This is a genomic window from Thalassococcus sp. (assembly GCF_982780845.1).
Map to the genome: position 1 here is coordinate 109,958 of NZ_CEYADA010000005.1, position 55,032 is coordinate 164,989.

43 protein-coding genes and 1 tRNA gene (1 of these 44 running past the window's edge) are annotated in these 55,032 nt (G+C 55.7%); 21 read left to right on the forward strand and 23 right to left on the reverse strand.

Annotation, left to right across the window (positions count from 1 at the left end; translation table 11 throughout):
* The 6 genes from AC4FIA_RS07420 to AC4FIA_RS07445 form a co-directional block, all read left to right on the forward strand.
* A protein-coding gene (locus AC4FIA_RS07420; RefSeq protein ID WP_490365322.1) for an HAD-IA family hydrolase crosses the window boundary here: on the forward strand, positions 1–342 show its 3' portion. It extends 198 nt beyond the left edge of the window; the window shows 342 of its 540 coding nt (coding positions 199–540); its start codon lies beyond the left edge, outside the window; the stop codon is at positions 340–342.
* On the forward strand, positions 339–1,247 hold the full coding sequence (locus AC4FIA_RS07425) for an alpha-D-ribose 1-methylphosphonate 5-phosphate C-P-lyase PhnJ (protein WP_490365323.1): 909 nt from the start codon (positions 339–341) through the stop codon (positions 1,245–1,247). Before AC4FIA_RS07420 ends, AC4FIA_RS07425 begins: the two co-directional genes overlap by 4 nt.
* Positions 1,247–2,029: a phosphonate C-P lyase system protein PhnK gene (phnK, locus tag AC4FIA_RS07430; RefSeq protein WP_490365324.1), complete on the forward strand. Its 783-nt coding sequence runs from the start codon at positions 1,247–1,249 to the stop codon at positions 2,027–2,029. Before AC4FIA_RS07425 ends, phnK begins: the two co-directional genes overlap by 1 nt.
* Before the next feature lie 3 nt (positions 2,030–2,032).
* Positions 2,033–2,716, forward strand: a complete 684-nt coding sequence (gene phnL, locus AC4FIA_RS07435) for a phosphonate C-P lyase system protein PhnL (protein WP_490365325.1) — start codon at positions 2,033–2,035, stop codon at positions 2,714–2,716.
* Entirely contained in the window at positions 2,713–3,264 is a 552-nt protein-coding gene (phnN, locus tag AC4FIA_RS07440) for a phosphonate metabolism protein/1,5-bisphosphokinase (PRPP-forming) PhnN (protein ID WP_490365326.1), read from the forward strand. Before phnL ends, phnN begins: the two co-directional genes overlap by 4 nt.
* A gap of 147 nt (positions 3,265–3,411) precedes the next feature.
* Positions 3,412–4,608 (forward strand): alpha-D-ribose 1-methylphosphonate 5-triphosphate diphosphatase, encoded by a 1,197-nt coding sequence (locus AC4FIA_RS07445; protein WP_490365427.1) that lies wholly within the window; start codon positions 3,412–3,414, stop codon positions 4,606–4,608.
* 100 nt (positions 4,609–4,708) lie between these two features.
* On the opposite strand, the gene AC4FIA_RS07450 is transcribed toward AC4FIA_RS07445, so the two are convergent.
* The 5 genes from AC4FIA_RS07450 to AC4FIA_RS07470 form a co-directional block, all read right to left on the reverse strand.
* A complete protein-coding gene (locus AC4FIA_RS07450) occupies positions 4,709–5,536 on the reverse strand; it encodes a metallophosphoesterase (protein WP_490365327.1) in 828 nt (275 codons plus the stop codon).
* 60 nt (positions 5,537–5,596) lie between these two features.
* Positions 5,597–6,844 carry an extracellular solute-binding protein gene (locus tag AC4FIA_RS07455; RefSeq protein ID WP_490365328.1) on the reverse strand — a complete coding sequence of 416 codons (1,248 nt, stop codon included), beginning with the start codon at positions 6,842–6,844 and terminating at the stop codon, positions 5,597–5,599.
* Between the two features lie 102 nt (positions 6,845–6,946).
* Positions 6,947–7,909, reverse strand: a complete 963-nt coding sequence (locus tag AC4FIA_RS07460) for a carbohydrate ABC transporter permease (RefSeq protein WP_490365329.1) — start codon at positions 7,907–7,909, stop codon at positions 6,947–6,949.
* Positions 7,909–8,871, reverse strand: coding sequence for a carbohydrate ABC transporter permease (locus AC4FIA_RS07465; RefSeq protein ID WP_103911532.1), 963 nt, complete (start codon positions 8,869–8,871; stop codon positions 7,909–7,911). The genes AC4FIA_RS07460 and AC4FIA_RS07465 overlap by 1 nt, the downstream gene beginning before the upstream one ends.
* Before the next feature lies 1 nt (position 8,872).
* A complete protein-coding gene (locus AC4FIA_RS07470; RefSeq protein WP_103911533.1) occupies positions 8,873–10,024 on the reverse strand; it encodes an ABC transporter ATP-binding protein in 1,152 nt (383 codons plus the stop codon).
* A gap of 109 nt (positions 10,025–10,133) precedes the next feature.
* On the opposite strand from AC4FIA_RS07470, the gene AC4FIA_RS07475 reads away from it, so the two are divergent.
* The 9 genes from AC4FIA_RS07475 (at position 10,134) to AC4FIA_RS07515 (ending at position 20,951) form a co-directional block, all read left to right on the forward strand.
* Positions 10,134–11,009: a LysR family transcriptional regulator gene (locus AC4FIA_RS07475; RefSeq protein WP_490365330.1), complete on the forward strand. Its 876-nt coding sequence runs from the start codon at positions 10,134–10,136 to the stop codon at positions 11,007–11,009.
* A 1,182-nt stretch (positions 11,010–12,191) separates the two neighbouring features.
* Positions 12,192–12,494, forward strand: a complete 303-nt coding sequence (locus tag AC4FIA_RS07480; RefSeq protein WP_490365331.1) for a helix-turn-helix transcriptional regulator — start codon at positions 12,192–12,194, stop codon at positions 12,492–12,494.
* A 2-nt stretch (positions 12,495–12,496) separates the two neighbouring features.
* Positions 12,497–13,375: a reverse transcriptase family protein gene (locus AC4FIA_RS07485; RefSeq protein ID WP_490365332.1), complete on the forward strand. Its 879-nt coding sequence runs from the start codon at positions 12,497–12,499 to the stop codon at positions 13,373–13,375.
* A gap of 231 nt (positions 13,376–13,606) precedes the next feature.
* Complete coding sequence (locus AC4FIA_RS07490) at positions 13,607–13,933, forward strand: hypothetical protein (protein ID WP_490365333.1); 327 nt, start codon at positions 13,607–13,609, stop codon at positions 13,931–13,933.
* Between the two features lie 64 nt (positions 13,934–13,997).
* The gene (locus AC4FIA_RS07495) at positions 13,998–15,449 is read left to right on the forward strand and encodes a hypothetical protein (RefSeq protein ID WP_490365334.1); all 1,452 of its coding nucleotides are present in this window, start codon (positions 13,998–14,000) and stop codon (positions 15,447–15,449) included.
* 608 nt (positions 15,450–16,057) lie between these two features.
* A protein-coding gene (locus AC4FIA_RS07500) for an IS3 family transposase (protein WP_490365335.1) occupies positions 16,058–17,154 on the forward strand; the annotation gives its coding sequence in 2 pieces (ribosomal slippage) (positions 16,058–16,304 and positions 16,304–17,154; 1,098 coding nt in all).
* An 840-nt stretch (positions 17,155–17,994) separates the two neighbouring features.
* Complete coding sequence (locus tag AC4FIA_RS07505) at positions 17,995–18,885, forward strand: hypothetical protein (protein ID WP_490365336.1); 891 nt, start codon at positions 17,995–17,997, stop codon at positions 18,883–18,885.
* A 51-nt stretch (positions 18,886–18,936) separates the two neighbouring features.
* Positions 18,937–19,680 carry an alpha/beta fold hydrolase gene (locus tag AC4FIA_RS07510; protein ID WP_490365337.1) on the forward strand — a complete coding sequence of 248 codons (744 nt, stop codon included), beginning with the start codon at positions 18,937–18,939 and terminating at the stop codon, positions 19,678–19,680.
* Positions 19,681–19,694: 14 nt separating this feature from the next.
* Positions 19,695–20,951 carry a cytochrome P450 gene (locus AC4FIA_RS07515; protein ID WP_490365338.1) on the forward strand — a complete coding sequence of 419 codons (1,257 nt, stop codon included), beginning with the start codon at positions 19,695–19,697 and terminating at the stop codon, positions 20,949–20,951.
* Here the strand turns inward: AC4FIA_RS07515 and AC4FIA_RS07520 are convergent.
* Both AC4FIA_RS07520 and AC4FIA_RS07525 read right to left on the reverse strand, forming a co-directional pair.
* Positions 20,920–21,801 carry an alpha/beta hydrolase gene (locus AC4FIA_RS07520; RefSeq protein WP_490365339.1) on the reverse strand — a complete coding sequence of 294 codons (882 nt, stop codon included), beginning with the start codon at positions 21,799–21,801 and terminating at the stop codon, positions 20,920–20,922. The genes AC4FIA_RS07515 and AC4FIA_RS07520 overlap by 32 nt on opposite strands.
* On the reverse strand, positions 21,798–22,220 hold the full coding sequence (locus tag AC4FIA_RS07525; protein WP_287475657.1) for a hypothetical protein: 423 nt from the start codon (positions 22,218–22,220) through the stop codon (positions 21,798–21,800). Before AC4FIA_RS07525 ends, AC4FIA_RS07520 begins: the two co-directional genes overlap by 4 nt.
* Before the next feature lie 308 nt (positions 22,221–22,528).
* On the opposite strand from AC4FIA_RS07525, the gene AC4FIA_RS07530 reads away from it, so the two are divergent.
* Complete coding sequence (locus AC4FIA_RS07530; protein WP_490365340.1) at positions 22,529–25,810, forward strand: AAA family ATPase; 3,282 nt, start codon at positions 22,529–22,531, stop codon at positions 25,808–25,810.
* On the opposite strand, the gene qhpG is transcribed toward AC4FIA_RS07530, so the two are convergent.
* From qhpG to AC4FIA_RS07560, 6 genes are all read right to left on the reverse strand, one after another.
* Positions 25,783–27,150, reverse strand: coding sequence for a flavin-dependent monooxygenase QhpG (gene qhpG / locus AC4FIA_RS07535; protein WP_490365341.1), 1,368 nt, complete (start codon positions 27,148–27,150; stop codon positions 25,783–25,785). The two genes, AC4FIA_RS07530 and qhpG, sit on opposite strands and share 28 nt — an antisense overlap.
* The gene (locus tag AC4FIA_RS07540; protein WP_490365342.1) at positions 27,143–28,465 is read right to left on the reverse strand and encodes a radical SAM protein; all 1,323 of its coding nucleotides are present in this window, start codon (positions 28,463–28,465) and stop codon (positions 27,143–27,145) included. Before AC4FIA_RS07540 ends, qhpG begins: the two co-directional genes overlap by 8 nt.
* Positions 28,458–30,356 (reverse strand): ferritin-like domain-containing protein, encoded by a 1,899-nt coding sequence (locus AC4FIA_RS07545; protein WP_490365343.1) that lies wholly within the window; start codon positions 30,354–30,356, stop codon positions 28,458–28,460. The genes AC4FIA_RS07540 and AC4FIA_RS07545 overlap by 8 nt, the downstream gene beginning before the upstream one ends.
* Complete coding sequence (locus tag AC4FIA_RS07550; RefSeq protein ID WP_490365344.1) at positions 30,353–32,188, reverse strand: hypothetical protein; 1,836 nt, start codon at positions 32,186–32,188, stop codon at positions 30,353–30,355. Before AC4FIA_RS07550 ends, AC4FIA_RS07545 begins: the two co-directional genes overlap by 4 nt.
* The gene (locus tag AC4FIA_RS07555) at positions 32,185–33,714 is read right to left on the reverse strand and encodes an FAD-binding oxidoreductase (RefSeq protein WP_490365345.1); all 1,530 of its coding nucleotides are present in this window, start codon (positions 33,712–33,714) and stop codon (positions 32,185–32,187) included. The genes AC4FIA_RS07550 and AC4FIA_RS07555 overlap by 4 nt, the downstream gene beginning before the upstream one ends.
* A 257-nt stretch (positions 33,715–33,971) precedes the next feature.
* On the reverse strand, positions 33,972–34,481 hold the full coding sequence (locus tag AC4FIA_RS07560) for a phage tail protein (protein WP_490365346.1): 510 nt from the start codon (positions 34,479–34,481) through the stop codon (positions 33,972–33,974).
* A 180-nt stretch (positions 34,482–34,661) separates the two neighbouring features.
* Here AC4FIA_RS07560 and AC4FIA_RS07565 point away from each other — a divergent pair, with 180 nt between their 5' ends.
* The 4 genes from AC4FIA_RS07565 to AC4FIA_RS07580 all read left to right on the forward strand — a co-directional run bounded on the left by AC4FIA_RS07565 (position 34,662) and on the right by AC4FIA_RS07580 (position 41,797).
* A complete protein-coding gene (locus AC4FIA_RS07565; protein ID WP_490365347.1) occupies positions 34,662–37,880 on the forward strand; it encodes a PKD domain-containing protein in 3,219 nt (1,072 codons plus the stop codon).
* 283 nt (positions 37,881–38,163) lie between these two features.
* Positions 38,164–39,579, forward strand: a complete 1,416-nt coding sequence (locus AC4FIA_RS07570; RefSeq protein ID WP_490365348.1) for a hypothetical protein — start codon at positions 38,164–38,166, stop codon at positions 39,577–39,579.
* A 66-nt stretch (positions 39,580–39,645) separates the two neighbouring features.
* Positions 39,646–41,028, forward strand: coding sequence for a hypothetical protein (locus tag AC4FIA_RS07575; RefSeq protein WP_490365349.1), 1,383 nt, complete (start codon positions 39,646–39,648; stop codon positions 41,026–41,028).
* A gap of 91 nt (positions 41,029–41,119) precedes the next feature.
* Complete coding sequence (locus AC4FIA_RS07580) at positions 41,120–41,797, forward strand: Crp/Fnr family transcriptional regulator (RefSeq protein WP_490365350.1); 678 nt, start codon at positions 41,120–41,122, stop codon at positions 41,795–41,797.
* Positions 41,798–41,810: 13 nt separating this feature from the next.
* Here AC4FIA_RS07580 and AC4FIA_RS07585 read toward each other — a convergent pair whose 3' ends face one another.
* Genes AC4FIA_RS07585 through AC4FIA_RS07595 form a run of 3 tightly spaced genes read right to left on the reverse strand, consistent with a single transcriptional unit; the run spans position 41,811 to position 44,087 of the window.
* Positions 41,811–42,773: a glutathione S-transferase family protein gene (locus AC4FIA_RS07585; protein ID WP_490365351.1), complete on the reverse strand. Its 963-nt coding sequence runs from the start codon at positions 42,771–42,773 to the stop codon at positions 41,811–41,813.
* A gap of 9 nt (positions 42,774–42,782) precedes the next feature.
* Positions 42,783–43,613: a 4,5-DOPA-extradiol-dioxygenase gene (gene ygiD / locus AC4FIA_RS07590; RefSeq protein WP_490365352.1), complete on the reverse strand. Its 831-nt coding sequence runs from the start codon at positions 43,611–43,613 to the stop codon at positions 42,783–42,785.
* A 51-nt stretch (positions 43,614–43,664) separates the two neighbouring features.
* Positions 43,665–44,087 carry a DoxX family protein gene (locus AC4FIA_RS07595; RefSeq protein ID WP_490365353.1) on the reverse strand — a complete coding sequence of 141 codons (423 nt, stop codon included), beginning with the start codon at positions 44,085–44,087 and terminating at the stop codon, positions 43,665–43,667.
* A gap of 144 nt (positions 44,088–44,231) precedes the next feature.
* Here AC4FIA_RS07595 and AC4FIA_RS07600 point away from each other — a divergent pair, with 144 nt between their 5' ends.
* The gene (locus AC4FIA_RS07600) at positions 44,232–45,128 is read left to right on the forward strand and encodes a LysR family transcriptional regulator (RefSeq protein ID WP_490365354.1); all 897 of its coding nucleotides are present in this window, start codon (positions 44,232–44,234) and stop codon (positions 45,126–45,128) included.
* 20 nt (positions 45,129–45,148) lie between these two features.
* Here AC4FIA_RS07600 and AC4FIA_RS07605 read toward each other — a convergent pair whose 3' ends face one another.
* From AC4FIA_RS07605 to AC4FIA_RS07635, 7 genes are all read right to left on the reverse strand, one after another.
* Positions 45,149–45,556, reverse strand: a complete 408-nt coding sequence (locus AC4FIA_RS07605; RefSeq protein WP_287476484.1) for a response regulator — start codon at positions 45,554–45,556, stop codon at positions 45,149–45,151.
* On the reverse strand, positions 45,553–47,205 hold the full coding sequence (locus tag AC4FIA_RS07610) for an ATP-binding protein (RefSeq protein ID WP_490365355.1): 1,653 nt from the start codon (positions 47,203–47,205) through the stop codon (positions 45,553–45,555). Before AC4FIA_RS07610 ends, AC4FIA_RS07605 begins: the two co-directional genes overlap by 4 nt.
* A gap of 123 nt (positions 47,206–47,328) precedes the next feature.
* Positions 47,329–49,809 carry a CHASE domain-containing protein gene (locus tag AC4FIA_RS07615; protein ID WP_490365356.1) on the reverse strand — a complete coding sequence of 827 codons (2,481 nt, stop codon included), beginning with the start codon at positions 49,807–49,809 and terminating at the stop codon, positions 47,329–47,331.
* Positions 49,810–49,949: 140 nt separating this feature from the next.
* Positions 49,950–50,279, reverse strand: coding sequence for an Hpt domain-containing protein (locus tag AC4FIA_RS07620; protein WP_490365357.1), 330 nt, complete (start codon positions 50,277–50,279; stop codon positions 49,950–49,952).
* On the reverse strand, positions 50,276–51,238 hold the full coding sequence (locus tag AC4FIA_RS07625) for a response regulator (protein WP_490365358.1): 963 nt from the start codon (positions 51,236–51,238) through the stop codon (positions 50,276–50,278). Before AC4FIA_RS07625 ends, AC4FIA_RS07620 begins: the two co-directional genes overlap by 4 nt.
* Before the next feature lie 255 nt (positions 51,239–51,493).
* Positions 51,494–51,569: transfer RNA gene (locus tag AC4FIA_RS07630), tRNA-Thr, on the reverse strand.
* 150 nt (positions 51,570–51,719) lie between these two features.
* A complete protein-coding gene (locus AC4FIA_RS07635; protein ID WP_490365359.1) occupies positions 51,720–54,644 on the reverse strand; it encodes a valine--tRNA ligase in 2,925 nt (974 codons plus the stop codon).
* Positions 54,645–55,032 lie beyond the last annotated feature (388 nt).

Below are 55,032 nucleotides of genomic sequence, written 5' to 3' on the forward strand. Positions count from 1 at the left end.
GGCACTTGGGACATTCTTTACACTCTCAAAAATGAAGGCGTGCGCGTTTTTGCCATCACAAATTGGTCCGCTGAAACCTGGCCCGAGGGCTGCAAAGCGCATCCAGAGATTGCCGAGGTTTTCGAGACGACGGTCGTGTCTGGGCAAGTCGGCATGATCAAACCAAGCGTTCAAATCTTCCAGCACTTCTGCGACTTGGCGGGGGTGGAGGCCAGTGACTGCGTCTTTATCGACGACGGGCTTCACAACTGTGTCGGCGCGCGGACCGCGGGCATGGACGCAATTCATTTTACAGGGCCAGACGCGCTCGCGCAGGGTCTCAAACAGAGGGGGCTGCTATGAGCGAGAGCGCCTACAATTTTGCCTATTTGGACGAACAAACAAAACGGATGATCCGCCGTGCGATCCTCAAGGGGCTGGCCATTCCGGGCTACCAAGTACCCTTCGCCAGCCGTGAGATGCCGATGCCCTATGGCTGGGGCACGGGGGGCGTTCAGGTGTCTGCGGCGGTGCTGCACCCCGAAGATACCTTCAAGGTCATAGATCAAGGCGCTGATGATACGACCAATGCTGTGTCTATCCGCACGTTCTTTGAAAAAACCGCGCAGGTCAAAACCACCACGCGCACGTCTGAAGCGACAGTCATTCAAACGCGCCACCGCATCCCCGAAGAGGGTTTGACCGAGGATCAAATCCTTGTTTACCAAGTTCCTATTCCCGAGCCTTTGCGCTTTTTGGAGCCGCGCGAAAGTGAAACGCGCAAGATGCATAGCCTCGAGGAATATGGCCTCATGCATGTAAAACTCTACGAGGATATTTCGCGTCACGGCCATATCGCGACGTCTTACGCCTATCCGGTCAAGGTCGAGGATCGCTACGTGATGGACCCCTCTCCGATCCCGAAGTTTGACAACCCGAAATTGGGTGACATGGCAGCGATCCAGCTGTTTGGCGCGGGCCGTGAACAGCGAATCTATGCCTTGCCGCCTTACACAAAGGCCGTGAGCCTCGACTTTGAGGACCACCCTTTTGAAGCCTCGAAAGCAGATCACCCTTGTGGTCTGTGCGGGGCCGAAGACAGCTATCTCGACGAGGTCATTGTGGATGATGAGGGCGGGCGCATGTTTGTGTGTTCAGACACGGACTACTGCGAGGGACGCCGCGCCAAAGGATATGTCGGCGCAATGGCGGCGACAGATCAGATGGCTGCAACCACCATGACCAAACCGACATTGGAGGTGTTGTGATGAGCTGCGCAGATCAACCGCTTTTGTCCGTCAAAAGCCTCTCAAAATTCTACGGCGCTCATATTGGCTGCAAGGATGTGAGCTTTGATCTCTACCCGGGCGAGGTCATGGGCATCGTTGGAGAATCCGGCTCCGGCAAATCGACTTTGCTCAACTGTATGGCGGGGCATCTCGCGCCTGATCAGGGCGAAGTGGTGTTTGATACCCGCGCCGATGGACCACGCGATACGGTTCAAATGTCCGAACCAGAGCGGCGCATGCTCAGCCGCACAGACTGGGCCTTTGTGCATCAACATGCGCGGGACGGTCTGCGCATGGGGGTCAGCGCGGGCGGCAATGTGGGCGAGAGGCTCATGGCCGTTGGCGCGCGCAACTACGGGGATATTCGCGGAAAGGCCACCGATTGGCTCGAGCGGGTCGAGATCAGCGCGGATCGCGTTGATGACCGTCCGACCACCTTTTCAGGCGGGATGCAGCAGCGTTTGCAAATCGCACGGAACCTCGTCACCGGCCCGCGCCTTGTGTTCATGGATGAGCCGACGGGGGGCCTTGATGTTTCTGTCCAGGCCCGTTTGCTGGATCTGGTGCGGGGATTGGTCCGCGACATGGGATTGTCTGCGATCATTGTCACCCACGACCTTGCCGTTGTGCGCCTTCTGGCGGATCGCTTGATGGTTATGAAGTCAGGTCACGTGGTCGAAGCAGGTCTCACGGACCAGGTGCTCGATGATCCACAGCATGCCTATAGCCAACTTCTTGTCAGCTCTGTTTTGCAGGTGTGAGCCATGATTGAACTGAACAACGTTTCCAAAACCTTCACTTTGCACAATCAGGGTAGCGCTGTGATCAATGTGCTTTCGGGTGTTTCGCTGAGCGTCTCTCGGGGTGAGTGCGTGGCGCTCACTGGCGCGTCGGGGGCGGGGAAATCCACATTGATGCGGATGATCTATGGCAACTACTTGACCCAAGCGGGTGAGATTAAGATCGGCGAAACGGATTTGGTCAAAGCTGAGCCGCGCGAGGTTATCGCTCTGCGCCGTGAGGTGCTGGGCTATGTCAGCCAATTCCTGCGGGTTGTGCCGCGCGTGCCAACGATTGATGTTGTCTCCGAGCCTTTGCGTGCGGTTGGCGCAACGACCGAAGAGGCAACCGCGCGTGCCGAAGAGCTTTTGTCGAAGCTGAACATCCCTGAGCGCCTCTGGTCCTTGTCGCCAACAACGTTTTCGGGCGGCGAGCAGCAGCGCGTAAATATCGCCCGCGGCTTCGCCCATAGCTATCCCGCCATGCTGCTAGATGAGCCGACTGCCAGTTTGGATGCCGCAAATCGCGAGGTTGTCTTGTCCCTCATCGAAGAGGCCAAAACGCGCGGCGCTGCCATCATTGGGATTTTTCACGACGAGGCGGCGCGTGAGCGGGTTTGTGATCGGGAAATTGATGTGACGGAGTTCACCAGAGGACAAGCCGCATGAGACGGGGATGTCTCATTGCCGTCGTTGGCCCATCTGGAGTTGGCAAAGATAGTGTCATGATGGGCATAAAAGCGGCCTGTCCTGAGGTGCATCTCGTCAAACGTGTGATTACCCGCGCGCCTGAACTTGGCGGTGAAGACTATACTGCGGTGACAGTGCCCGAGTTCGAACGCCGTGCTGAGCTGGGGGAGTTTGCTGTCCATTGGGGCGCCCATGATTTGTTTTATGCGATCCCTCAGAGCGTAAAGGCCAAGTTGGCCGTGGGCCAAACCTGCCTCGCGAATTTCTCGCGCTCAGCGCTTCTTAGAGGTGCCGAAGCGTTTGATACCTTTCAGGTCCTCAACATCACGGCATCGCCTGAGGTGCTCGCAAATCGCCTACGTGCCCGAGGCCGCGAAACCGACGCGCAGATTGAAAAACGTCTCAAGCAAGCGGATAAACCTCTGCCTGAAGGATTGGAAGTGGTTCATCTCGCAAATGAAGCGGAACTGGATGCAACCGTGTTGCAGGCACTTGCGCTTTTGAAGCTTGAAAAGGTTTCGCAATGAACAGGCCGGCGCGGCAGAAGACCAGTCAGACAGGGCGTCACAGCGCTGTCACATCCCCTAAGTAGATCAGATCAAATGCGGCGCGCTGACTTGGTCCCGGCCTCCGGAAAAACAACCAAACGCCAATATTTTCAAGAAGAGTTAACCATGAATTCTCCCATCGATCACACTAATCTTCCGAATTCTGGCGACGCCGCGCAGGTGAGTGATATTTGCCTCGCAAATGCAAAATTGGTTCTCAGCGACCAAGTGGTGCGCGGGTCGATTACTGTTGAAAGCGGCGTGATCACGGAGATCACCGAGGGTGGGGACATCCCGTCGGGCGCGATTGACTGTGAGGGAGACTATGTCCTGCCTGGGTTGGTAGAACTGCACACAGACAATCTCGAGCGGCACCTTGAACCGCGCCCGGATGTAGATTGGCCGCACCTTCCTGCGCTTTTGGCCCATGATGCCGAGCTTGCCTCAACAGGGATCACCACCGTATTTGACGCGCTGCGCGTTGGCTCGATCCATACCAGTGGCAAAGGCGGCTATGGTGAATATGCCCGAACGGTCGCGGATGAATTGCTGGCCGCGCGCGCTCAGGGCGTGTTCAAAATCAGTCACTTTATTCACCTTCGCGCAGAGATTTGTTCCCAAACGCTGCTCGAAGAATTGGCCCGCTTTAGCCCAGAAGATCGTGTGGGCATTGTTAGTCTTATGGATCACACGCCGTATCAACGCCAGTTCCGCGACCTGAGCGCGCTTAAGACCTATGTTGCGAAAAAGCGCGGTATGAATGACGAAGAATTCAAAGCGCACGTGGCTAATTTGCTGAACCTACAAAATCAGTTTGGGGCGAAACACGAAGCCGGCGCCTTGGCCGAGGCAAAACGGTTGGGCGCCGTGCTCGCCAGCCACGATGATACAACCGCCGAACACGTCGCGACCTCGTCGGAAAACGGTGTCAACTTTGCAGAGTTTCCGACCACAGTTGAGGCAGCCGAAGCCTGTACAGAGCACGGCATCGCGGTCATGATGGGGGCGCCGAATTTAATCAGAGGCGGCTCTCATTCAGGCAACGTCGCAGCCATTGAACTTGCATCGGCAGGTCTTTTGGACATTGTATCCTCAGACTACGTGCCCGCAGGACTTTTGCTCTCGGCATTCGAGCTTGCGAAGGTCTGGGGCAACTTGTCCCGTGCCGTTTCGACAGTGACGCGAAATCCTGCGAAAGCTGCCAAGTTGACAGATCGTGGTGCCTTGGAGACTGGCTTGCGTGGGGATCTGCTCCGTGTACGAACCTTTGACGACAAACCCATTTTGCGTGGGGTTTGGAGTCAAGGCCGACAAGTCGGCTAGCCTGAAAACATTCGATTCAGAGTGCGTGCAAAAATATAAAAGGCGAACCTCTGCTCCTTCGCCTTGCTTCAATTCGAAAGACAAGAGGTTCTTGCTGACGTCATTGTGCGGCTACTGGTTTAGACCAGTCTTCCCATTCTGCACCAGTCGCGAACAGTGGACCGTCCCAGTTAAACGGGATCTGGTGAATGATGGTGTCGCGCTCTTGGATCAGAAGTACATGATACGCGGGCTCCATAGGGCCACCGGCCAGCAACTTGGTTTCTTTCATGTCCGGGTAGGATTGGTTGCAGGTGGACGGCACGCTTGAAAATGGAATGCCGCAATAGGTTCCATGGATTGGGGCATGCACATGACCAAAATGAATATAGTCGATTTTGGCTTTATAGGTTTCAAGTAAAGCCCGTAACCTTGGGCGATCTTCGGCGACCAGGGCGATTTGATCTTCGGCAGGCAGTTTGATCTCCATCGGGTTGTGATGCAGGAAAATGCGCGCGTGTGTCGCTTTTTCAAGTTCGGCCTGTAACCAAGCGCAGCGATCAGGCCCAAAATGGCCAGCATGCGTCAACGGTTGAGTGCTATCTAGATAGATGAAACAGCTGTCCCCAACCACTTCCGAATAATTCACGTAACCATGTGCATCCGTTTCTTGCTCCGGAAAAACCGAGAGGAAGGTTTCGCGGTTGTCATGATTTCCCACCAATAGACGGACGGGGATAGCCTGCTCGGCCAGCACATCGCGCAGGGCTGCATAAGCCTCGTGCTCTGCCCAGTGGGTCAAGTCACCTGTGATCACGATACGCGCAGCGTCAGAATGATTTTCGTTCACATCATTGAGTGCTTGGGCTAGCCGTTTGTGCGGGTTTAGCCCGCCCATTCGTTCGCCGGGAACGGTAAAGTGGATGTCGGAAATATGGACGATTTTCATCTGCTCGGCCCTTCTAAATAGGAGGCGGCCGCTAGCAAAAGCCGACGGCCGCGTTTGTGGTTAACCGTTTGGCAACAGGTCAGCGATTTCTTCGGCCAGCTCTTGTTGCAGCTCTTTCATGTCGGTGGCGTCGCCGGTGACGATGCGCTCGATGCCGTCGTAAATCACTTGCGTGATCGCCAGACCATTGTCGCCCGGATAGGCCAGCCAGTCGCGCAGCAGCGGCAGCTGATCTACGGCGGTCTGCTTGTTCGGGTTCTGATCGTAGAAATCGGCGAGGATGATCTCGTTCGCGGCCTTGTTCGGCGGCATATAGCCCGTGGTTTTGGCCACTTCGGCCGCGCCTTCGCCCGAGGTGATGTACTTGAGCCATGTCCAGGCAGCCTCACGCACGGCGGGATCTTCGGAGGTCGAGGTCAGCATTGCAGCGTTGCCGCCCGCGGGCAGACCCAACGGCGCGCCGTCCAGACCGGGGAAGGGGCCCGTGACCAGTTCGAAATCACCCTGGCTGCGCTCAACCGCGCCCAGAGCAGAGGTGGACCAGAACATCATGCCGATCTCACCGGCCGAGAAGGACGCCAGCGCGGCCTTCCACTCAAGGTTCTGCATCTCGCATTCGGTGAAGATTTCCTGCATCTGCTCCAGCGCGATCAGCGCCTCGGGGCTGTCCATGGTGACGCGGCCGTCTTCGACGATAGCCTTGTCCTGCGACCACAAAAGCGCCTGCATGAACCAGTTACCGGTGATGTTCCAGCCCCAGAAGATAGGGTTGTCGATGCCGTTGGCCTTCATGGTCTTGCAGGCCGCGATCACGTCGTCCCATGTCTGCGGCAGCTCTTCGATACCGCCTGCGCGTAGAATGTCCATGTTGTAGTAGCCGACGGGCAGGGACACGGAAAACGGCAGGCCGTGTACATTGTCACCGAATGTGGACAGCGACAGCATCGCGTCGTGGTAGCCGTCTTTCTCAAAGTCCGCTTCGCCCGCGATGAAGGGCTCAAGAGATTTGGCGATGCCTTTTTCAACAAGGATTTGCTGACGGTTCAGACCCTGCATCGTCACGTCTGGAAGGTTACCGGACACCGCTTCGCGCAGGATGGTGTTTGTCCCGTCTTCGTAGGATTCGTACGTCGCGCGGAAGTTAACCTCGATGTTTGGATGCGCTTCGTAGAACCCAGGCATCATCGCTTCGTAGGTTACGTCAAACAGGTGGCTGTAAGGGTAAGCGAAATCGATCGTGACTTTGTCTTCCGCCAGGGCGGCAGTGGCAGACAAGATTAGGGCCATTGCAGAAGTCGTGAATTTCATGTTCTCTCTCCATATGTTGACCGCCTTTGGTTTGGCGACTGCGGCGGTCATCTCAAGTCATCCCTTTTGGGATTGCGTTGGTAGGCCGGGTTTTTGCCCGGCTTACTTCATTCCGGATAGGGTGATCCCCTCGATAAAGCGCCGTTGAGCGACTAAGAAAGCAACGATCAGCGGCGTGACGATAACGGTGGCGGTGGCCATCATTGGGCCAAAGAAACTTCCGTCTCCATCGCCTTTGAATTCGCGCAGGCCGAGCGGCGGCGTAAACAGATCGCGATTGCCGGTTACCACGATGCGTGGCCAGAAATAGTCATTCCAATGGGCGACAACAGAAAAGATCGCAAAGGCCAGTAGGGCTGGGATCGCGGTGGGCAGCATGACGCGCCAGACGATACCGAACTCTCCCATACCGTCCATGCGTGCCGCATCGATCAAGTCATCGGGCACCGTCATGAAAAATTGACGCATCAGGAAAATACCAAAAACAGAGATCGTCCATGGCACGACGAGCGCGGCATATGTGTTGGTAAGCCCCATTTTGGCCAGCATAATATAGAGCGGCAGCGCAATCGCATGCACAGGGATCAGCAGGCAGAAAAGTACCAAAGAAAACACCGCGTCGCGGCCCCAAAACTTGAGTTTGGCAAGCGCGTAGGCGGCGGGCAAAGCCACCACAATCTGGATCAAAAAGATCGACGCCGTTACGATCACACCGTTGAGCAAGTAGCGCAACAAAGGCGCTTCGGTGAAGGCTTTGGAATAGTTGAAAACAATCGGGCGCATCTGGCAGTCGGCCACCGCTTCTGCCACCAAAGCATCTCGAATTTGGCTGTCCGTCTTATTCGGAAATCGTGGCGCGGCGGCAGCAACATCTTCACGGTTCGGGTCGCGCAGTTTTACACAGCGTTCATCGACCATCATTTCTTGCCGTCCAAAGAAGCCGCCTTCGCCCCGGTCGATTTCGCCCGGCGATTTGAACGAGTAGCTGACCATCATGTAAAATGGGGCAATGACAATGAGTGCGCCCAGGATCAGGATCAGATGTTTCCAAAGATCGCGTGTCATCAATAGTGCACCTTGCGTTCGACCAGCCAGCGCTGGATCAATGTCAGGAACATCACAAAGACCAAAAACAGGACGGTGATGGCCGAACCGATCCCGATCAGGTTCTGTTGAACGCCTTTTTCAAAAATCGCGAACATCATCACATAGGTGGATTTGTTCGGCCCGCCGCCTTGCGGCCAAAAAGCTTCGATCGTGTCAAAGACCTGAAAGGCCCGGATGCAGGAAATGGTCACGACAAAAACAGTTGTCGGCCCAAGCGCTGGCCATGTGACCAGGCGGAACCTTTCCCACCCGGATTTCGCGCCGTCCATTTCCGCAGCGTGGTACAGCTCGCGGTGCACGCCGGTCAGGCCCGCGAGATAGAGCACCATGTTAAAGCCAAACCCTTGCCAGACGCCGATAAAACAGATCACCCAGATCGCGTAATCTCTGTCTCCAAGCCAAAGCGGAAAGCGATCCGCGCAGCCGTTCTTCAAGAAAGGAATGATCTCTAGAAATGTGCCACAGGACATTTCCAGCGTACGGTTAACCATGCCGATCGATGGATGCAGCATGAATTCCCACGCGATAGCCATGGCGAGAAGTGTGGCCATAACAGGCAGAAAATAAATGGTTTTATAAAGATCGCCAATTCTGCCCAGCGAGTTGATCAACAGCGCGGCACCAAGGCCCAAACCAACAGACAGGGGAACCACTGTGATCACATAGGTAAAGGTGGCGATGAACATCTTTTCGTAGGTCGAGCGAGAAAACAGACGATCATAGTTTTTCGTACCAACCCAATCGAAGGTATCATTGCCCAGCGAATAATCCGTGAAAGAGAGGATGCCTGCGATCACGACTGGCACCAAAAGGATCAAGATCATTAGAGCAAGCGCAGGGGCTGTGAGCCACCACGCTGTGCGGCGCTGCGCGGTCTCCGCAGAAACAATCTCGGGCGTATGGGTTTCCGCAACAGCCATGTTACGCGACTTCGCTGTGCGCAGGGATTAGGTGCGGGTTGAAGACGCGTTTGCCGCTGGAATCGAACAAGAGGGCGGCGCGCCCTTCGAAGGCTATGCCGACGTTGGCCCCGATTCTCAATGAGCGTCTCTGAACAGGAGTAGCGCGCAGAGTGACGCGGCCCTCTTGTCCCACAAGACTAATCTGCGCAAAAATCTCGGAGCCGAGGTTTTCGACATGGGCGACCTGACCTTTTAGCACTGCATCCTCGCTCGCAAGGCGCAGTGCCTCTGGGCGCAGACCCAGAAGCACAGGGCCATTCAGTTCATTAGGGGCCAAGGTCGGCAAAAGCACATCGCCGCACCTTAAGACCCCACCGGACGCTTCTGTGGGCAAAATGTTGATTTTCGGAGAGCCGATGAATTCAGCAACACGGATGTCCAACGGGTTATGGTACACTTCGTCTGGTGCGTCGCATTGCAGGATCTCGCCGTCCATCATCACGGCAATACGGCTCGACATCGTCATCGCTTCGACTTGATCGTGGGTCACATACACAAAGGTCGCGCCAATTCGGCGGTGCAATTCTGCGATCTCGGCACGGGTTTGAACGCGCAATTTGGCGTCCAAATTCGACAATGGTTCATCAAGCAAAAAGGCAGCTGGTTCACGGACCAAGGCGCGCCCCAAAGCAACGCGCTGGCGCTGACCACCGGACAACTGACCGGGCTTGCGATCGAGAAGCTTGTCAATTTCAAGCGTCTGCGCTGCGTGTTTGACAGCAGCAGCAATTTCGACGTTTTTGTCACGAGATCCCGGCAAAAACGGCCCGATCACAGGAAGCCGCTGTACAGCACTTAATTGGCGCATCTTCAGAGGCACTGAAATATTTTCTGCGACAGTCAAATGCGGGTACAATGCGTAGGATTGAAATACCATTGATAGGTTGCGATCCGCCGCGCGAATTCCCGATACGTCCTGTCCGTGAATGCGAATGGCGCCGGAGGTCTGGCCTTCGAGCCCGGCGATGATGCGGAGTAGCGTAGATTTTCCGCATCCAGACGGGCCAACCAGTGACACGAATTCCCCGTCAGCGATATCCAAGGAGATCCCTTTGAGCACCTGCGTGTCACCAAAGGTTTTGGTGACTTGATCAATCTGTAGATCGGCCATCTGATTCCCCCATCACTTGGTGGAACTCCTAAGAGGCGAAGGCGAAATTCCTATGACGTCATATTAGTGAAACCGATGGCTGATAGTAGCGTGACGCAAGGAGAGTCACATGCGCCCGAACCATCACCAGTTTATCGCGTTCTCCTATGTCGTGCGCGAAGGAAGTTTTTCCGCAGCGGCACGACGTCTGGGGGTCACTCAATCAACCGTGACGCAGCACGTATCGAAACTAGAAGAGCTTGTGGGCTCAGAGCTTCTGCTTCGTCGTCGTGATGGCGTTTCCCTCACACCGACAGGTCGGGATTTTTTCGGATTGGCGGACCGCCTTGTCGCTTTGGACTGCGAAATTGGTGAGCGCCTTCGTGGCTATTCATCCTTAAATGAAGGGCGTCTAAAAGTGATCGCGAACGCGCCACAACCGGCGTTACAAGTGATCGCAACTTTTAACGACCGCTTTCCGAATGTGCACATTGATTTCCGCTTGTGCGACTGGACAACAGCCAACCAACTCATTCGAGATCGTGTGGCGGATGTGGGCTTGATAACAGATGCGCCAGAGCGCGATGACTGGGAGCGGGTGGTTCTGCAAGAAACACGATATGTTTTGTATTGCCGTTCTGACCACGCTTTGGCAGATCGCGATATCGTTGGAATCGAAGATTTGATGGATCAGACCATTATTCTACCCGAACAAGGATCGCTGACGCAGCAAGTTGTTCACCAAAAATTGGCGGAGTGCCAAATGGAGCTACCTCAACTTATTACAATGACGACCTTTCCTGTTATGTGCGAGGCAGTTAGGCAGGGCCTCGGTGCGGCAATATTCTTAAAAAACAGCAGTCACATTTATGATGGCTTGGTTGAAATTCCAATTCGAGATTTTCACCAGATTCATCAAACTTGTCTTGTGGCACCCAAAGATCGCGCCCGCCTAAAGTTAATCAATGAATTTCGCGCTGCGGCTCTCGCGATTACTTTTCAATAACTGAATGGCCGCGCCCGCGGCCAAGAAGTTTCCAACTTGAAGCTTAGATATTCATCACGCCCCCTGCGAACAGCCCATTTTTCCTATGCGCCATCGTGAAAGGGCATCGAGAGCGGTTTCCAGCGAATAGAATAGGTTGAATCTAAACTAAGCGCGCGGCCGCTTTCCTGACAAGAAGCTAGAACCGTCACGTCAGGCTATAGGATCGACAACCATAGATATAGATTGAAATTCAGCTGATCTCGTTGGCTCGACATTGGCCGCCGTCGTGATCGAACAAGCGCAGCGAATGGCGGCAACCGCCCGTCTTAGGTTGCAAAACAGCGGCGAACACCTCAAGATTGGCCATATTAGATAAAACAAAAAGCGAGACAATCCATGTCTCAAGCTTTCCCAAAATTCGCTAAGGCTTTGATTTAAATGGTGCCAGGGGCGGCGTCGCGTTCGGATGTTACACAATTGAAAGTATCGCAGCGGCGAAGCCCCTTGGTCAGTGGCGGCTATTGGCAGATCGCGTTGGCGCATCCTCACGCAAGAACGGCGGAAAGCGGAAATTCGCTGCAGATGCGAACCGCAACTACCAAACCAGCATAGCAGACATTCAACCAGCTTTTGATTGGTGAAACACAAGAATATCGAAGTTCACATCCAAGGGCTTATGCGCTTTGTAGACAAAAAGTATCAAATATCGCTCTGGGCGATATTGAATCGCAAAAAACCGTGCTTATGTATGGATCACTTGGGACACCCAAACGCTGTTTTGGGCTCGGAACAAGGCCTTTACATTCTGAGCTGCTTGTTGGCTCGCGGAGTGGCTTTGTCACTCTACCGCCTACCCCCCAAGACGGGAGGCGGCCCCCCCGGGAAGGCCCCGGGGGGGCCACATGAAGGATTAAGGAGAGGTCTCTCCGATCTGATGCTGGAGAAGGCCCTCAGCGCAATCCCGCGTTGAGGCCAGCAGAGGAGGACAGAAATGTCTTTTGAACCCAATGAGACCAATCCGCGTGGGACATGCGCCCAACCCAAACCGAACGTCTGGGACGTTTGGGGGAAGCGTTTGCTGAAGATGGCTTTCTGGGCCGTCTGGCTGATCGACAAAGCGTTCCGCTTGATCAGTTGGGCGACTGGTGAGCCTCCAGGCTAACCACGCGTCCTGATTGTTTTGAAAGGGAGGAAACACTTATGCTTGGCGAAGCGCTGAGATTGATCCGGGTCTTCCACGATATGAAGCAAACGGAACTGGCGCGTGAACTAGGTATTTCCCAGTCACACCTGTCAGACATTGAACGTGGAGAAAAGACGCCCAGCCATGAGCTGGTGGCAAAATACGCAACGCTATTTGATCTTCCAGTGAGCTCAATATGGTTCTTCGATGAAAAGCTTTCGTCTGGCGTCACTCCCTCTATGATCAACATGGCACGAGGCGTCATCGCCGACAAAGTTCTTGATTTCTTAAAGATTGTCGAGCGGCGTAGGAGTGCTTGACAATGCGAGCCCGCGATAAACGTTACCCGATAGATCAGTGCGCTCTGTTTCAGTGCCGGTCCAAGCGGCGCTTGTTCAAAATTTTACAAACAAGTCCATCAAAATTCGCAGAAATCAAGGATGCGGATGATTTGTATCGTCCCCTCGTGAAGAAGAAGAAAAATGGCGAGCCACGCATCGTTTATGCCCCCCGTTACGATCTAAAGCGAATTCAGGCGCGGATCAGCGAGCTTTTAATGCGTCTCGAACCTCCTGGTTTTCTTATGTCTCCCGTGCGTGGACGATCAAACATCGACAATGCAGCTTGCCATCGATACTCGAAATCGCACCGATTGATCGACATCTCGGATTTCTATCCCAATTGCAGTGCCAACAAAGTTGCAGAGTTCTTTTCAAAAACGCTTCGCTGCGATCCTGACATTGTGGCGATCCTCGTAAAACTTACCACTCAAGACGGCGCTCTACCGCAGGGAAGCCCAGCAAGTCCAATTTTGGCGTACTTCGCATACAAGGATATGTGGGACCAAATATCTTCCATCGCTCACAGCTCGAATAACACCATCACTGTCTACGTAGACGACATCACAATATCGGGTGAAGAGGTCCTGGGGCAGACCGTCTGGGCCATCAAGAGAGAGCTGCGAAAGCATGGCCATGAAACGAAGGAAGCCAAAGAAGAGGCTAGAAAAGGCACACCAGTCAAAGTGACAGGTGTAGTATTGCGAGATCAGGACATGCTTCTGCCAAATGCTCAGCACCAAAAGCGCCATGAGCTTAAGATCATCTTAGAGAAAATGCCGGAAGGTGCAGAACGGGAAAAAGTCGCCGCTGCTGTCGCCGGATATGATGAAGCGGAGAGACAAATTAAGCTTCGAAGGTAGCCGGTCGGTGCAAAAAACCATGGAATGCTGGCCGCACCACGACCTATTGAAAAATCAATGGGTTAGCGCGGTGGACAAGTCCGGTTCGAGTTAGCTGCCAAAAACGGTAGTTTACATAGGGCATGTCTCCTTTCAAAGTGCACGGGTGCATGTTGGTAGTATCGGTGCGGGAAATCGAATCTGTCGAACCATTGTTGCAAGATTTGTATGTACGTTTTTTGGAGAATTAGCTTGGCTGAGATTGTTTTGCGGGTTCCAACAGATTTGGTGGGTGAATTCCAAACCTTTTGGAAGGAGCTGCGTGTCGCAGAAGCCTTGGACCCTAAGGTTGACCTTACTGAACCTACAACTTCAGATAATTTTGACGGTGCTGCCGTTGCAGCTTGGGTCCTTGAAATCACACCCTACGTGGCACCAGTACTCTCCGCCGTTTTTATTTACTTGGTTGCCAAGCGGGGTGAACTGGAAATCCAAAAGGGCGACACAACTATCCGAATGAAAAATCTGAAACCCTCGCAATTGAAGGAGTTTCTGGCCGCAATTGATGAGCACCTATAGTGGCCTTACCGTCGCTGACCGTCGGAAGTTAAAATCACTATTTCGTCGAAAGACTGCTGGCAGAGTGACACTAACTGATCGTTTGTCGATCAGAAGTACTACTAGTTTCCTAAACTCCGAGTTTGAGCTTGAACGGGCCGACATAAATTTAGTTCCTGTTTCAACGCTTGAATGGTCAAGCACATCGTTTGCCTTCGGTGACAAACGGGTTGCCTTAGTGGATGTCGAGCAAGCCAACGCTGTCAGCTTTCTTCTGGCCAAAAATCTACTCGTTGAAAGACCAATATTTCCCTACGTGGAGTTCATGATCAGGGCCGCAGAGACGTTTCACAGTTCTGGTCGATCAGGAACAGCGTTACTTGTAGCCAAGAAGGCAAACGAGCGATTGCGCTCTTATACCCGAACGCATGGTCAGTTGCCTCATGTACCCAGACCGATGTTCATGGAGCAGAACTTGTTCGACGGTATTTTAGCCAATCTTGTGTTGCCTTTCGTTGTCGGGCACGAGGTGGGACATCTTTTAGCAGGCCGAGGTGCCCACCAAGCCAAAGTAATTGAGTGGGTCGATGCCAAGTACAGTGAACACAGACTGGAACCTGGTCAATTCAACAACGCGAAACATGAACGGTTTCTTAAACCTGAGTGCGTTCAAAAGTTTGACCAACATGGTAGATTCCAGGGCGACATCATACTTGGAACAAAGTTTGCTGATCGCTTTGATCACATACAGCGGTTGCAAATTGGGGAAGTGCACTCAGACTTTTGGGGTTTGGTCGCTCTTACAAAAAATGCTGCTGCCGCCCAAGTCGAGCCTGACATAGCTGCAACGATGGTGATCGGTATTCTTGAATGCTCCGAGATGCTGATGGGGCTGAAGCGGCTGATGCCGAGGTTGCCAAAAAGAGGTTCAGCTACCAACGTTACCTTTGAGCATTCCGCTTTGGGCCTTCGTAGATTCATGTTGGTCGAGGCAATCGGTGCAATTCGCTGCAATGAACTCGCTGTCCCTGACGTGGTTCGAACTTACTGGCAAAGCCTTTCGGATCAGTCGATGGAGAGTCTACAGCAGTTGAAGAGTTCAGGTGAGTTGTTGAGTGTCTCAAACCGCGCAACGCATATTGCACGGGGTGCTTTGCTGGTCAGCAGTCTTGGTCATCTGCCTGAGGCACCGACAGAAGAAATGATTATGGAAAGATATGGGCCGATGGCTGGCAACGGATTCTTTTTGGCGAGCTGCCTAAAGGTTCCAGAACGCTGGTTCAGGATTGACCAACATCACAAGTGGAAGCCCAATGAACATGATGAAACGGTTCCGATTGGGTTTGGATCGGCAATTTGCGACATCGCAAACATAGCCAAGAAAGATGCTGCCATTCAAAGCGCCGAAAACCAACTTTCAAGAACAGGGCCTCTGGGCGACGAGTTGATGCTAAACTTGATCAGACATCCCAGGGTTCAAGTTTTCCAAAGACGTCTGCTTGGCAGATGGCCTCATAAAATCATGAGTGAACTCTAATCTCACATAATCGGTCCTTTGTGCGACGCACTCTACCAACCGTTTTAGCCTCGCCCAAACCTCACGTAATGAACCCTATGGGCGCGAAGGTCCGCAATGCGGGATGCGCCTGCAGCATCTCGATCGGAGGTCAGACGTCGGCTCTGGGCCGTTTTAGACGAAATGTAGCTACTCTTAGCGGATGTTTTCGAGTTTCTTACCTCTTCTTGAAACTCGCTTGTTCATAACGTTCTGAGCCAGAACCGGCCTTCAAGAAATGCTCCAGGGAATTTGATATTTCATAAAGAGCTCTGTGGCCCTTCACGTTGACGCCATTTCCTCTTTTTACTGGGATATAAGTGAAGTCGGAAAAATTTTCCGTCACCTTGTCCATAAAATAGAGCGGACAATCATCGGCTGAACCAACTTGTTCGGGCGAGAAGGAGTAAAACAAAGGGGAAACAGAAAAGGAAACGCCAGTGCTTTTTTAACAATAAGAGTATCCGCTCCCGAAAAATCAGATGGGCCTGAGTAGTTGAATAAGTCAATGAAGGGTGGGTTCGCACTGACCTGCGCCCCTAAAACTCCTCCAAATTTGTGTAGAGTCTGCCTAACAAAAGGACAAACAAATGAAGGCACGATTTACGGACGAACAGATCATTGCGATGATCAAGGAGCAGGAAGCTGGCGAGAAGACCGCTGATGTGCGTCGGCGGCACGGGATCAGCTCGGCGACGTTCTATAAATACAAATCAAAGTATGGCGGCATGGAGCCGTCTGACGCGAAGCGGTTACGAGCGTTGGAAGACGAGAACGGCAAGCTGAAGAAGCTGTTAGCTGAACAGCTGTTGGACAACGCAATGTTGCGAGACATCAATTCAAAAAAGTGGTGACGCCCGTGGCGAAGCGGAAAGCTGTGTTGCATTTGATGGAGGTTCATCAGGTCAGCCAGCGACGGGCGTGCGATGTGCTACAAGTTGATCGGTCTTCGGTGCGGTATCTGTCACGTCGCGGTGATGATGCCGAACTGAGAGATGCCATCAAACGGGTTTCCCGGGAACGGCGACGATTTGGTTGCCGTCGTGTCCACGTCATGATCGCGCGAGAAGGTTTTGCGGTGAACCACAAAAAGGTCAGGCGCATCTATACCGAAGAGAAGCTGCAGGTGCGCCGCAGAGGCGGTAGGAAACGGGCCTTGGGCACAAGGAAGCCAATGGTGCTGCCGGATGGCCCGAACCAACGCTGGAGCTTGGACTTCGTATCAGACGCGCTGACAGACGGGCGCAGGTTTCGCATCTTGGCAGTCGTTGATGACTTCAGTCGTGAGAACTTGGTTCTGGTTGCTGATACGTCGCTGTCCGGACGCCGCGTTGCTCGCGAACTGGACAGGGTAATCGCAGACCGAGGCGTGCCGAAGACAATCGTGTCGGACAACGGGACTGAGTTCACCAGTATGGCGATCCTCAAATGGGTTCAGGAAACGGGCATCGATTGGCATTACATCGCGCCTGGAAAGCCCCAACAAAACGGCTTCATTGAAAGTTTCAACGGCAAACTGCGGGACGATTGCCTCAACGAAACACTGTTCGCCACATTGGGCGATGCGCGGACCACGCTGGAAGAATGGCAGGAAGACTACAACTGGCGCAGACCACATTCGGCATTAGGCAACCTGACACCGATGGAATTTTTGCAACGAAAGGCAATGGACAAGATGGCGGCGTAACGCCAAAGATTTAACCCCAAGGACTCGGCGCAAAACTGGAGGAAACTTGGGGCTCAGGTCAATGGGCACCAAAGGTGCAATCCTTTTCGCGCACGGGATAACTAAATTGTGTATGTCTATAGGCTAGATTGGAACGGATACCTCAGGGTTGCAGCATTTGAAAGCTTCGAGGGCTTGATCTCGAATGTCCGGAACTTCTCCGACTATTGGGTTGCCATTTTCAGTTTTTCGTCGATCCGTAGACCAACAGAGACCAGTCGTGCAATTAACCGCATTATAGCGACGTGATGGCAGCGTTCAATTTGCCTTGTAAGTGTCTCCGCTTTCCAAAGGCAAAGGTTTAACGTGGTATTCTATGTGGTATTTTTCGGGATGGGTGAAAATTTAATATCTTAAATTCAATTAATTGTGGATTTTATTTGTAGGACTTCGTCTCCGCCATCATTCCTCTTTCTGATCTGAATGGCTGGCACAGACATGTTTATGTCGCAGCCGGGGCTCGGTCGCGATCTGACGTGTCAGTTGCGCAATAGCTATAGTATATTGCTTTGTTTGACCTGCATATGGCCTTTGAAACTGGATGAAAATCTTAGGTTTCGGCAAGAATTCCTGCGTGCGGTGACGTTCGCAAAATGTGGCCGATGAGATTTTATGCGCTTTGCCAGAAAATGAACCAGTCAGTCAAAACACGGTGTGTCCCGCGCATCACAGAGGCAGATTGATACCCCAAATAGTTAACGCCAAGTAAGGTTTTTCCTTCGATGTATCAGGGAAATCAGATATCGTTTTTGAATATCTGTAACAGGATTTCCAAAGCTCGAAAAAATTTTAGGGGACGTTATGACTTTGAGTACATCCAAGCCTTCTGCCGTGCGGCCGATCGCACTCGGGACTGCCGCTGTTTCGGCTGCACTACCCGGCGCAGCTGCTGCGCAGTCAGAAGCAATCAGCTCGGCCAACCCGAGCGCAAACTTCCAGATCACAGTGGACGCAGGCGCGGCCTATTCGCAGTTTTCAGATGACACGGCATCTGAATCGCAGGGCAAATATGGCGAGCCGGGTCGCGACACAGGCTTCTACGGGTCGATCCGTGCCAGCCGCGCGATCAACAACAACTGGGACTGGTCCGTAGGTGCAACGCATCTTGGATTTGGCCTGAACGACAGCGAAATCGATCGTTTCACCAGTGTCTACGAATTTGGCGGCGCCATGTCTGTATCGACACTGGATTTTGACGTGGGCCGTAGCTGGCAGGTCGGTTCTGGCAACGTGCGCTTGGGGCTTGGCCTTCAGGGCGGGAAAATGGACCAGAAGTTCAAGTACGTGATCTCGGACAAGTTCGGTAACAGCAGCGATTATTCTGCTGAAACCAGCTTTGAAGGTGTCGGTCCGAAGTTTGTCGCATCCTTTGACCAGCGCCTGAAGGCACAGTCGCCCTTCACCATCTTCGGATCGCTGAGCGCGTCGTCTTTGTCGGGTGATTTCACGACTGACAAAGGGTTCATCGCAAGCGAACAGACTGACAACGGTCATCTGAACACTGGCACTCTGATTTTGGGCTTGGGCTATCAGCAGAACGAGAGCACAACGTTCCGTTTCGGTGTGCGCGCAGACGAGATCACGATGGTCGGTATGGATAACCAGAGCATCTTCTTTGGCGAAGACGACCGGATCATCGACAAATCTGTGACCACGCAAACCGCGTTCGTCGGTGTGGATGTCAAATTCTGATCCTTTTGGTCATCAGAAATTGTGACTTCCGTAAATAACAAACAGGAACCCGTGCTGTTTTTGCATGGGTTCCCTAATCGCTCTGTCGATTGGGTGCCGCTTGTACAGTCGCTGACTGACAAACGGCAATTTTTATGCCCCGATATGATCTGGACCCGAGCACTTCGGTTTTCCGCGCCTGCGCAAAGCGTTGGTATGGGGTTGGCGCTTGAACATGTGGGTTCAATGATTTCAGTTCCGCGTTTGCATGTCGTCGGGCATGATCTGGGCGGCGGTATTGCGTGGTGGCTTGCGACTTTGCTGGGGCCGCGCATCGCAAGCCTGACGATTATCGCAGCGCCCGAGCCGAGGAGCTATCTTGCCGCCAGTTCCGCGCTTGAGGCTGAAGGAAGGCGTGACTACATCACGCGCCTATTGTCCGAGCCTGACGAAAGCCCACTGACGCCCGAGAAGTTCGGACATCTAAAGTCTGAGGATGAGGCGGTTTGGGCCGCTGTCCAAGCTGGTTTAGAGGCCACGGAGCCAGCGCGCGTCAGGGCTTTCTATCGAAATTCGATGTCTGGACAGGCTCTTGCTGCAGCGGCCAATTATCAATCACCTGCTTGTCCGGTTCTGATCGTAAACGGCACGGATGATCGCTATTTTCCGGACGAGATTTTTGAAGCATCTGCGGGGCAAATCGGGCAGGGTGCCAGTCGGTTGTCCGTTGCCGGTGCCGGCCATTTTCTTCATCTTACACACGCAGCTGATCTGGCGGCGCCATTGGAACAATTCTGGGCAGCATCCGAGGCCTGAACGAGACTTTGATCATGAATAAAGAACTGTATTGGTCGGCAAACGACATTGCTGCTGCGAAAAAGTATCTGAACGAAGTCGTGATCGAATTGTTCGGACGCACACAAAGGCCGGTCGAGGAGCGCGATGATTTTCTTGGTAAAATCTTTGTTGTTGAAAAGCCGGACGTCGCCAACGTCGTTTTCCAGAACCATGATTTGTACGTGAAGAATTTCGGTTTGGTCGCCTCTTTCGGAGCGAGCCGGTTTACTCTGAATGGCGCCACTTGGGCCCATTTCCGTGAGAAATCGCAAAAGCATCTGGCCAAGGCGGGGCGGCCCGCGATGATCCCCGAGATTGCCAAGGTCTACGGCGAAGAGATCGGGTTTCACGACACGCTTGAGATTGCCGAGCTGGAAAGGTCCATCGGGCGTGCGGCGCTTCGGGTTTTTCTGAAGGCCTTCGGTATCGACATCGACGTGACTCCGTTTCTGGACATCTTCCAGAAGCTGCGGGCGGCGTCGGCGATGCTGCAATACACGTCCTGGAGCGGAACCAACACGGCCAAACAGGATCCGGACATGATCGTGTTACTGGCTCGGCAGATGTGCTTTGATTTCTGGGCGATTTGCCAACAGTTTCCCGAACTGGAAGCCCTAATTCGAAGCATGTCCGACGGGCGTACAGATCAGGATCTGGAGGACTCGGTCTCGGATTTCATGACCAACATGTTCGCGGGCATCGAAACAACGACGGCGTCCTTGGGCTGGATGATCGACTGCCTGTCAAAAGGTCCGGAAGTCCAAGAGAAGTTGCGGCAGGACGTTCTCGCCGCGGAAGGCAAAACACCTGATAGCGTGAAGGTGTTCCGTGACGAGGTGATGCGCTTTTTCCCGCCAATTCCGTTTGTTGTTCGCGAACTTGCAGAAGATGCGAAGCTTGGCGGCCAAGACCTGAACAAGGGTGACGTGGTGGTCGTTTCCATCGTTGCCCTGCATCGCGATCCCGACACTTGGTCCGATCCGAATGCGTTTCATGCCGCGCGCAGTGAATTTGTCGAAGGCTCGCCTGCCGTTACACGGGCGTTCAAGCCCTTCCTGACGGGGCCACGCATGTGCGGTGGACGGCGTCTTGCGACGCTGGAGATCGACGAAGCATTGCGCATCTTGTTGACGCGGTACAAATTCACCAATTCGGCAAAAGATACAGCATTCCAGTATGCTCTGGCGTTCTGCCCGCTTCTGAACAACTCGCTGCAAATCAGGGCAATTTCGGACGCTTCTGCTGACTGAAGCAGTGCCGCGCGAAATCATAAATCACATCGATTTGCTCGGGGCGCATCAGGCTGACAGGGAACGCATCATTCAAGTTCGTAAGCAGATGAACATTGTCGCGCTTTGATGCCAGTTCCTCGATTTCGGGATGATGCGAATGCGGGCTCTGATGGCCATACGTCATCAGTATCGGGATCGAGACATCTTCCAACGTGTCGTAGAGCGAATACACGCTGCTATTGCTGAAAGGCGATGTGATGGCTGGATCGTAGGCCAAACGCCAACTGCCCTCAGTTTCCATAACGCGGTCCGCTAGGATCCTTTCCAGATCGTCTGGTGCCAGAAACTGGTATCTGCGAGCCGCAATCAGGTAGGCCTTGCATTCTACCTGCGTCGCAAATGTCAGAAACGCCTCTTTGCGGAAATAGTCACGAAGGCCCTGTAGGTAGCCATCTGATTTCAGCGGTACGTCATTCAGGATAAGACCCGCGCTTTTCCAAGCTTTTCCGGCCAGATAGGCATATTGAATCACACCGCCCCACGTCGATCCCAGATGGCAGGAAATGGGTGTTGCAAACTGCTCGACCGCCTCTAGGCAAGCAACGTAGTTGGCGGCGGAGTAGCTGCGGTCGTTCATTAGAAATGTGGATCGACCCCGCCCGAGAAAGTCGGGCGCAATCACTGTAATACCACGTTCTGCCAAAGACCGGCCCAGCAGGTCGAATTCAGCGCCGTTTCCTGCAAATCCGTGGGCACAGATCACAGAGTAGGGGCTTTGCGGCGCTTCCCAGATGCGAACCGCGATTTCAGCAAGAACAGAGCCGACCAGCGTATTGGCGATCTCGACCCGATATCCGGGTTGTGTCATTTTTCAACCGTTACGCGGCGCGGCGCCGGATCGCGGCCATCCTGAAAATAACGCTTCCAATAAACCGAGCGTCCAGGTTTCGCCCGCTTGGCCGCACGCATGATGCGCATGATGTCTTCCTGGCGGTCGGCCGCAAAAATCGTCACCGCGATCGAGGTGCCGGATGCGTCGTGGCTTAGCTTGCCGCCGTTTTCCAACCATTCCTTGGCGATTTCGTCGGTGGTGTTCAGCCAGCCGATATAGCCGACGATGGCGTCGTTGCGCGATGCAATCAAATGCGTGCCATTGTTGATTTGATGCAGTAGGGTGCTGATTGATGGCCCGAATTCGAAAGTGTCAAAGGGCGGATGTTTGGACAGGTAATGCGCCAGCAGGCCCAACGAATATGGGTTCTTGGGAAGCTGCGAAATCTCGGTCATATTCTGGTCTTTCAAATCGGTCTTTTCAAACAAACCACGTGGGGTCGCAATAGATTGAACATTCCGCTACGTATCTGTCCAGCGGAATGCAAGAAGACCGTTTTGAACGGCAACCGGCGTTGCAAATTCGTGGCGGGATGCCTGCCGTTTGGGCAAGGAAACGCAGATTTCTTGAGGTTGAAATACATATTTGGTTTTCTTGAAAAGCGAGGCTGCACAAGCCTGAATTTTTGTGTCAATGAAGCTTCGTTGCGCATGTAACTCTGCAGAAAGCTGGTTTTGGATAAAGTGTTTGGAGGGCGCTGTCTTTGAACGATCGGCCGGAAATGATTGTTTTCCTGGATCGCCTCGGCTTGGGGCATCTTGTGGATGTCTTTTTGGCTGAAGACGTCGATGACGACGTGTTCTGGACACTGGGTGAAGCTGAATTTCAGGAACTAGGGCTGAGCCTTGGTCACCGCAAGAAACTGATCGGCGCGATGGAGCAGGTGGGGCTGGTCACCGAACGCTTCGTGCAGGAAGAGCCACGCGACGGGTTCGAGCTTCGCAGGCTCAGCGTGATGTTCATCGACATGGTCGGATCGACGCAATTGGCTGAACGGCTGTCTGCCGATGATATGCATGATCTGCTGCAATCTTTCTTTGTGACCTGCAGCGACGTGGCGCGGCGGTTTGGCGGATATGTCGCATCGCTTCACGGGGATGGTGCGCTGGTTCTGTTCGGCTATCCGCGCACGCGTGTCGGCGATGCAGAGCGGGCCGTGAATGCGGCCATGACCATGCAGACCGACCTGAACGCGCGGAACTACCGTGTGCCCTCGGGTGAAAAGGTCGAGGTCGGGTTCAGGATTGGTGTGGCCACAGGCCCTGCCATCATCGGCAAATCCGATCAGATCAAGGTCGGTGACGGCCTGCGTATGGTGGGCAACGTGATGAACCGTGCGGCGCGGCTTCAGAATGCAAGCCCGCCCGGTGGCGTCATGGTCGATGTGGAAACCCAAGGCGACTTGAACAGCCTGTTCGACTTTGACTTCAAGCCAGACGTTGAAATGAAAGGCATTGAGCGCGCAGGGGCCTACCTTCTCGTCGGTCGTCGCCAGAATGCCCGTGCTGCGGGGGCCGATCCCCGTTTGGGCGGCGATGTTCTGGGCCGCGAGGATGAAACCGAAGCGGTTCAGACGTTCTGGCATGGTGCGGTTTCCGGCAAGCCTGTCCAACTTCTTGTCAGCGGCGATCCGGGCTTGGGTAAATCCACCTTCCTCGGGCCGCTAGTGACGATGTTCGCCGCGAACAGTGCGCGTATTCATTGGCTGGGTGCCAAACCCGGAGCCGAGAACGCGGCTTTTGGTCCGGTAAAGGATTATCTGAACGGTCTGATTTCGGCTGAGACAACCTTGTCGGGCAAACCCGAAGCCGCGTTACAGGCTCTTTTCCCGAATTTCGGTGAACAAGACCTTGCGCTGGTGACGGGGTTGGTTGGTGTTTCGGACGGAGCTACCGTGCCGCCGCAAACCGCTGCGCAGAACCGTGCGAAATTGATTTCGCTTCTGGCTGACTGGTTTGTTGCGGGCGACGCGCCTGTCGTGATCGTTCTGGAAGACGCCCATTGGTGCGATCCCACGACCCGCGACCTGTTGGCGCTATGCGCAGAACGTGCGCAGCAGCGGCGCGTTATGATGATTGCCACGTCGCGGAATGCACACGACGATATCTGGGCGGACTGCCATAATCCGGCATCCTTGCCGCTCAAACCCCTTGATCGCGAAGCAAGCGAAGCGCTGCTGCTTCGGTCGACGGGCGGTCGTGTATTGCCCGACACCGTCCGCGAAAAGCTGATTGAGCAATGTGGCGGCAACCCCTTGATGCTGGAAAGCCTTGCGCGTCCCTTGGCTGAATCCGATCTGGACGGGTTGCATGACGATGTGATCGTCCCGCAGACGATTTATGCCAGTGTGGCTGAGCGTTTGGATCGGCTTGAGGATGGTCGCAAATTTGCGTCGGCTTTGGCGGTTATCGGTATGAATTGCGATTGCGAAGCAATTGCTGCGATGCTCGATTGGCCGCTTGCCAAGACCGACGCGGCCTTGGACGAACTTCTGCGCGCGGGGCTGGTTTCCTGCAGTGATAGCAGGGACGATATCGGGTTCTACCACCAGATTTACCGCGAGGTCGTCTATGAAAGGGTGGTCGGGGCCGAACGCAAGAACCTGCACCAAAAGGCGCTTTCCCTGATCGAAGATTTCCACCCGGACATTGCCGAAAAGCAGCCGCACGTTTTGGCGGACCATGCCATTGCGGCAGGTGATCCTGTCGTTGCGGTTCCGCTGACCATCGAAGCCGGTGAAAAGTTTCTGGCGGGCTCATCGCTTTTGGAAGCGGATTACTATCTGGAAAAGGCAATCGCGGGGCTGGACGATCTGCCATCGACCAGCGCGAACAAGATTACACGGCTGAAGGCTTTGGCGGCGATTGCGTCTGTCAAACGCAGCCGTCTGGGAATTTCCGCGAAAGAAGTCGGTGTCTTGGGCCGCGAGATGCTGGCGCTTGCGAAAGACGTGGGCGACATGCAGGCGGTGCTCTTGGCATTGAACGGGCTTTATGCACATTCGCTTGTCGCCGCGGACTACCGTAGTGCGGCTGACTGGGGCGCAGAATTGTCCGAGGTGTCGCAGCAAACACAAGATCGCCGGTTTTCGATGGTCGGTCGGCGTGCGGTCGGGGTGGTCGCCCTGCACACTGCGCGGTTTGATGAGGCTGAGATTGAACTGCGCGCAGCTTTGGACGCTTACGATGCCAGCAAGGACATGCATCTGGCGATTGCACACGGCTATGACCATGCCGAAATCTGTGCTGTCTTTTTATCCTTCACACTATGGATGCGCGGCGATTTGCAGGGGGCGCGGGAGCTGAGCCGGTTCTCGGTGGATCATTCGCGCCAGATCGATCATGCGCATTCGCTGGCGCAGGCGCTGTCGTTCAGGGCCATGCTTGCTGCCATTGCCGCAGAGGGCGGCGAGATGGCCGAAGCCGGCACTGAGGCCATCGATCTTGGTACGCGGTTTGACCTGAAGGTCATGCGCGAAGCTGGCTGGTATTTCCGTGAATCGGCATGGTTCCTCGCGCGGGGCGAAGCGCTGACGCAGGAACAGATGGCAGGTTTACGCGAAGCCGAAGCCGCATTTCTGAAGGTCAATCCGGACAACTACGGCCCTGTGGCCAAATCGTTCATGGCGCGTATCCTGATCAGTTCTGGCAAATATGACGAGGCTGCCAATGAGTTGGACAAGGCCGTCGAGAAAGAGGCGCAGACCGGCGAAATCTGGATCACACCAGAGCTGACGCGGATCCGAGCGCTGGTGGCGCAGGCCAAAGGAGATACTTCCGGCGCACGCGAACTGCGGCAAACCGCGTTTGATCGTGCGATCGAAACAGGGGCCAAAACATTTGCCCTACGGATCGCATGCGACATGGTCGAGGCGGACCCCTCCTTCGAAACCCGCAACATCCTTATCGATGCCGCAAACAACATGGTGTCGCTGGATGAAGGCTGGGACGTGCGGCGTTACGAACGGCTTCGTCTGGCGTCTTGAACGACGGGCTGCGCAGGGGCCAATGCGCCTATCGAAATCAGATGAGTGATCACGCCTGGCGCTAAATGTGCGGGGCCGAACTGTGTCAGGCGATGCGTCAAGGTATCCACGTCAGCCGGTTCTGACAGAGCGTGACGTAGGGCATTGGCGTTGAACGGACCACAGTGGCCAAAGCGTGTTTCCGTGTTCCTGACCCTTAATCCGTTGGCCCATACGATTTTCTGTGCTGTCAGATGGGGCACCTGTTCGGCGATGCAATCAAGTTGAAGGGGCGTGCCTTTTTCGATCATCGGCGGTGTCGGTGCGTCCGGCACAACATCCGATTTCCAGAACGGGGTCTGATGCCTGCTTTGATCTGCATAGGCCTTGGCCGTTGCTTTGATCGCAGCCTCGCGGTCCATTTCATGGCGCTGCATCAGATAGCATCGTGCGGCAGCTGCGTCGTCCTCTCCTGATAGAAAGCTTGATGCAGCCGCGACCGCCTGAGCGGCGCTTCTGAATGCGTAGACCAGCCCATGGGACGATATCGGATCACGCGCCAAAGCAGCGTCACCGATACAAATCGTGCGTGGTTGCGTCTGTATCTGGTCGACGGCGCTCAGGTCCGCAGGCCGGGGCGGCGCCACACTGTCGATTTTCGCGGTGGCAAGTCGGGACGTCGCCAGCAGGTCGCGCAAAAGGGTCAGGCGGGATTGGTCGTTCAGCCCGCCCAAATCCCGAGGTGGCATAAAAACAGCGCCTTGGATCTGGCCTTGGGCCTTCGCTGCGGCCCATACCCATGCGCTTGGTAGCGCTTCGATCAACATCGTCGCGGGGGGCAAGTCCTGGGACATCGCCTTGAATGGCAAGGCGATGCGGGGTTCGGAAAGGCGGGTTCTGGGTTGGGCAGCGCGGCCTCTTGCATCAAGAATGACCGAGGCTTGGATAGACGTCTGCCCACGGTCGGAGTGGATGCCAAGGCACCCATCGCCTAGGTCGGTCACTCGTCCTGTCCGGATTGTCACGCCAGAGGCCAGCGCATGGGTTTTCAGGCTGGCATGGAGCCGCGCCCGATCCAGCAGGATCGGTGCCGTCGCGCCGAAATCCCGGCGCTCATCTTCGGTGCGCCAGATCATTTCCACCGCTTGTGCCGGGGCGATGAAGGCGGGCTTTAGCGCTGACAACAGATCCAGATCGGCCAACAGCGTCTGGCCGTTTTCCGGCAGGCTTTCGATACGGCCTGCGATGGGCAAAAACGGGTCGATCAGAACAACGCTATACCCGCGCCGTGCCAAAAGCGTAGCAGCAACACAGCCCGAAGGCCCCGCGCCAGCAATGGCTATGTCGTAGTGGTTAGGCATCGAACCAATCGGGCTTTTCCGCCATCATGCGGGCATATGCCCCCAGCGCGAAATGCAGCCAACCGCGCACGAAATCGCAGGCAGGGCGGCCTGCGTGCAGCACCTCGTGGTGGCACCCGCCGCCGCACAGCTTGCGCGCCCAGCAAGTTTGGCAGCTCTCCTGCGCTGTAACCGTCCGCTGTCGCAGGAAGGTATCGCGTGCTTTGTGATCGATACCGCTTTCCAGATCACCCATTTCGCCTAGCGGGTCGTTCACGAAACGGTGGCAGGCCGAATAAGCGCCTTGGGCGTCCACGGCCAGATAGTCGCGCACCGCCCCGCAGGAATGATCGCGCGCCTTGCCACGGTGGATTTCCTGTAATGCAGTGGCAAGGTTGGCAAAGGCATTCGGACGCCCCGCCATCGTGTCGGACAGCCAGTTCTCGCCCGCATCAATCATTGCTTGAAGTAGAACAGGGAGATCATCGGTTTCCAATGCGCCCTTGCCGGTGGGCGAGGTCAGCATAGGCGACACGCCGACCGAGGAAAATCCGAGCTTTGATAGCGCGGCGACTGTTCGTGGGATGTCCAGATTGTTCGGTGTCGCCGTGACGCGGGCGGACAGCGATAGGCGGTCTTTCAGATCGAACAGGGGGGCAAGCCGTTTGGCGATCCGGTCAAAGCTGCCTTGGCCACCGTTCATCGGGCGCAACCGGTCGTTGGTTTCGCGGTCGCCGTCCAAGCTGACAGTCACGGCAAAACGTTGTTCCGCCAGAAATTCAGCATCCTTAGCGCGCAGCAATGTGCCGTTGGTTGTCATGGAAAAACCAATCGAAATCGCTCGCGCGGCGGCCCGTTCGCGGGCGTGTCTGACCGATCCGATGATCAGGTCACGCGCCAGCATCGGCTCGCCGCCCATAAAGGCGATTTTTACCGCACCGCCGGGGGGCGTGCTGTCGATCAGTTGGTCGATCGCCCGTTGGGCGACCTCGGGCGTCATGCGCGTGTCAGGACCACCAAAGGAACCGCCCGCCGCATAGCAGTATCCGCAGGCCATATTGCACGACTGCGATACGGTCAGGGCTAGGGCGCGTACCGGTTGCAACGTGGTGTCTTGCATAGGCGCAGGCACGCTATCCAAACCCAGCCGCGCCAGTTCGGCCACTGTCGCGCCGTCACCTTCGGCCAAGGCACGTGACATGCGCAGGGCGTCTTCCGGTGACAGGCCAAAGACAGCCGCCTGATCCGCCAACAATAACAGGTCACCCGCCAAATGCGCATGGGCGCTGCGGGGGCGGGACGGGGCAATCAGGTCAGGGATCGCACCATCAGCCATGACGATCTTTCCAGAGCGGCGTTTTGTATTTGTCCGCATTGGCAAAGAACGGCACGCCCAGCCCGTGATCCCGCGCCAGTGCCTCGGCCATGTCATGCAGCGCGTGCATGTCGTCGCGGGCCTGAATGATATCGTCCCGCGCGGTTTCGGCGGCATCCAGATCGTTCAGGCTGGCGGCTTCGGCCAGATAGCCTTCGCGCAGGGCGTCGATGATCCGGTCAAGGCACTCCAACGCAGGCTTTACCAGCGGATCATCTGCTGCGGCCTCTTTCACAGGGCGCAGATAGAGGTCTGGGTTCTGTGCATAAGGCGTCAGCATGCGTTTGGTGTCGCGGAACTTCTGGAAGTGGCTCAGGCCATCGGTATCGATCCGGACCGCCAGTTCATTGAGGCCCACGGGGTAGAAATCAGGCCGTTCACGCAGATGGGCGACTAGCGCGGCGTATTCGGTATCGACCGCGCCGCCGGGGCGTTCCACCTCAACGAATTCCTGAATGACATCTTGTGTGGCAGGCCGCAGGGCAGGGGGGCGGGTGATTTCTTCGTCCGGATTGTCAGGATCGGGCGCAGGCACGTCACCGATTACCGACACGACAGGCTTGTAGGGGCCAGTGTGATCGGCAAACGCATCGCACAGGATCCAAAGCGTCTGGTTGACCCAGCGCAGGTGGGTCATTTCGCTGATCGCTACGCCAAGGATCAACTGCCGCGCGGCGCGCAGGTCGTTGGCCAGACCGGGCCAATTGCGGGCCTGTTCCTCGGTCACTTCGTCCGGCGCGCGGAGCGAGAAATAGGCGTAGAGATATTCAAACGCCAAGGTCAGTTCCAACCGCGCCAGCGTGTTCGCCAGATCGTCGATCATCTGATCCAGATCTTCGTAGGGTTCATTCACCTGACGGTGGCCAAAGCGCGGCTCGGGCGTGGATTTGGTTTCCTGCCCGTGCAGGACAAAGTCCAACTCTTCCCAGTGCAGGTTGATTTCATAGGGATCATAGCGCGACGGACGGGCCAGCTCGATCGTCGGCTGGGCCGAGATATCGCGGCTGGGTGATTTGCGGCGGCGCATCCAATCTAGAAAGTTCAACGCCTGTGCGGGATCGTCGTCAGATGTGCCGTCAGAAATGGCGTGGTTCGGATCATCGACTTCGCCCAAGGCCACATCGGGGTGGTTCGACGCCCAGTACTGGCAGGCGCAATCGCGGAAATCGTGGGTCCAAGGGCTGCACATCGATGACGTCAGTTCGCCGGGGCGGTAGACGTCGGGGATCATGCCTTCGTCATCCAGATAGGCGCGGCGTTTGCCTTTCAGCACGACAGGATTGCCCATGGGCTGACCGTCTTCGTCGCGCTGGGTCAGGGCGATGGTCAGATCGGCCACGCTTTGATCAGGGTCCAGTTCGATCAGACGGATGATCCACCACGCGGTTTCACCCTCATAAGGGACACGGAAGACGCCATTCTGCCAGACGGTGAAGTCATAAAGCTCGATCCGTTTGCCGTATTGTTCGACCCAATGCAGATACCACTGGCCACTGCCAAGGGCCGCACCTTCGGGGCCGTTCAGTTGGGTCTTCAGGTCGGCCAACCACTGGTGTTTTTCGTTAAAGATCGGATCGGCTTCAGTATCGGCGATCACCAGTTGCGCGCCTTGGGTGCCGTCGGGGCCAGCAGGCGTGATGCCGGGAAAGGCAAAGACCAGACCGGGGAAGAACCGGACATCAAGCTGGCGCAGGTCAAATTCCAATCCCGGAAAACAGTTGCCGACGCCGCTTTCCATCAGGGTCGCGGCAGAGTTTCCGAGGATCGGTTCGGGATAGCTGGGGTTGCCCTGACGCGCGGCCTTGGCGGATTGGTTCATCGGGCGGATGCGATAGTTCGGAGCGTCAGTCATGCGTGATCTCCTGTCGGTTCGGGCATGACGGGTTTGCGCCACTCCGGATCTGTTTCAAGCTTGTCTAGATAGGCCAGCAGCAGTGTGTACTGCCGCCGTGTGATGGTCAGTGGAACCCCCATGGAATGGCGCATGTAGGGCGGCATCCGCATGTCATAGGTTTGGTCCATCACCTCGCGCGGGTCGCGGTAGCGCAGGGGCGGCTTGTCTGATGGCTCATCCGGCATCACGCCGGTCACGCGCCATTTGCCGACGGGGACTTCGGCAGGTTTCTGAATGCCCACGCGCTTTGGTAGGTCGGACAGCTTGGCAAAAGGCGGGCGCACCAGTTCGCGCACGCGATCCGGCCTGCGGGTCAGGAAGGCGCGCAAGACAGGGCTGTCGGCCATGCGGGCGTGAACCTGCTGAACAACCTGCGTATAGGGCAGGCGGTCATCATCGCCGGATACAGGCACACGGGTTTCGCCCTGACCGGGGGTGTAGTCGGGCACCAGATCGGTATAGGGTTTGTCCCGTCTGCGCATACTGGCAGGCCCGAGTTTCGGTGAGATGCCATCATCCCAGTGCGGATTATCAGGGCTTTCCGAACTGATCAGGGATGCATTGCCCCCAGTCGCCCATGCACGGCGCTGGTCAAGGTTGACCAGACTTGCCGTTTCGAAAATCCGGCGGAAGAGATCGAGGATTTCGTCCGGAGTGGTGTCCAGATCGGGCTCCTGCAAGGGCAGTTCGCGATCTTCCAACTCGTCCTGAATGGAATACATCGGGCGTTTGTCAGGCGCGAAGTCTGGCGGGCCTGCAAAGCTGCGCGCCTGCGCGGTCAGCAGATGCCCGTTCACCGCCAGTCGCGCGGTGATGATCAGGTCGCAGGTGTCATCGATCAGGCCCCAGCTGTGGCCCGGCCCGACGCGGGCGCCATCGTAGCTGTCCATCGGCGTCGGCCATTTGGGCGTGTCATCATGGCCAAAGCTGTAGCCCAGCCAAGGCGTGTCACTGGACAGAATGCGGTTTTCCGGCTTCGTCATCTTGTGGATGCGGCCGTATTCGGTGATCTCCGGTTCGAAATCGCCGGGCTGGCGGGGGGATGCGATGGCCTGTGATGCCTCGGGCGGGCCGAAACTGTCACCCTTGCCGGGTGTGAACCGCAGCCGGATCTGATCGAGCCGAGTCTTGCAGCTCCAGTCATCGAAATTGGGCATAAAGGTCTGGACTTTGCCCAACGGTACCGGCGCGTCGGGGCGGGCCATGGGGACCTGACCTTCGGTATGGGGGCTGATCGCGTCCAGATGGTGGGATTTGTAGCTGTCGGCGTGAAAGACCTTATGGGCGATCACAGCGCAGGCCGCGTCTTTGACCCGTGCCTCGGCCTTGCGGTTGCCTGCGGAGACGGTGAACTCCAACGACCGCAGATCAGCGTGGTACCGTTTCAGCAGGTCCTCGGTGACAGGAACGGCATAGACCTGACCGTCCAAATCCTGAAGCCGTGCCCAAAGTTCGAAAAACGGGGCGACGGGTTTGATACGGCCTTTGTGATCCTTGAAATGGATGACCGGCTCTTGCGTGACTTTCAATTTGTAGGGGTGATGGCCGTTTCCGTGGATCGACTCGCGCGTTAGGGACGGGGCAGGGACGATCATGGTTTGCATGCCGTGATGCGGATCTTCGTCCATCTTCCAGCGATAGGCAGGCATCGGTTCTTTGGAGCTGCCGACACGGGCGATGGCCATGGGCGGATCAAAGAAAATCGATAGCACACGCGCTTTGCGTATGTCTTTTCCACACCAGGGTGCGCAGGTGGACGGATCGGGGTTATTGCACTTGTGAAACGTCATGCCGACGCCTCCTTGCAGGGCATCTTGGTGGGAATGCTTTGTTCGTATTCAAACAGGTTGTGCGGATCGTATTTGGCCTTGGCCGCGATCAGACGTTCAAGGTTGTCGCCAAAGTAGTTCTGCAAGAAATCCTTGTTTCCGCGGATCGGGTAGTTCTGATAGCGGTGGCCGTTGCTCATCGCCTCACCAATTTCGCCGAACTTTTTCAGCCAGTTCAAAGACGCCTCGCGATGCGTGTCGAAGGTCCAGAATACCCAAGTGAACATGTCCAAGCTGGCATTCCGATGGAAATAGGCCATGTCGTCAGACTTGGGTTCGTTGATGGCCCCGCCGTAAAGTTCCAGCGCGATAAAGATCGTCTTGTCCGGCGCCACAAGGAAGTGATCCACCATGTCGCGCCAGCGATCTGCCGAATGGCATTCGGCGATGATCCGGCTGTCCACCATGGGTTTGGTGTTCATTGACACCGCGGGCATTTCGACATGTGGCTCGGTCGCCGTCATCAGAAGCTGTTCGTTGACCTTCAGGTAATGCCCATCGTTCCAGATATCGACCTGTGTCTTGCGGTCTTTGACGTGATCCAGAAGCGGGCCAAGGGCCGCTTCGCATTCTGCCTCGGATCCGTCATAGAGCCCGCGCAAAGAAATGCAGGGTTCCTGACCATCCGGCTTTTCCGGCGTCGGCAGATACATCAACAGCGCCTGCATGCCCATCTTGGGCGGGCCGTCATAAGTGTATTGCGCCTGCACGGTTTCCAGCACGCGACAGGCGGTTTGGATGTCGTCTTCGTGCTTTAACGGAAAGCGCAGGCCAAAGGCCCAGACCTTTTCCAACGGCACAAGATCATATTCGATCTCGGTCAGGATACCGAACTGGTTGCCGGTGCCGCCGCGCACGGCCCAGAACAGATCGGCGTTCTCGTCTTTGTTGGCGCGCAGCAGGGTGCCATCGGCGGTGACCATACGAAAACCAACCACGTGGTCGCAGTTCATCCCGAACAGACGCGAGGTGAAACCATAGCCGCCGCCCTGCATGTAGCCCGCGACGCAAACCGTTTCACACCCACCGCCGGGGACGTGCAGTTTGTAGTGGTGCAGCATGCGGTTCAACGTACGGAAATTCGTGCCGGGACCAACCTTGGCGCGGCGTGTGTCCGGATCGATCAGAACATGACCCATGCGGCTTGTGTCGATGACGATCTGGTCGTTCACGCTATAGCCAGCGGTTGAGTGCCCGCCGGACCGCGTCGTTACTTTCAGCCGCTGTTTGCGGGCGAATTTCAGTCCTGCGATCACGTCGGTTTCGCAGGTCGCGTGGATGATCAGCTGTGGGTAGTTCTGGTAGGTGTGCATAAAGACCATACGGTCATCATTGTACCCGGGATAGCCTGGCTGCTGCACATCTCCGGCAAGCTTTTCTTGAAGTTCTCCAAGAGCTTCGTCTGAATAAGACAGCAGTCCTGTTTCACGATGCTTGTCTTCGATCCACGGACCGGACTTGTGGTGTTTCTTCCGGAATGTCGTCATCTGAGCCCCCACTCATCAACCGTTTCCATACCCACCCCAACGCTAGTTGGGATATTTTGATCTGTAACTATCTAATTTGCGTGATGTGAGTTTCTGCACGCAATGGTAATGCCGTGGCCTAAAAAAAGAATGGGTCGGGTGCCCCTGGCGTGACACCCGACCCTTGGCTTGCCTGCCTAATGACAAGCCCGCACCAAACGGTGCATTTCGTCATGAAAAAAATGGAGGAAAGGTTTTCGTCATGAAAGTCGGTGTTCTTAGCTGCGCGACGGGAAAATGCCCTGAAGCGCGATGATGTAATTTGTGACCAGAGACGGCTGCACGTTGGTGTGCGACTGGCTGCCGCCGACCGACGTGACCGACGCTGCGTTCATGTCCGCAAGCGGGCTCGCGCCGGTCTGGTAAGACTGCGAACCGGCCAGAACATTACTGTCACCCGAGCTGGCATTTGCCGGCAGCGGGTTGGCCTTCAGCGTGTGGGTGTGGTTCGGCATCTGTGCTGCCGTCAGCGTAACGTCTTCGACGCCGAATTTTTGCCCGATCGCCCGCGGCGTAAGTCCGGGACCTGATCCTGCATGCATCGGAACGCGGCCCCGTAGATCCGGCAGGCCAAATGTTGTCCGCCCGTCGCCGCCGTAGGTGGTGCCCAAGATCGAGAACAAAGCAGAGTTGCTGGAGATAGGCAGCAATTGCCCATCGCAAAATGCCCAGCCGCGCGGCGCGAAATTGCCGCCGAAAAGAATGATTTGGCCGATTAAGGGTTCCACGGGGAAGCCTCCTGTTCATGTCGTGCAGAGCTATTCTCCGCTTCTCATGTCAAGACATTGCCCCATTCCCGCCAGGGGCTCTGTGTCAAAGGTCACAGACCTTAAAATTATTTTTAATCAAATTGAATAACGGGGGCGTTTGTATTTATGCCCAGAAATTTTCTTTCGAAAGTTGGATGCATGTTTTTGAAAAATAATGGCTTTCGGGCGCTGGCCGTTGGGGCTGTGGCCTGTTTTGCGACATTGATCGCCTCGCCGTCGCACGCATTAGAGGCAATACCTGCACAACTGGTTGAGCCTGAAGGGTCTACCGGAGCTTGCCGTTTCAAAATCGGGGCCGACGGTGGAATTGTTGGGGTCGTGCTTGAAGACTTACCCTTCGGCAACAACCTTTATAAGTACACGGGTGACTCGCTTTATTTTGGCAATGATGGATTTGACGCGGGCCAAGGGGCACTTACCGAGGCCGAAATCGAGTCTTGGTGCGCCATGACAGATGTTACGATCATCACGTTGGATGGTGCGACGGTGGGCACCGGTACCTTTGCGAGCGACGCCTATATGGGGATCGTGTTCCAAGGTACATCTAACGCAGACAGCATCCGTCGTCAGTATGAATTCGCTTTGTCCGGAGCCACCGGCACAACTGTCGTAAGCAGTGCAACGGTTATTGCTGTTAACAATGCGCCAACAGCCGATGCAGGGACAGACCAGACTGTTGCATCCGGCGCGACGGTGACATTGGCGGGGTCCGGCACCGACCCTGATAGTGATCCGCTGACCTATTCATGGACGCAAACGGCAGGAACAACGGTTTCCCTCTCAAGCACATCGGCAGCTAGCCCGACCTTTACCGCGCCGACGCTTGTGCCGGGGGCTTCCAACGAAACTCTGACGTTCAGCCTGATTGTGAATGACGGCACGGACGACAGTGTTGCCGACACGGTCGACATTACCGTCACACCGCCCGCAAACGTTTTGCCAACGGCTGATGCGGGGCTGGATCAAACCGTTCAAGCACCGACAACAGTGACACTTGATGGCTCTGCATCCAGTGCGAACAACGTCGGTCAAACCTTGACCTATGATTGGGTCCAAACCAGCGGCACAGCCGTGACGTTGTCCAGTTCTTCCGCGGTGTCACCGACATTCAGTACACCGACCCTTTCGATTGGCGACCCGGATGCGATCCTTGTGTTCGAACTGACGGTATCAGAAGCCACCGGAGACGAAGATACGGACACGGTTCAGATCACTGTTCAGGCGCCTGCGAACACGCCACCTGTTGCAAACGCGGGCCTTGATCAAAGCGTTAACAGCGCGGAAAGCGTGACCCTGTCGGGTTCCGGCACGGATGCAGACGCACATCCCTTCAGTTTCCAATGGACACAGGTGTCCGGCACCACGGTTATGTTGTCCGACACTTCAGCGGCGTCGCCGACGTTCACGGCCCCGACACTAGCTGTGGGCGCCCCGTCTGAAGATCTGGTTTTCCAACTGGTGTTGAACGACGGATTTGATGACAGTGATCCGGACCAAGTGACGATTACCGTGAATCCGCCAGCCAACACGGTGCCGATTGCGAATGCAGGGCCCGATCAAGCTGTTGATGGGGGGAGCACGGTTACGCTTTCTGGCTCTGCCACCGATCCAGATGGCCAAACCATTACCTATGAATGGAGCCAAACAGGTGGCTCGGCTGTGACGCTGTCCAGTACGACAGCCGCCAGTCCGACGTTCACAGCGCCCGCCGTGGCAATTGGCGATCCTGATGTCATCCTGACGTTCAGCCTGATTGTGAACGATGGCGTGGCATCCAGCAGTGCGGATTCCGTCACGATCACGGTTTCTGCACCAACAAACTCTGCACCGGTTGCCGATGCGGGCGTTGATCAAGTCGTCGCGTCTGGCGCTTCGGTCACTTTGTCCGGTGGGGCGACAGATGGGGATGCGGATGAGCTGACCTATGTCTGGTCCCAGATCTCGGGCACAACCGTTTCGCTAAGCAGTACGACCGCAACGCAACCGACGTTCACCGCGCCTACATTGGCTTTCAACGGGGCGAATGAGGTTTTGGAGTTCCAGTTGATCGCCAATGATGGAACCGTGGACAGCGCCCCTGATACCGTTTTGGTTACCGTGGTTGCCCCGCAGGACACCACGCGACCGACCGTCACCATGACCGCGAGCGGATCAAGCTTCCAATTGGGCGAGAACATCACTGTTCAAGTCACGTTCAGCGAACCCGTGTCGGGCGTGTCGGAAGAGGATTTTCTGATCGAAAATGCCACGATCGTGGACCTCTTCGGGGGGACGACCACCAAAGTGTCCGGCAACCCGACGGCGCTGATCCCCGGCTTTGTCAGTTCTGCAACTCTGGTACTGAGCCCGACAAAGGCGGCAAGTCCCGTAACGGTTCAAATGCTGGCAGACGCCGTGTCTGATGAAGCGGGGAATACGAACTTGGCGTCCGCCTTGTTCGCAATTTCGCCAAACGCGTTCAAACTTGCAGAAGAAGGTAACGCCGAAGGTATGTCGGCACGGGCACGCGCGTTGATGCTGGCACAGCCTGATTTGCGTAGCCTGATGCATGACCGCAGTGGCAAATGCTTTGCACTGCGGGTGCGCGAAGACTCGGGCAGTGCCTGTGTTTCGACGATGGGCGACGCGCCTTTCTGGACGTCGTTGCAAGGTGTCTGGTCGCGTAGCAGCGGCAATGACCAACGCTATGTGAACCTGACATTCGGCGCACATCTGATGCAAAGCGATTCACTGATTGTGGGCGCGATGGTTCAGCTTGATGACACCAAAGCCGACGTGTCCGAGGGCACCTTCGAAGGCCAAGGCTGGCTGGCGGGCCCATATGTTGTCGGGCGCATCAACGGAACCGAGCTGATCTACAGCGCATCGTTGCTTCATGGTCGTGCCGAGAACCGGCTTGAGATCGCGGATGTATCGGAGGGTGATTTCACATCCCGCCGGACGTTGGCAACGCTTGGTCTGGAAGGGCGCTATGACGTCAAAGACGGCCTGACGCTGATCCCTGCACTGGATGTTGCCTATGTGGAAGATGTTCAAGAGGCCTATACGGACGACCAGGGAAACAAGGTCGGATCGCAGGTCGTGTCCCTGAGCGAGTCCAGCTTTGGCATCGGGTTCGAACAGACGATTGCACGGTCCTCTAGCGTTACAGTGCTGACCGGTGAGCTAAGCGGCGTCCATTCGACGTACCGTTCGGCCGTCGAGACCACGGAGACAACGCGCGGACGAATCGATGCAGGTGTTCGAATCAAATTCGAAAACATGACCGAGATCAGCCTATCGGCGTTCTATGACGGTCTTGGTGTGGATGATTACGAAGCGACCGGCGCGAATTTCCTGTTCCAGAAAAAATTCTGACCGGAAATCGGCATTGGTTTTTGCAAAAGAGGGACGTTTGAAACTTCGTTGAAAAACCAGAGCCTTGAGTGCGCATTTTTTAAAAGTAGGACCCGACCCCGCCAGTGATCTGCGCGGGGTCGGTTGCATTTTCTGGGATTAATTCGCGCAAAGGTGTGCTTCGACACATTCGTTCGAATTTTGATTTCGTAATGTGTTGGCACAGGGAGAACCGCACTTGAGCTCACCGGCTCTCTGTCTTGAAGGCAATTTCAATCCTCAGATTTTCTCAAGGAGAAAGCCAATGCTTGCTAAACAACTTTCCCCCGACCAACAGGCTTTTGTGAATTCCGTTACTGGTGAGGTCAACACCTTGCTCGGTACCCAGCTGCCCGGCAAGTTCGAGATGGTCAGCTATCCTCCGGGCTTCCACCCGACTGTGCAGTATGGCGCATCCGCTTACTACAACTCGACCATGCTGGACGCGTTCAACGGCGCACTGGAAATCGGCAGCAACGGGATGCTTACGCTGGGCAACCATCAGTTCAGCACGCTTTACAACAGCATCCTGACCAACGCCCAGTATCAGTATTCGACCGCCGATCAGCAGACCGTCAATAATCCGCTGATCAATGCCGCGCAGGTCAATGTTGTGAACGCTGGCACGTCCAGCGGTTTTGTCGCCGCCTACAGCGTGACACCGGTAACCTACGGTACGATCATCTCTGCTGTTCTGAAAAACTTCAGCGCCAAGGCGACGGACTGGTCCACAGGCAACATCGCGGCTGCTGCGCAAAGCCTACCGAATGCGGGTTACGCGTCGCTCGGGTCTGCGATCACCACCGCGTTGCAAAAGCTTTCGCCGCTGAACACCATTCTGGGTGCCCAGGCGCTTGCCAATGATCAGCTGACAGCTGCGATGGACCACACCAAGAACCCGTCTGCGGCGAACGGTGGCCTGCAAATCGATGCGAACGATTTCTATGTCGGATGGACACCGATGCCCGACAGCACAAAGCTGCTGAGCGAACTGGCCAACGAAGGCAGCTCGGTTTCGGTCAACATTAAAGCGTCGAACTTCAGCTCGTCGTCTGCGACGTTCCACATTTCGGGCAGCGCAGGCTTTACCATTCCGGTCTTTGATGTCTTCGATATCGGCCTGAGCGGCGGGTCCAGCTATGACTGGTCGAAAAACACGTCGTCTTCTTCGTCGCTGGACGTGACCATGGAATACAAAGGCGTCACAATCGTTCAGATTGATCCGCTGACGTTGAACTCAGACATGACGAAGGGCTGGTACGACGAGATGCTTTTGCAAAGCATCAAAGACGGGTCGGGCAACCCGAACGTGTCGGGCTTCAAGATCGACAGCTCGAACCAGTATGCGCCTGACAAGATGTTCGGCCAGGGCAAGCCGTTCTCACGCTTCAAAACACTTGTTGTGTCGCAGGCACCGACCATCTCGATGACGTTCTCTGCGGATCAGGCAAGCGAAGTCACCTCGCAGTTCAAAGAAAACTCCTCGGTCGATGTGAAGCTGTTCGGTCTGTTCAAGGTGGGCTCTATGAACCAGAGCTATTCCATCACCAAGGTCGACAAGTCTTCGGCGTCCGGCACTGTGACTGTCACGATGTCTCCGCCGGAAATCAAAGGCAACATCCCGCCCGAAAAGCAGGTCTGCTTTGTTCTGGGTGGTGTGGCCCAGTATCCGATCTCCTGATCGGGTTGCATCACAATCCCCGAAGGTCGCCCCACGGGGCGGCCTTTTTCGGATTATGGTGGCGCTATGACAACCAACGTCAATCAACAGGTCAGCGAAGCCATCCGCCAACAAATTTCGGCGGCACTGAGCGCAAAAATCGATCCGGGTTTCACTGTCATCCGGTATCCGTCCGGTTTTGCCTATGTGCTGCAGTACGGTGCTTCGGCCTACTACAATCCGGCGACTTTGGAATTGATTGATCAGTTGGTGGTGGCGAACGGGGATGGCACCGCGGACATCGCCGGTAGTCGCTTTAGCAGCCGGTATTGCGATATCCTGAATGCGAGCACCTTCAATGTGTCGACAGCAGATGCCAAAGCGCAAGATGCTGCGAACAGGGAATTTTCCAAAGCCTCGGACGAACTGGTCAAGCAATTCGAAAAGGATCTGGGGCGCATCCGCAAACAGCAGTTACAAGGCAAGGACGGCAGAACGATCGATAAGATCTTGTTCGTCGAGCAATATATTGAAGAGCATTATGTCGGCGCGGGCAAATCGTGGCCTATTTCGCTGACGGTGCTCGAGACCAAATTCTCGGGCTGGTCGCTGAAAGCACAGAACATGCGGCGCAGTATGAAGCTTCAGCAAGACGCGATGAACCTGCTGTCGCAAGCCAGCCAAAACGTGAAAACCCCGGATCAACAAAACGGCGGGATGCAGACAGGTCCTACGGATTGGGTGCCAGCCTACAAGGGGTTGCCCGATGTGACGGATCTGGCGACCAGCATCACCTCTGGAACACCGCAAATGAACGTGACGCTTGAGTTCGACAATACCGGAAACAACACGATGAAGATGAAGGTCGACAACCAGTTGATCGGACCGATCACGCCTTCGATGCTTCAGTTTTCGATCAGCGCGCAAGATGGCAGTCAGCAGCGATCTGCCGGAGATCTCTGGACGGCTGCCAGCCGCGTTATCATGGATATCGATTATTGCGGCGTGACCCTTGTGTCGTCACACCCGCAGGATATTGCGGATGATCTGAGCACGGGGTGGTACAGCCAAAACGTCATTTCCCAGCTTGCCCAGAAGACAGGTCAGGACGTGACGGGTTTTCAACTTCAGAGCAGTTTGTTCGATGCCGGGACGTTGTTCGGAAAGGGAAAAACGTTCGCGCGGGTGAAGACCTTTGTCATTTCGGATGATCCCACAATCACCCTGTGGTTTTACGGGATAAACAAATCTGACGTGGACCAGAAGTTTTCCGTTCAATCAAAAGCCGAGTTGACTGTCGGTGGAATTGCGGCTTTTGGTACCAAAACAACGCAGTATCAGGTCAACAGCGTGCAGGACGCTGGGGCCGCGGTGAAGGTGGTGATTATGCCGGACACGTCGCAGTCTGCCGCGCTTCCTGAAAAGCAAAGGGCGCATGTGATTGGTGGCGTTCTGGACTTTCCGTCGTGAGGAAAGGCACATACGCGGTGCGCTTTTAAGAGTAAGTGGCATGGGTGCATTTTGACTAAACGTTTTACGAAGACGAACGGGGGCAACGGACATGACCGTCGATGACCTGATCAAGGCAAATGTTCCGCTTTTTGCGGATGTGTCGGCTGATGACCTGAAGGGGATCAGTCTTGATATTCAGGAAAAATCCTTTGCGCCTTGGGAAATTCTGTTCAACCAGCAGGACACCAGCAACGATGTCTATATCCTGCTGGAAGGCAAGCTGCTGGCGCTCTACTGGACCGAGGCAGGACGCGAGATCATCTTTACACGGTTCTCTGAAGGGGACCTGTTCGGTGAAATGGCTGCGCTGGATGGCGGTGAGCGTTCACTGGCTATCGTAGCGCGCAGCGACGTCCGCGTTTTGGTGATGCCGCAGGCAACCTTTCTAGAGTTGTTCAACAAGGTGCCTGCGATCCGGACCTATGTTGTGAACAGTCTTGTCACGCGGGTGCGCCAGTTGACTGCAAAGAACCTTGAGCTGACGACATTCTCGGTCGGGCAGCGCGTGGCGTCGTTCCTGATCAGCATGGCGCTGGAACGGGATGTTCTGGAAAAGGGCGGGGTGATCAATGACGCGCCCACGCATGCTGAAATCGCCGCCAGCATCGGCGCGAACCGCGAAATGGTCAGCCGTGCGGTGACGCAACTGGTGAAGAAAAAAGCAATTCGATCCGCCCGTCAGCGGATCGAATTGGTTGATCCCGACATCCTGTCAGACGTCCTGTGATCCTAAAGGCGGTTCAGACCGCCTCTAGAAGTTTGGTGATGTGGTCAGGGCCGACAGGGCGGATACCGTTTGGGTTCAGCGCCTTGATCGAATAGTAGCCCCGCGTGATGTGATCCATGTCGACCGTATCACGCACACCCGGCAGGCGCAGAATGCGCTCCATGTAGGCGGACAGGCGCGGATAATCTGCGATCTGGCGACGGTTGGTTTTGAAGATGCCGTAGTAGGCCGCATCAAACCGGATCAGCGTCACAAAGATACGGATATCCGTTTCTGTCAGTTGGTCGCCAAAGATGTAATCGCCCGTCAATTTGTCTTCGAGCATGTCCAGCGTTTCAAACACTTCCGACACCGCTTCGTCATAGGCTTTCTGCGACGAGGCAAAGCCGGATTTGTAGACGCCGTTGTTCAGCTTGTCATAAACGCGCTTGTTCAGGGTTTCGATCTGATCGCCAATGGCTTCGGGGAACAGGCGTACATCTGACGGCACCAATTCTTCGAACGCGGTGTCCAGCATGCGCAGGATGTCGGCGCTTTCGTTGTTGACCATGACGTTCTGCTTCATGTCCCACAGGACAGGCACGGTGGCCCGTCCGGTGAATTCTGGATCGGCGCGGGTGTAAAGTTCGTGCATATAGGTCGATCCGAACAGGGGATCTTCGTCAGCACCGGCGTAGCCGCCGAACTGCCAGCCCTGATCTGTCAGCGTCGGGTTGACGATGGTCACAGGGATCACATCCTCAAGCCCCTTCAGAGCGCGGGCGATTAGAGTGCGCGAGGCCCATGGGCAGATCAGCGCCACGTACAGACGGTAACGACCAGCCTCGGCCTTGAAGCCACCCTCACCGGTCGGGCCCGCAGACCCGTCCGGAGTGATCCAGTTGCGAAAGCTGGACACCTGTCGCACAAAGCGTCCGTCCTTGTCGGCCTTCTGCACCGGTTGCCAGTTTTCCTGCCATTTGCCGTCTACAAGCATGTCTTTTCCTTATCGTGCGTGGAACACAAACGACCGCATCGAGATCGACGCCAGATCAATTGTGTCCGTCATAAATGTCAGGTCATCGCCATCATCGGCCGCGCCCGACACGGTCAGTGCGGGCAGATAGTGATCGACCGTCGGATGAGCCATCCGCAGAAGCGTGCCAAGGCCGTTGCGATCTGCCAGAGCGGCAAAGTCGCGATCCTCAAGCTTATCTGCAAACAGCGTGTCGAATTCCTGCGCAAAGTCGTGGGGTTTGCGGTTTTTGCCCCATTGGACCGCACCGAGGTTATGAACCACGTTTCCGGACCCGAGGATCAACACACCGCGATCCCGCAGTTCGGACAGTTTGCGCCCGATCTCAAGCTGGTAGTCCAGGCCACGGGTCATGTCGATGGACACTTGGAACACCGGCACATCCGCATCGGGATAGAGGAACTTCAGAACCGTCCATGCGCCATGGTCCAGACCCCAGGTATCGTCTTCCTGGGCATGGTGGCTGGCCAACAGGCTGACCACATCCCGCGCCAGTTCAGGGGCACCGTGGGCCGGATACTGTTGGGCAAACAGCGCATCGGGGAAGCCATAGAAATCGTGGATCGTCTTGGGCATTTCCGACACATCGACCAGTGTGGTGCCACGTGTCATCCAGTGGGCCGAGACAACAAGAATGGCCTGCGGACGGGGCAGGGTGCGCCCGAGTTCCGTCCACGTGCGGCTGTATTCCGTATCTTCGATTGCGTTCATCGGGCTGCCATGACCCAAAAAGACCAGAGGCATCCGGTCAGAGGGCTTCAGGCGGTCCTGCAATTGGGTCAGGTTTGTCGGAGTGATCATCTTTTTCCTCCTGCGAAGGGGTGGGGCCGCATATCAGCGACCCCATAGTATTCAGGCGAATTTGCCAAGCGCGTTGTTCAGCGCGGGGATGCGGACGGCGAAGGCGCCTGCACCGAGAAGTGCGATGCTGGCTTGGGCGGCTGCCCAGAACAGCGGGAATTCCCAGCCGCCACCTTCGTTCGAGAAGGTCCAGCCGTTCCCCCAGTGAACCCATGTCGCGCCAAACAGCACAGGGATCAGGGCCAGCGATACCAGACGTGTCGCAACGCCAAGGATCAGCGCCAGACCGCCGCCGATTTCGGCGATAATGGTCAGGTAGGCAAGAAAGCCGGGCAGGCCGAGGCTTTCGAAAAAGCCGACAGTGCCAGCGACGGTGAACACATTCACCTTCATCAGACCGTGGGCCAGAAACAGAGCGCCGCTGGATACGCGAAGTAGGGCGGCGGCGTAGTCGGTATTTGTTGCAGTGGACATTTTCAGTCTCCTCGTGATCGGCCCCGTCATCTGGTTTCGGTTGGGGGCGTTTATGTTCTGACCTCAAATTAGGGCTTGCTTCCATTCCATGAAATGGAGAATTCATGGAATAACTATCAACGAAATGTTCCAAATGGGGCGCAGATGGATATCACAGACGAACTCAAGGCATTCGTGGCAACCGCGCAGACGGGGTCGTTCACGGCAGCAGCGGATCAACTGGGCGTCTCGAACCGGCTGACATCGAAATACGTGGCGGAACTAGAGGCACGGTTAGGTGTGCGCCTGCTTCAGCGCACCACGCGCCGTGTGGGGCTGACACCTGCGGGCGAAGACCTACTGGCGCGCGCACCTGCCATTCTGGATGATCTGGATGACCTGCTCGCAGAAGTGGCCGAAGGGTCGCGCGGTTTCACGGGCGTGATCCGCGTGTCTGCTCCGGTGACTTTCGGTGAATCCTATGTCGTAGGGATGTTGGCGCGGTTCGCGACGGCGAACCCCGGCGTCAGTTTCGATCTGCGCCTGAGCGACAGCTATGTTGATCTGGCCCGCGATGGCATTGATCTGGCCTTTCGCATCGGACGGTCCGAGATGTTGTCTTTGAAGTCGCGCAAGTTAGGTGAGCTGAGCTCAATCACCGTCGTAAGCCCTGATTTTCTGGCCGAGAACGGCCCCATCAATCATCCCGATCAATTGGAAAACCTGCCGTGCATCGTGGACACAAACCGCAAGGTTTCGCGCCGCTGGGTGTATCGCGGACAAGGGCAGGATCATGTCGTCACCGTTCAGGGGCGGTTTCATGTCAATTCTGCCCGTGCGGCGGCGGAACTGGCGTCAAAGGGATTGGGCGTCGCCCATTTGCCCAGATTTGCGCTGGGCGAGCTTGAGCGGGATGGTTCGGTCCAATGCGTTCTGGACGACTTTCAGGGCGAAACGATCCCGCTAAGCGCGGTCTATCTGGAAGGGCGGACCTTGCCCCGCAAAATCCGCGCGTTGATCGATTTCGCACTGGAAGACATCCGCAAATCAGAGGTGATCTGACAGTCGGCTAGATGTCCGGCTCAGGATGCGGATTTCTTGTCCTGTTCCTTCAACGAACGGCCCTTTTCCGCCATCGCCATCACGCGTTCGGCCAATGTGACCGGATCAAAGGGTTTGGCAATCACGTCCATTGCCCCTTGTTCCAGAAACGCCTGAATTTCATTGCGTTGAACACGGGCGGTCATGAACACGGCAGGGACCTGCCGCAGGTGGGGGCGGCTGCGGAGTTCGGCCAACAACTCGGGCCCGCTCATACCGGGCATCATGACGTCTAGCAGAAACAGATCGGGAACTAGGTTAGCTGTGGCCTCAAGCGCCTCTTCGCTTGTAACGCATTGGATCAACTCGATATCCGGGCTCAGGGCCAGAGAAAGCTGGGTAATCTCGCGAATGTCCTGATCGTCTTCAACATGCAGAATCTTGATCATGAGGCTTGCTCCAACTCATCGTAGTCTGGCGTAATTTCCGAGGCCTGCAGCTTGGGGAAGCTGACGGTAAAGGTTGATCCCTGCCCAAGTTCACTGGTGACGGACACAGTGCCGCCCTGTTCCTCGGCAATGGCTTTGACAATCGCCAGCCCCAAGCCGGTGCTTCGGACGGGCCCGTCCTTGTGACGTTCAACCTGCGCGAATTTGTCGAAAATCTTACCGATCATATCGGCGGGAATACCGGGGCCACTATCGGCAACGGTGATCTCAAAGGCCTGCGCGGTTTCGCGACCGCCCACTTTTACAGCCCCACCCGGAGGCGAGAATTTGGACGCATTCGACAGCAGGTTGTTCATGACCTGAAGGCTGCGATCAAAATCGATGAACACCATACCCTTCAGGTTCTCATCCCGTTCGATGGTCACATCAAACCGTTTCGAGAAGTTTTCGTTCGCCAGAACAGCTTCGTCCAGCAGGGCGGAAATTTCATAGGCGCCACAATCGAAGGACATTTTGCCTGCCGCGATCTTTTCGATGTCCAGTAGGTCGTTGATGATGTTGATCAATCGGTCCGAGTTGCGGTGGGCGATTTCAAGGATATCGCGCACCTTGCCATCCAGCGGACCGGCAGATCCGGCCAGCAGAAGGCCCATTGCCCCTTTGACCGATGTCATAGGCGAGCGCAGTTCATGGCTAACGATCGAGATAAACTCGCCCCGTAGCTTTTCGGCTTCGACCCGTTCGGAAACATCATGGAAGCTGGCCAGAACATCGTTAGAACCACTCTCAGATTCCAAAAGTTGCAGTCGCGCGGCATAGTGCCTGCCGTTCTTTTCAACTTCGCAATTCACCACGTTGTTTTTGGCGCTTCGCAAGGTGTCCAAAGCGTGCTCAAAACATTCGGTCGCGTAGATGGGGTGCACATCGCGCATGGAGGTGTCGGGATCAGCAGTATGTTCCAACCCGTGCGCTGCCTCGGCTGCGCTGTTTGCGTATTTCAGGCGAAGCGTATCCAGTTCAAAAATAAACACCTCATCCACAAGGTAGTTCAGCGTTTTGAAGACCTCTTGAGTGACGCGCATGTTTTTGATTTCGGTAATGTCCGTCCGAACCGAGATCGCGCCGCATTGTTTGCCGAAACGGTCATAGCCGGGCAGGATAGTCAGGCTGGTCCAGAGCGTGCTGCCGTCTTTTTTGCGGATACGGGTCTCACCCTGCCAGCAGCCGCCAGCGTCAACGGTTGCCTTCAGCTCCATCCGCTGTTGGATATCTTGCACGTAATACAACATATCCACGTGCTGCTGGATGATGTCGTCATAGTCGTATCCTGTTGTTTTCAGGAAGTTTTCATTGGCGTGCGTAATGATGCCGCGGCTGTCGGTCACCAGGACAAGGCCGTGGGTGTTCAGCGCCAAAGACTCTTGGCTGAGTTGCAGGCTTTTGGCACGGATTTTCTTTTCGGAGCGGGCAAATTTGCGGTAGCCGATCCAAAGGGCAATCAGGCCGACTGCGGATACCAACGGCAAATAGACGGCAAGGCCGTCATAGCTAATCAGTTGATGCTGCACGTCGAAAAGCGCAACCAATTGCATGGCCGCGATGCCGAACACCGCAGTGTTGATGAAATTTCTGACACTCAACAACTTCATTACGACTACCCTTTCCGATCCGCTGGAAACCAGCATCGGACCTTGGGTTGACCCTACGGAGCGTGGTAGTCGAATTGATGACAACAATAGGGCCATCCTGCGTCTTTGTGTGCTCAGTTTGCCTTACTGAACAAGACGAAGCGCCTGTTTTTCCGAAGAAAATGACTCTGGCATAGTCAAACTGACCCAGAATTCGGTCATATTGTCGTCGGTTTTGCGATAGCCAATCTGACCGCTCATGCGTTCGATGATTTCCCGTGCGATGCACAGGCCAAGCCCTGTGCCGCTTTTTTCGCGTGTGTCGGAATTGTCCGCCTGCGAGAAGGGCTTGAACAGTGATGGTACAAAGCTTTTGGGAACACCCGGGCCTGCATCGCGCACATAGATGCGCACTTGCGATCCAACGGTTTCCGCACCGACCTGAATGGTTGTCTCTGCGGGGGCGAACTTACAGGCGTTCGACAGAAGGTTCGCCATGATTTGCAGCATGCGGCTACGGTCCATCGGCAAAACCGGATCGTTGTCGGCCGGCTGAATGTCCACGTTGATGTTTGCGGTTTTGGCGATTGGCAGAATTTGTTCGCGGGCATCGCGCAACAGCGTGTTCACGGCGATGTCTTTATATTCAAGTCGCATGTGCCCGGCTTGAACCCGTTCAAGATCGAGGATGTCGTTCACCAGCTCTGTCAGGCGATCCACGTTGGTTTGCGCAATGTCCAGAAGACGGGCAGAGGGCGCGGGCAGCGACAAATCCGGCGATGCCTTAAGCAAACCGATCGCACCTTTAACCGCGGTGATCGGCGTACGGAGTTCGTGGCTGACTGTGGCAATGAATTCGTTTTTCACACGGTCCATTTCACGGGACGCGGTAATGTCGATTTGCGTTCCGACCAGTTTAAGCGCCCTGCCATTTGCATCGCGGCTGGACACAAATGCATCCGAGCGCATCCAGCGTGTGCCGTTGTCCAGATGGACGCGGAATTCGGTGGTGGTCCGCTCTTCCTTGCCTTGGATGCAAGCCGAGTCATTGGCCTGAAGAATGCGGAAATCATCGGGATCAATGGACGCCTCGAAATAGGCTTGGGCATCAAAGTCTTTCGTGCAGTCGGGGACGTTCATGATGCGCATCCACATGTCGGAAACGATCGATTCCCCTGTTGCCAGATCGATTTCGAAAACCCCGATTTCGGAGGCCTGTAGCGCCAGATCCAAACGCTTTTCCGCATTGATTGCAGCGGCCGAGGTTGCCTCGGCTGTTGTGATGTCGCGCAAAAAATAGGTAGACCGCTTTTCGCCATGGGGAGTGGTCCAGTCGTTCTTTTTCACAGAAAGGATTTTGACGCTGTTTTTGCCTTGGAACTCCAAGCGCGTCCGTGTTCCGCCCTCCATTCCGGTCACTTCAGGTACGACTGTCAGCAGGTTCGGTACATAATCGTGACCGATTTCAAGGATCTGGTTCGACGCATCGTTCCGACGCAGGATTTGGCCCTTTGCGTCGGTGATCATGATTGCCAGAAGGGGGTTGTTCAGAATGGATTCATTCTGGACCTTCTGCGCTTCCAGATCGAGCGTCTTGCGGCGGACAATCTGTTCGACAGTTTTCTGTCTCTGGGACAGGTTCTGTAGCAAAGCATAGAGCAGACCGGTCAGTAATAGTCCGAAAACAATCACGAAAATGTATCCGTTGCTGCGTTTGGCGGCTTCGAAGTCAGGCAGGCTTTCCCAATTGATTGTCCATGTTCGACCGTAAATCTCTAGCTGGGACTGCGTATTGAAAAACGATGTGTGGGTGTTCTGTTCGCCGGCTGAACTGTCAAAGATCAGCATATCAGCCTCGGTCGCCTCGCCGTCATAAACGGAAAAGCTGTAGGCTTGGTTCTGCGATGACGTCAGGTTTTCCAGCGTGCGGGCACCGATGAAGGGGGCATAGACCCAGCCTTTGAACGCCGCGCGGCGTTGTTCCACCGTGTCGATTTCGGCGTCCGGCGCATAGTAGGGACGGAGCAGCAAAAAACCGGGCGTCTGGCTGTCATCCTGAACCAGCAAGATGCGCGGTGTCATATGCGGCAAGCCGGTGTCGCGCGCGGCCAAAGCAGCTGTCCGGCGCCCTTCTTCGAACGAGATGTCCAGACCCAGCGCCTCTTCATTGCCGACATATGGTTCGATGTATTTGATGACAAAGCGGACATCGCGATCAGATGGGGGGTACACCCTGATGTCTTCGATGCCCAATTGGGCGGACTCATCAACAAAGCGGTCAAGCTGATCGGCAGGGACGTATTCGATAAACCCGATGCCGTTGATGCCAGGCAGCAGTTCATCCAGCTGAAGCGAGGCCACGTAGGTTTCAACCGTTTTACGATCCGGTGTGCCTGTGACGTCAAACAGCCCGCCCAGACCTTCCAACCCTACCATGTACTGATGCAGTCTGGCATCCAAAGCGTCGGTGCCTTCGGTTGCCAGAACTTTGAAATCTTTCAACGCGTTTTCGTTTTCGATGTCACGAAAATACAGCGACACAACAGCCGTCGTCAGCAACGCCAACAACACGGCCAGAGCCTGTAGTTTTCCACCTGCGAACTGCCCCAACGTTTCGCCCCTCATTCTTGAGTTTTTATTCTTTGGAAAACGTCTTCTTACTCGTTCCTAGATGACACAACCCGAAATCATCTGATTTTCACTATGTGACACAAATAAGTGGTCACGTATCAAATTTATACGCGCTTTGGTTGTCTGTCGATTTCTTACGCTGACGCATCCAAAATTTCTTGGGAGGTGAGATAAACAACACGCACTGCATCAACCGAAATGTCCGAAGGGTAGGCGTACTTCGTCAAATCTTCACGCAAAATCTCTTCTGCTTGTTTTGACTGCATGCCCAATTCCGAAAAGCCGAGAGTTGCGGCTGATCCGGATATTTTGTGAAGCGCGAACAACGCGCTATCGACGGTTTCGATGCTGGTTGGCGCCGCCAGAAACGCCAACAGATCAACCGAATAACCCGACAGTCTGGTTACAAAGCTGTGCCTGATGCGCGACAGCCCTTCTTCCAGTGTGCTTTGCCCTGTCATCATGCTGTCCGCCCATAAAACCACATGTTGTCAAAGTCGCGGTCCATGTCTGCTGCGGTTTGTTCGGCCTGCGTGCGGGCTACAACCAGAGCGTTTTCGATCAGATCGCGGCGATACCCAAGCAGACGCACCATATCACCACAGCAGACCCGCACAGGCAGGCCACGCGGAGTCGGGACCTGCATTTCGAGGCGGTTGATTGCGATGTTGATGTTGTCGGTCAACGACTTGCGGTTCGGAATTTTGTTTTCTTCCAGAACGCATAAAAAGGTGCCGTTTCCCGCGTAGGACATCAGATACTGATAGGGGCGCAAATGATCGGAAATGGTTTCCGCCACGTCGGCAATCAGACCGCGGAACTGAAGGCTGGTCGCAAGTTCGTGGATTTTCTCGATGTGACGGATTTGAAATCCGAACACGACAGACCCGAACAGGGACCGGCGCGACAAAAGCGGTACGTAGTTTTCAAGCGCGAAGTAATCGATCACGTTGTCCACGTCATAGATATGGATCTGCTCAAGAAGCCCGGGCTTGCGCGCCATGTCTTCTTCGGGCGTGATATCCTCCATCTGGGCCTCAAGCGCCGCTGCACGCTTTTCCGCCTGGCGGATGCGGGTCTGCAGTTCGAACACTTCGAACGGCTTGACCACATAGTCATTCGCGCCCGCGGCAAAGGCTGCATCAATGTGGCCCTTGTCCGACATGGCGGTCAGCATAACGATTGGAGTTCGGGGAAAGGCACCACTTGTGCGCAAGGCATTGCACAGGGTGATACCATCCATGCCTGGCATCTGGATGTCCAACAGGAAACAGTCAACTTTGACGCCGGGGTTCTCGGCAAGAAATTCAATTGCTTCAGCGCCGCTACCGACGCCTTTAATCGTGTGATCACCCATCGCGCGAACAACTTCGACAACAAGCTCTAAAATGATGGGATCATCGTCTACTGCTAAAATATACACTTCAATGCCCCTTGTGGTTTTCTTACAGGGTACACCAAAAAGTAGAAATGAGGCGCAAAAATGAAATCAAAACGGAAAATGTGCCGAATTTCGATTGGTGACGATTTTACAACAGTCAAAAATTAGGCGGCGGATTGTTCACGATACGCGCCTTGGCGGCATCCACTCGACGAAGACGATCAAAGTTCGCGCAGCCAAATGCGTTACGGTTCGATCCCGAGCCCGTTCGTTTAAGCAGCCTTCGATTTAAGGAAGTGGTGCCCCCACACGGACTCGAACCGCGGACCTACTGATTACAAATCAGTTGCTCTACCAGCTGAGCTATAGGGGCACTGGAGGCTCTATTAGATAAAAGTTTTGGCAGGCTCAAGACCCTTTGAACAAAGAAAATGCAAGTTTTTACATTTTTTTTAATCAGCGGTCCGGACAAAGAAAAAAGCCGCAGCGATTTTGGCGCTGCGGCTTGTTTTGTTCAACGAAATCAACCGATTTCCTTAAGTCGCGTCAGGGCTGATTTAAGGATTGCTTCCTCTTCTTCCCGCGCCGTCAGGTTGTCTCGGGTTTCTTCAACCACTTCGGCGGGGGCGCTTTCTGCGAACTTGGGATTCGACAGGCGTCCCTTCAGGCCACCGATTTCCTTACCCAATTTGCCAAGCGTCTTTTCAAGGCGGGCGATTTCTTCGGCCACGTCGATGATGTCGGCCAAGGGCAAGCCAAAGGTCGCGCCATCCGCTGGGATGGTGACGCAGCCCTTGGGCATGTCACTGACCTTCTCAAGGCTTTCGATGCGCGCCAGACGCTTGATCAGCGTCTCGTTGTTGGCCCAGGCCGCGTCGCCTGCCGCGTCGATTTCGGTCACGACCATCGGGACATACAGGCCAGCAGGTACGTGCATCTGTGCGCGGGCCGAACGTACGCCTTCGATCAGGTTGATCACCCAGTTCATTTCGCGGTCCGCATCGGCATCCAGCAGTTCGGCAGACGTGTAGGTCGGCCAATCGCCGTGAACCAGCATCTTCTTGCGTTCGCCCAGCGTGCCCCACAGCTCTTCTGTGATGAAGGGCATGATCGGGTGCAGCAGGATCAGACACTGGTCGATAACCCATGCCATGGTCTGGCGGGTTTCGGCCTTTTGCGCGTCGGTGCCGTTCATCAGAAGCGGCTTGGACAGTTCGACATACCAGTCGCAGACCTTACCCCAGACAAAGGCATAAAGTGCGTTGGCAGCATCGTTGAAGCGGTAGCCTGTCAGCGCGTCGTCAACCGTTTCGCGAACCTTGGCGGTTTCGCCGAGGATCCACTTGTTCACGGTTTCAGAGGGCTGGGGCAGGGTGCCGTCCGATCCGATGGCTTCGTTCATTTCGGCAAAGCGGGCCGCGTTCCACAGCTTGGTGCCGAAGTTCCGGTAGCCTGCGATGCGGTCCTTGGACAGCTTCAGAACGCCACCGATCGACGCCATGGAGGCGTTGGTAAAGCGCAGCGCGTCGGCGCCGTATTCGTCGACGATATCCAGCGGGTCGATGACGTTACCGGTGGTTTTCGACATCTTCTTGCCCTTCTCGTCACGGACGAGCTGGTGCAGGTAGACGGTGTCGAACGGGATCTGATCCACCACGGCCAGTTGCATCATGATCATGCGGGCGACCCAGAAGAACAGGATGTCAAAGCCGGTAATCAGAACGTTGGTCGGGAAGAAGCGGTTCAGCTCATCCGTTTGCTCGGGCCAGCCGAGTGTCCCGATGGGCCAGAGACCCGAGCTGAACCATGTATCCAGAACGTCGGGGTCGCGGGTCAGCTTAACGCCTTCGCCGGCTTTCTTCTGTGCCTCTTCTTCGGAAGATGCGCAGTATTCATTGCCGTTTTCATCGAACCATACAGGGATCTGGTGACCCCACCACAGCTGGCGCGAGATACACCAAGGTTCGATGTTTTCCAGCCAGTGGTAATAGGTCTTTTCACCGGATTCCGGCATGATCTTGATGTCGCCATTGCGGACAGCATCCAGCGCGGGGCCGACGATTTTCGACGTCTCGACAAACCACTGGTCGGTCAGCATCGGTTCGATAACCACTTTGGAACGGTCACCGAAGGGCTGCATGATCTTTTTGGCTTCGACCAGCGGAACCTCGACGACCTCGGGGGCTTCTTCGCCTTTTTTCAGCTTGGGCTTGGGGCCAAGGCGTTCGTCGTCGGACATGGTCATGACGGCAAGGCCTTCGGCTGTGATCGCCGCGACCACCTTTTGGCGGGCCTCGAAGCGGTCCAGCCCGCGATATTCGTCGGGGACAAGGTTGATCGCGTCGATTTCCTGAACGGTGAACTCTTTGCCGCCCGCATATTCCGCGGCTTTCGCGGCCTCTTCCGCATAGGGGGCACCATCGGCACGCATTGCGCCGCGTGTGTCCATCAGGCGGTACTGCGGGATGTTGCCGCGTTTGGCGACTTCGTGGTCGTTGAAGTCATGCGCACCGGTGATCTTCACCGCGCCTGACCCAAAGGTCATGTCGGGGTATTCATCGGTGATGATCGGGATCAGGCGGCGCTGTTCTTTGGGCCCAACAGGGATTTCGCACAGCTTGCCAACGATGGGCGCATAGCGTTCGTCATCAGGATGAACCGCAACCGCGCCATCGCCCAGCATGGTTTCGGGGCGGGTTGTCGCGATGCTGATGTAGTCACGCTCTTCCGACAGGATGACGTTCCCGTCTTCGTCTTTTTCGACGTAGGTGTAGGTTTCGCCACCGGCGAGCGGGTATTTGAAGTGCCACATGTGGCCGTCGACTTCGATGTTCTCGACCTCAAGGTCGGAAATCGCCGTCTCAAAGTGCGGGTCCCAATTGACCAGACGCTTGCCGCGGTAGATCAGGCCTTTTTCGTACATCTCGACGAAGACCTTGATGACGGCATCGTGGAAGTTGGGGGAATTTTCGTGGCCTGTACGCGGATCGCCTGGGGCACCTGCCATGGTAAAGGCGTTGCGATCCCAGTCGCAGGAACAGCCAAGGCGTTTCAGCTGGCTGATGATCGTGCCGCCGTATTCGCCTTTCCATTCCCAGACCTTGTCCAGAAATGCCTCGCGGCCCAGATCGCGACGACCGGGCTGGTTTGTGGCGGCCAGCATCTTTTCGACCTGCAGCTGCGTCGCGATACCCGCGTGGTCCTGACCGGGCTGCCAGAGCGTGTCGAACCCGCGCATACGGTGCCAACGAACAAGGATATCTTGCAGCGTGTTGTTGAACGCGTGGCCGACGTGCAAAGCGCCAGTCACGTTCGGCGGCGGGATCATGATGCAGAACGAGTCATCCCGGCTTTTGTTCGCGCCTGCCTTGAAGGCACCGGATGTTTCCCAAGCCTCGGAAATGCGCGGCTCGGCTGTTTTTGCGTCAAAGGTTTTTTCCATCGCCATCGGGCCGGAGCTCCTGTTGCGTCGGGCCGTCGGGGCCCGCAGTTGTCAGTTGGTATGTCCTCTACCGAATGGCAGCGGGAAGGAAAAGCACGCCGTCAGAAAAAGCAGGGCCAAAACGCAAAAACGGCCTGAACATCATGTGTTCAGGCCGTTTCATCACTGGCTTTCGCCGAATTCGGGTGCGGCAGGGTCAGGGAGGAGGAGAGACCCTGCCGCGAAGTCCGAAGGTCTCAAAGGGAGGAGGAGAGGACCTTCAGCTCGTTGGGATCAGCAGCGCCTTGCGCCGGTATCCCTATGTTCGGGTGCGGCAAGGTCAGGGAGGAGGAGAGACCTTGCCGCGAAGTCCGAAGGTCTCAAAGGGAGGAGGAGAGGACCTTCAGCTCGTTGG

Excerpts from the sequence above, each read along its gene's own strand:
- AC4FIA_RS07475 (WP_490365330.1), top strand. The coding sequence starts at position 10,134 with ATGCGCCCGAACCATCACCAGTTTATCGCGTTCTCCTATGTCGTGCGC.
- AC4FIA_RS07445 (WP_490365427.1), top strand. The coding sequence starts at position 3,412 with ATGAATTCTCCCATCGATCACACTAATCTTCCGAATTCTGGCGACGCC.
- AC4FIA_RS07505 (WP_490365336.1), top strand. The coding sequence starts at position 17,995 with ATGACTTTGAGTACATCCAAGCCTTCTGCCGTGCGGCCGATCGCACTC.
- AC4FIA_RS07480 (WP_490365331.1), top strand. The coding sequence starts at position 12,192 with ATGCTTGGCGAAGCGCTGAGATTGATCCGGGTCTTCCACGATATGAAG.
- AC4FIA_RS07580 (WP_490365350.1), top strand. The coding sequence starts at position 41,120 with ATGACCGTCGATGACCTGATCAAGGCAAATGTTCCGCTTTTTGCGGAT.
- AC4FIA_RS07585 (WP_490365351.1), bottom strand. The coding sequence starts at position 42,773 with ATGCTTGTAGACGGCAAATGGCAGGAAAACTGGCAACCGGTGCAGAAG.
- AC4FIA_RS07545 (WP_490365343.1), bottom strand. The coding sequence starts at position 30,356 with ATGACTGACGCTCCGAACTATCGCATCCGCCCGATGAACCAATCCGCC.
- AC4FIA_RS07595 (WP_490365353.1), bottom strand. The coding sequence starts at position 44,087 with ATGTCCACTGCAACAAATACCGACTACGCCGCCGCCCTACTTCGCGTA.
- AC4FIA_RS07425 (WP_490365323.1), top strand. The coding sequence starts at position 339 with ATGAGCGAGAGCGCCTACAATTTTGCCTATTTGGACGAACAAACAAAA.
- AC4FIA_RS07450 (WP_490365327.1), bottom strand. The coding sequence starts at position 5,536 with ATGAAAATCGTCCATATTTCCGACATCCACTTTACCGTTCCCGGCGAA.
- AC4FIA_RS07575 (WP_490365349.1), top strand. The coding sequence starts at position 39,646 with ATGACAACCAACGTCAATCAACAGGTCAGCGAAGCCATCCGCCAACAA.
- AC4FIA_RS07525 (WP_287475657.1), bottom strand. The coding sequence starts at position 22,220 with ATGACCGAGATTTCGCAGCTTCCCAAGAACCCATATTCGTTGGGCCTG.
- AC4FIA_RS07555 (WP_490365345.1), bottom strand. The coding sequence starts at position 33,714 with ATGACGACATTCCGGAAGAAACACCACAAGTCCGGTCCGTGGATCGAA.
- AC4FIA_RS07565 (WP_490365347.1), top strand. The coding sequence starts at position 34,662 with ATGTTTTTGAAAAATAATGGCTTTCGGGCGCTGGCCGTTGGGGCTGTG.
- AC4FIA_RS07610 (WP_490365355.1), bottom strand. The coding sequence starts at position 47,205 with ATGAAGTTGTTGAGTGTCAGAAATTTCATCAACACTGCGGTGTTCGGC.
- AC4FIA_RS07520 (WP_490365339.1), bottom strand. The coding sequence starts at position 21,801 with ATGACACAACCCGGATATCGGGTCGAGATCGCCAATACGCTGGTCGGC.
- AC4FIA_RS07515 (WP_490365338.1), top strand. The coding sequence starts at position 19,695 with ATGAATAAAGAACTGTATTGGTCGGCAAACGACATTGCTGCTGCGAAA.
- AC4FIA_RS07470 (WP_103911533.1), bottom strand. The coding sequence starts at position 10,024 with ATGGCCGATCTACAGATTGATCAAGTCACCAAAACCTTTGGTGACACG.
- ygiD (WP_490365352.1), bottom strand. The coding sequence starts at position 43,613 with ATGATCACTCCGACAAACCTGACCCAATTGCAGGACCGCCTGAAGCCC.
- phnN (WP_490365326.1), top strand. The coding sequence starts at position 2,713 with ATGAGACGGGGATGTCTCATTGCCGTCGTTGGCCCATCTGGAGTTGGC.
- AC4FIA_RS07605 (WP_287476484.1), bottom strand. The coding sequence starts at position 45,556 with ATGATCAAGATTCTGCATGTTGAAGACGATCAGGACATTCGCGAGATT.
- AC4FIA_RS07570 (WP_490365348.1), top strand. The coding sequence starts at position 38,164 with ATGCTTGCTAAACAACTTTCCCCCGACCAACAGGCTTTTGTGAATTCC.
- AC4FIA_RS07635 (WP_490365359.1), bottom strand. The coding sequence starts at position 54,644 with ATGGCGATGGAAAAAACCTTTGACGCAAAAACAGCCGAGCCGCGCATT.
- phnK (WP_490365324.1), top strand. The coding sequence starts at position 1,247 with ATGAGCTGCGCAGATCAACCGCTTTTGTCCGTCAAAAGCCTCTCAAAA.
- AC4FIA_RS07600 (WP_490365354.1), top strand. The coding sequence starts at position 44,232 with ATGGATATCACAGACGAACTCAAGGCATTCGTGGCAACCGCGCAGACG.
- AC4FIA_RS07455 (WP_490365328.1), bottom strand. The coding sequence starts at position 6,844 with ATGAAATTCACGACTTCTGCAATGGCCCTAATCTTGTCTGCCACTGCC.
- qhpG (WP_490365341.1), bottom strand. The coding sequence starts at position 27,150 with ATGCCTAACCACTACGACATAGCCATTGCTGGCGCGGGGCCTTCGGGC.
- AC4FIA_RS07485 (WP_490365332.1), top strand. The coding sequence starts at position 12,497 with ATGCGAGCCCGCGATAAACGTTACCCGATAGATCAGTGCGCTCTGTTT.
- AC4FIA_RS07550 (WP_490365344.1), bottom strand. The coding sequence starts at position 32,188 with ATGACGTTTCACAAGTGCAATAACCCCGATCCGTCCACCTGCGCACCC.
- AC4FIA_RS07465 (WP_103911532.1), bottom strand. The coding sequence starts at position 8,871 with ATGGCTGTTGCGGAAACCCATACGCCCGAGATTGTTTCTGCGGAGACC.
- AC4FIA_RS07460 (WP_490365329.1), bottom strand. The coding sequence starts at position 7,909 with ATGACACGCGATCTTTGGAAACATCTGATCCTGATCCTGGGCGCACTC.
- AC4FIA_RS07620 (WP_490365357.1), bottom strand. The coding sequence starts at position 50,279 with ATGATGACAGGGCAAAGCACACTGGAAGAAGGGCTGTCGCGCATCAGG.
- AC4FIA_RS07615 (WP_490365356.1), bottom strand. The coding sequence starts at position 49,809 with ATGAGGGGCGAAACGTTGGGGCAGTTCGCAGGTGGAAAACTACAGGCT.
- phnL (WP_490365325.1), top strand. The coding sequence starts at position 2,033 with ATGATTGAACTGAACAACGTTTCCAAAACCTTCACTTTGCACAATCAG.
- AC4FIA_RS07540 (WP_490365342.1), bottom strand. The coding sequence starts at position 28,465 with ATGGCTGATGGTGCGATCCCTGACCTGATTGCCCCGTCCCGCCCCCGC.